Here is a 57,671-nt window from a genome sequence, read left to right on the forward strand (position 1 = left end):
GCACTGTTTTCCTGTTTCAGCTGATCCAGATTGAACAGGGTGCAGCCCCCGGCGAGCGCGTCCTCGATGGTGACAATCTGCCGCCACTGCCCATCCGGGCAGAGCACGCCACCGGCGAGCGCTTTGTGGCTGATATCAATGTCGACCCGGTCGGCGGCGCTGCTGCGCCCACGATTGAACAGCTCGCCAGACCAGAACGGATAAGCACCATGCGCCAGCGTGGAAGGTGTCGAGAAATAGGTGGTGCGCAGGTGCGATTGTGACGCCATCCCTGAGGCAACTTTTCGTAGTTTCTGAAAATTGGGTATCCAGAAAATTTCATCGACATACAGGTCGCCGTTATGGCTCTGCGCGGTGTTTGAGTTGGTGCCGAGGAAAATCAGCTCTGCACCGTTGTTACCGATGACAATCGGGTCGCCTGACAGGTCGACGTCGACCAGCCGCGCAAAGGCGATGATGTACTTACGGAAAACATACGCCTGCGTTTTACTGGCTGACAAAAATATCTGGTTTTGCCCAGTCTTAAGGGCGCGCAGAAGGGATTCACGAGCAAAGTAGAACGTTGCGCCAATCTGACGCGATTTAAGGATGTGGCGAATACGGTGCTCTAGCCCGGCCTTGTGCCAGTTGAGCTGATACTCAAACGACTGGTCGAGGAAAATCTCTTCCAGCTTCTCGATGGCTTCATCGCTAAAGAAATTACGTTTCGGTTTTTTGCGATCTCCTTTGTTGCGGTTCGCCACGTTGGGGTTTAAATCCGCCTCGTTTCCGGTCTGGCCGTAGCGGTTGACACGTGCGAGCCGTTCCATCTGGCGCGACAGGAAATCAGCGACCTTAAAGTCATGCGGCGTCAGGTCGGGCTTTGCGTAGAGCTGAATCAGCCGCGCCTCTAATGTCGATTCAACGCGATTAATCGGTGCGGTGTCTTCCCATCCATCACGTTGTTTCCAGCTCTGCACCGTCGGGCGCTTCACCTGCAGCATGTCGCAAATTTGCGGCACGGCGAACCCTTGCCAGTACAACAGACGCGCCTGTCGTCGAGGGTCATTCAGTAGTGATAAATCAGTCGAAATTGTCATTCTCACCTCGTTTTATTGGTACGAGGCAAGGCTAAGGAAATCATCGCGCGTATTCGCTAAGCCCCTGTTGTGTCAGATCTAACAGGAGCGTAAGCGGTGGCTGATGCGGGGCGGAGTCGGGAAACTAACCCCGAACCGAAAACCCAACATCAGGACACCTGAACAATGGCAAAGAAAGTTTCTAAATGGTTTCGCATCGGCGTCGAGGGTGACACCTGCGATGGCCGTGTCATCAGTGGCGATGATATTCAGGAAATGGCGGACACCTTCGACCCGCGTGTCTATGGCTGCCGCATTAACCTCGAACATATCAAAGGTCTGATGCCTGACAGTCCGTTTAAGCGCTTAGGCGATGTGACCGAGCTTAAGGCGGAAATCATCAGTGATGACTCGGCGCTGAACGGCAAAAAAGCGCTGTTTGGCAAAATCGCGCCGCTCGATGAGCTGGTGAGCATGGTGCGTGCCGGTCAGAAGGTTTACACCTCGATGGAAATTCGCCCGAATTTTTCAAACAGCGGCAAGTGCTATCTGATTGGTCTGGCCGTGACCGATGACCCGGCTAGCCTCGGCACCGAATATCTCGAATTCTGCAGCCGCGCCAGTCAGAACCCGCTCGCCGGTAAAAAAGACCAGCCTGACGACCTGTTTTCCGTTGCCACGCTGGCGGCGCTGGAATTTGAGGATGTTCCCGACACCGTACTCAACAGCCTGACTGACAAGGTTAAGGCGATTTTCAGCCGCAAACAGGCCACTGACGATGCGCGTTTTGCTGATGTGCATGAAGCGGTGACGGAAGTCTCTGAACTGGTGCAGACAAACCTCACCGCCACCGACAGCCGCGTCACTGAGCTGGAAACCGCGTTTGCGCAGTTTAAGCAGGAAGTGACCCGCAAGGCAGACGAAAGTGCGCAGGCGTTTACCTCCCTGAAAAGCTCTCTCGATAACACCGAAAGCCAGCGCCAGCCGCGCCGCGAGAAATCCAAAGGCGGGACGGGCGACGAGCTGCTGACTAACTGCTGATAACGCGCCGGGCTCGCTGTCCGGCCTGATGCCCCATTTCTAGAAAACAGGAATAACAATGCGTAAAGAAACCCGCTTTAAATTTAATGCTTACCTGACCCGCGTCGCGGAGCTGAACGGCGTCGAAACCGACGACGTGGCGAAGAAATTCACCGTCGAGCCATCCGTGACGCAAACGCTGATGAACACCCTGCAGCTGTCATCCGCGTTTCTGACCAAAATCAACATCGTGCCAGTCGATGAACTGAAAGGCGAAAAAGTCGGTGTGGGCGTAAACGGTACGATTGCGAGCACCGCCGATACTGCCGGGGATGACGAGCGTAAGACCGCTGATTTTACGGCGCTTGAATCCAACAAGTACGAATGTGCGCAAATCAACTTTGATTTCCATATCCGTTACAAACAGCTCGACCTGTGGGCGCGATTCCAGGACTTCCAGACCCGTATCCGTGACGCGATTATCAAGCGCCAGTCGCTCGACTTCATCATGGCCGGTTTCAACGGTATCGAGCGCGCGGAAACCTCCAACCGCAAAAACAATCCGATGCTGCAGGATGTCGCGGTGGGCTGGCTGCAGAAGTACCGCAACGAAGCACCGGCGCGCGTGATGTCAAAAATCACCGACGCAGACGGAAAGGTCATTTCTGATGTGATCCGCGTGGGGGAGAACGGTGACTATCAAAACCTCGACGCGCTGGTGATGGATGCCACGACCAACCTGATTGACGAGATTTATCAGGATGACCCGGAGCTCGTCGTCATCACCGGTCGCAAGCTGCTGGCTGACAAATATTTCCCGATCGTCAACAAGACGCAGGAAAACAGCGAGGCGCTGGCCGCTGACATCATCATCAGCCAGAAACGCATCGGCAACCTGCCTGCCGTGCGCGTGCCGTACTTCCCGGCAAATGCGCTGATGGTGACGCGCCTCGATAACCTGTCGATTTACTTCATGGACGACGCGCACCGCCGCGCCATCATCGAGGAGCCGAAGAAAGACCGCATCGAAAACTACGAATCAATGAATGTTGATTACGTGGTCGAAGCGTATGCCGCCGGTTGTCTGATTGAAAACATTACCCTCGGCAAATTCGCTGCACCTGCAGACGAGAACGGCGGAGAGTAAACCATGACGAGCCCCGCAGCGCTTCACATGATGCGGGTCTCGGCCTCTGAAACCGCGCGGCGGGCTGCTGCTCCGCTGCGCAATGCAACTGCCTATGAGCAGATGCTCGTTAAGCTGGCCGCAGACTCACGCACGTTAAAACAAATCCGATCCAAAGAGCGCAAGGCAGATAAAAAGCGCGAGCTGCTGCCGTTCTATCTGCCGTGGGTGGCGGGTGTCCTTGCAAATGGCAAGGGCGCACAGGATGACATTGTCATGACCGTCATGCTCTGGCGTCTCGATGCGGATGACATCGCCGGTGCGCTGGAAATTGCCCGATATGCGATGACCTGGGGACTCACGATGCCGGTCGGCGGTCATCGCCGCACCACGCCGTATCTGCTGGCCGAAGAGGTGGCGCTTGCCGCGCAGCGTCTGCGTGACGCTAAACAGTCACCTGAGCTGGCGCTGTTGCTTGATACCCTCGCACTGACTGAGCGTGCAGATATGCCCGACATCGTGCGCGCGAAGCTGCACAAAATCACCGGCTACGTGCTGCGTGACGCAGGGGAGCTGCCCGAGGCACTGGCGCACCTGCAGCGCGCGATCCAGTTAGAGCGAACTATCGGCGTGAAAAAAGACATTGAAAATCTTGAGCGTCAGCTAAAGCCGAAAGCCGAACCTGTCAAAAAACAGAACACACCACGCACGCGCAAGCCTGCTGCTAAACCGGCGGCCCGGCGCGGGCGTCCACCAAAGGCGGCAAAAGCCGCAGGTTAACCGAACGCTCCCCGAGCCGGGCGGCACGCCGGTCAATGCGGGTATTGATTACCCTGACTGCGACCGGCGTCCACCGCCCACCTATTTCCCGAGGTTGTCATGACGACACTGATTATTGAGCCCAAAACAACGCCGCAGGACGTGCCGGGCGTGGTGATACCGCCACCGGGCGAGAGTGAGCCGGTGATTAAAAATACCGGTTTTTTTCCTGATGTAGACCCGCAGCGCGTGCGCGAAGAAATGCGCCTTGAGCAGACCGTTTCCCCTGTGCGTCTGCGCCGGGCGATAAAGACCGCCATCGCGGAGACTAACGCGGAGCTGCGCGACTGGCGCGACCTGCAGCTCGACGCCGGTCACGCCACGCTCGCGGATGTTCCCTCCGACGAGCTCGACGGCGAGAGCGTGCGCTGCTTTCACTACTTTAACGCCGTGTGCTCGATGACGACCGCCACGCTTTACGAGCGTTATCGCGGCGTGGATGCGACCAGCAAGGGCGACAAAAAGGCCGACAGTATCGACAGCACCATCGATGAGATGTGGCGAGATATGCGCTGGTCAGTAGCGCGTATTCAGGACAAGGCACGCTGTATCGTGGGGCAAATCTGATGAAGGTCTATGCGATGCAGGGCGACACCCTCGACGCAATTTGTGCGCGCTATTACGGGCGCACTGAGGGCGTCGTCGAGACGGTGCTGCAGGCTAACTCCGGTCTGTCGGAGCTGGGCGTCATTCTGCCGCACGGCACGGCGATAGAGCTGCCCGAGACCGACAGCGCGCCGAAAACCGAGACGGTGAATCTATGGGACTGAGTATGGAAAAAATCACGACGTTTATCGCCTACTGGCTGGCCGTGGGGCTGGCGTATTTCGGGGCGATGTCGCCCGAGAAAATGGCGCTTTATGTGGGCGGTGGCTGCGCCATTTTTACCGCGCTGACGAATTACTGGTTTAAGCGCAAAACCTATCGCTATCTGACCTCGCTCGGACTGGATAAGGGGGCCATTCGTGAGCTCAATCATTAAACGATGCAGTGTGGCCGCAGTGCTGGCGCTGGCGGCGCTGATGCCTGACTTTCGTCTGCTTAACACCTCGCCCGAGGGGCTGGCGCTGATTGCTGACCTCGAAGGTTGTCGCCTGACGCCTTACCAGTGCAGCGCGGGAGTGTGGACGTCAGGCATTGGCCACACTGCCGGTGTCGTCCCGAAAGGGGATATTACCGAGCGTCAGGCGGCGGCGAACCTCGTCGCGGATGTGCTGAACGTCGAGGAGCGTCTCGCCGTTTGCGTGCCGGTGGAAATGCCGCCGCGCGTGTATGACGCGCTGGTCAGTTTTGCCTTCAACGTGGGAACCGGTGCGGCGTGTCGCTCGACGCTGGTCTCGTTTATCAAGCGTCATCAGTGGTGGCAGGCGTGTGACCAGCTCACCCGCTGGGTGTTCGTAAATGGCGTCAGAAACAAAGGGCTTGAGAACCGCCGTGCGCGGGAATGGGCTTACTGTGTGAAGGGGATGCAATGAAAGCGCTGATGATTCTGCTGGCCGGGTTGCTCGCCGTGGTGCTGTGGCTGCGCCACGATAACGCGAATTTATCCCGCTCCTTTGAGCGAGCGAACCGGGTCGCCAGTGAGCAAAAGACGACTATCGGGATGCTGAAAAATCAGCTTTCCGTGTCGCAACGCATCGCCAGAACGAATGAGGCCGGTCAGGTCAGGCTCGCTGATGAACTGACCGCTGCCGGTGAGCTGGCGGCAAGGCGTGAAGAAACTATAACGAGGCTGATGAATGAAAACGAAGAGCTGCGCCGCTGGTATCGCGCTGATTTGCCTGATGCTGTGCGCCGGTTGCACACCCGCACCGCCTGCGCCTCCGCCGGTCATTGTTTACAGCGCTTGCCCGAAGGTGAGCCTTTGCCCGATGCCGGGAAGCGATCCCGTCACTAACGGCGACCTGAGCGCCGATATTCGCAGGCTTGAGGGCGCGCTGACTGCCTGCGCGCTCAAAGTCGAAACCGTCAAAGACTGCCAGGACAAACTCGATGAAGAAAGCACACAGCCTGCGCCAGGCGCTCACTGACGCCGTACCGCAGTTAAAAACGAACCCCGAAATGATGCGCATCTTTGCCGATGAGGGGAATATCGATGCGCGCCTCGCGGCCTCGCTGTCCCACGAAAAGATTTACACACTGAATGTGATCGTGTGTGATTTTGTCGGCGACCCGGATTTGATTTTCGTGCCGGTGGCCGTGTGGCTGCGTGAGAATCAGCCGGATATTTGTACCACGGATGAGGGGCGCAAAAAGGGCTACCGCTTCCAGATGGATTTAAACGACGGTGACAGTGTTGATATCAGTATCAGCCTGCAGCTCACCGAGCGCACGCTTGTCAGGGATGAAAACGGCGTGCTGCACGTCAGTTATGCGCCTGAGCCGCCATTGCCCGAGCCGGTCATGCGTCCGACCGAGCTTTATATCAATGGCGAGCTGGTGAGCAAATGGGATGAGTGAGTTAAAGCCCTTTGACGACAAGCTCGCCGGGCTGATTGCGGCGATGTCACCGGCGGGGCGGCGTAAGCTCGCCGCAGAGATTGCGAAGGAACTGCGCAAATCGCAACAGCAACGGATTAAACAGCAAAAAGCGCCCGATGGCACACCGTATCAGGCGCGAAAGCGCCAGCCGCTCAGGGCAAAATCGGGGCGAATCAAGCGCGCGATGTTTCAGAAGTTGCGAACGAGCCGCTACATGAAAGCCAGTGGTAACAATGATGCTGCCGTGGTCGAGTTTACCGGAAAGGTGCAGCGTATCGCCCGAGTCCATCAGCTCGGCCTTAAAGACCGGCCAAACCCGCACAGCCGCGACGTGCAATATTCAGAACGCCAGTTACTCGGATATAGCCAGGCGGATAAACAGCTTGTCGGGGAGCTGGTCATCAAACATTTAAGCAACTGATTGTTGTCTCACCCCTCATAAAACCCCGCTCGATTGCCGCTGGCCTTGCCCGGCGGCATCCTTTCCGCATGAATAATTTAAATTCTCTGCAGGATATCGCACGCGCGATCCGCAACCTCATCCGTACTGGCATTGTGACCGACGTCGACCCCGTCGAGGGGCTTTGTCGTGTCCAGACCGGCGGGATGGAAACCACATGGCTTAACTGGCTGACCTCGCGCGCCGGTCGTTCGCGGGTGTGGTGGGCTCCTTCCGTTGGCGAGCAGGTGCTGATTCTGGCTATCGGTGGTGAGCTCGATACGGCGTTTGTGCTGCCCTCCATTTTTTCTGATGACCATCCCGCGCCGTCTGCCTCGCCTGATGCGTTTCACATTGCCTTTCCCGACGGGGCGGTTATCGAGTACGAACCCGACAGCGGCGCGCTCACCGTGTCCGGTATCAAAACCGCCGACGTCACGGCGTCGAATTCCATTACCGCGACCGTGCCGGTGGTGCTGGTCAAAGCTAAAACCCGCATCACCCTCGATACACCCGAGGTGGTGTGTACCAACAAGCTCATCACCGGTTCACTCGAAGTGCAGAAGGGCGGGACGATGAAAGGCGATATCACGCACACCGGCGGGAAATTTATCTCTAATGGCGTGCAGGCGGATGACCACGCACACGGCAATGTGCAGAGCGGCGGGAGCTGGACGAAGGAGACCAAATGACGGTGCGTTATCTGGGAATGAACAGCCAGACCGGGCTCAGTATTTCTGAGGCCGACCATATCAGGCAGAGCGTGCGCGACATTCTGGTCACGCCGGTTGGCTCGCGGGTGATGCGCCGCGAATACGGCTCGCTTCTTTCAGCGCTGATTGACCAGCCGCAGACCCCGGCGCTGCGCCTGCAGATTATGGCCGCGTGTTACTCCGCGATCCAGAAGTGGGAGCCGCGCGTCACACTGTCGACCATCACCTTTGAGCGAGGCGAGGCTGACGGCGCGCTGTATGTCGATATTACCGGCACGCGCTCGACGACGAGCCAGCCCTTTTCACTCACCATTCCACTGAGTTAAACGCTATGGCTATTGTTGACCTGAGCCAGCTCGCCGCGCCCGATGTCGTGGAAGAGCTGGATTTTGAAACCATTCTGAGCGAACGCAAGGCGACGCTTGTCTCGCTTTATCCCGAAGACCAGCAGGAGGCGGTCGCGCGCACGCTGACGCTTGAATCTGAGCCGATTGTGAAGCTGCTGCAGGAGAACGCTTATCGTGAAGTCATCTGGCGTCAGCGCGTCAACGAGGCCGCGCGTGCGGTCATGCTGGCCTATGCCGCCGGTGCTGACCTCGACCAGATAGGGGCAAATTCCAGCGTTGAGCGCCTCGTTATCACACCTGCAGACGAGACCACGTTGCCGCCGACACCTGCCGTGATGGAATCGGACACCGACTATCGCCTGCGTATCCAGCAAGCCCCCGAGGGACTGAGTACCGCAGGCTCTACCGGGGCATATCAGTTTCATGGCCGCAGCGCCGACGGGCGGGTCGCGGATATTTCCGTCATCAGCCCCGAGCCAGCCTGCGTCACCGTGTCGGTATTGTCCCGCGAAAATAACGGCGCGGCGTCCGACGAGCTGCTCGCCGTAGTGCGTGCTGCGCTGAATGACGAGGACGTGCGGCCAGTCGCTGACCGTGTGACCGTCCAGTCAGCGACCATTGTCGACTACACCATCGACGCGGCGCTTTACCTTTATCCCGGCCCCGAAAGCGAGCCGGTGCTCAGTGCGGCAAAAGCGAAGCTGCAGACCTATATCAGCGCACAGCACCGGCTCGGGCGGGATATTCGCAAGTCAGCCATCTACGCCGCGCTCCACGTCGAGGGTGTGCAGCGTGTCGAACTGGTAGCACCTGTGGCCGATATCGTGCTCGATGATACGCAGGCGTCTTATTGCACCGCGTACAGCGTGACGGTCGGGGGTAACGATGAGTAATAACCGCCTGCTGCCGGTCGGCTCGTCGCCGCTTGAGGTCGCGGCGGCGCGTGCCTGTGCGGATATCGAAAATACCCCCGTCCCGCTGCGCCGTCTGTGGAACGCCGACACCTGCCCGGCAAATTTGCTGCCGTGGCTTGCCTGGGCGTTTTCGGTCGACCGCTGGGATGAAAGCTGGCCGGAAGAGACAAAGCGCGAGGTGATCCGCGCGGCGTGGTTTATCCATGCGCACAAAGGGACGATTGGTGCGGTGCGCCGGGTGGTCGAGCCGCTCGGGTATCTGATTAACGTGACGGAATGGTGGGAAACGAACGACCCGCCCGGCACATTCCGCCTCGATATCGGCGTGTTAGAGACCGGCATTACCGAGGAAATGTATTACGAAATGGAGCGGCTGATTGCCGATGCCAAACCCGCGAGCCGCCATCTTATCGGCCTGAATATTATTCAGGATATTCCGGGCTATCTGTATTACGGAGCCCTGAGCTATGACGGCGATATCACCACGGTTTACCCCGGATAAGTGAGAGCACAATGACAGTAAAATATAAAACCGTTATCACCAAAGCCGGTGCGGAAAAGCTGGCGGCGGCGACCGTCCCGAACGGGAAGAAAGTGAATTTTACGGCGATGGCCGTCGGGGATGGCGGCGGGAAACTGCCCGAACCGAACGCCAGTCAGACAAAACTGGTCAATGAGGTCTGGCGTCATGCGCTGAATAAAATCAGCCAGGACAAAAAGCACAAAAACTATGTCGTCGCGGAGCTGGTTATTCCCCCTGAGACCGGCGGTTTCTGGCTGCGTGAAATGGGGCTTTACGATGACACTGGCACGCTGATTGCGGTCGGCAATATGGCGGAGAGCTACAAGCCTGAGCTGGCGGAAGGGTCAGGGCGCGCGCAGACGCTGCGCATGGTCATTATGGTGAGCGACATCGACACGGTCGAGCTGTCCATCGATACCACGCTGGTGATGGCGACGCAGGATTATGTCGACGATAAGCTCGCAGAGCATGAGCAGTCACGCCGCCATCCTGACGCCACGCTGAAAGAAAAGGGTTTCACGCAGTTAAGCAATGCAACCGACAGCACGTCTGAGACGCTCGCCGCGACGCCGAAAGCGGTTAAGGCAGCGTATGACCTTGCTGATGGTAAATATACGGCTCAGGACGCCACCACAAAGCAGAAGGGCATTGTCCAGCTCAGTAGTGCAACCGACAGCACCTCGGAAGCGCTGGCGGCGACCCCAAAGGCGGTAAAGGCCGTTAATGATGAACTGACCAGCGTTAAGGAGCGTCTCGGAACGGCATCAAAGGCGGATGTTGTGACATCGTTGACGGACACGACAGCCGGGCGGGTGCCGGTTGTCGGCTGGCAGGGTCTGGGCGGTGCTGCCAGAAATGTAACCGCTGCAAAAGAAACCGTTGCTTCATTCTGGCGCGATGCCGTTGAGGTCAAGTCTGGCATCACTATCCCGTACGACGGTACGCCAACAACCAATTATTTTGCCATTGATGGTGATAACCATCATGCCTATATCGGGCGTCAGAGAGCGGGCGCCGGGATTTCGTGGGTAAAGCTGTACAGCGAATATAACAAACCCAAGGCGGCGGATGTTGATGCCGTTTCTGCTTCTCTGGGCGGAACCTTTGCACGGCCTGTCACGTTTAATCAGGGATTCACGAGTAAGGGGCGGATTGTCTGGGGCGATTATGCCAATGCTGTGGGTTCCAGCACTTACAACGGCATGGTTAACGTTTACGACTCGAACGGAAAGATGCGCTGGGCGTTTGGACCCTATCAAAACGGCTGGTCAATTTACAATTACGATGCGGCGGGGGGCTATGTCGGCAATCTGCTGAATATTGACTACACATCGAAAAAAGCCACCTTTGCAGGGGCGATTTATTCACTTTCTGAAATTCAGTCAAGCTCTGTTAACAGCTACCGCATTGCCTACGGGAATTACGGCACATTCTGGCGAAATGATGGCAGTAATCTTTATCTCATGCTTACCAACAGCGGTGACGTATGGGGGAGTTACGGAAGTTTACGGCCCTTTACCGTAAGTCTCGCGACGGGCAGGGTTTCTATCGGGCATGGTCTGAATGTGGTCGGTCAGGCTTTGCCGTCAGATTACGGCAACTTTGACGCGCGCTATCAGGCAAAAGGGAGTTATGCCGCGCCGAACACCGCATCAAGGGGGGCGAATGGCTGGTTGCAGGATGCCAGTACCGGCCTGATTTATCAGTGGTGCCAGGGGGCAACGGTCAGCAACGAAGCCAACCACACGGTGACGTTCCCTAAAGCGTTTCCGTCAGCATGTTTGTTCGCCTCAGTCAGCACGCTGAATGTGAGCAACAACGACAACGCCGAGCAACATTATCACCTTGTTTCAAAAACAACGGCGAACTGCGTCGTTAAACCGAATCGGGCATACGGCAGCAATGGCAGTGTTGCGCCGCTGGTCTGGGCTGTGGGGTACTAAATGAACGGATATTATTACAGTGCAGGAATTGGCGGTTTTCTGTATGAAGGGGATCGTCCTGCGTTTGAGGCTGCTGCTGGCTGGCCTGCCGATGCGGTCGCGATTTCTGACCGCTGGTATCAGCATTTAATCGACGGCCAGACCAAAGGCAAAATGATTGTCCCGAATGAGCAGGGCAAGCCGGTGCTGAAAGCCATCGAGCCGGATTATCCGGCAATGGCGGAACTGCAGAAGCAACAAATTATCAGTGATGCGATGCAGTCCGTGAGCGTGATTCAGCTCAAACTGCAGGCCGGTCGCACCCTTACCGAATCTGAGTCAGCCACACTGGCCGCTGTGCTCGATTACATCGATGAGGTTGAAAATATTGATACGGCAGCAGTGGTGAGTCAGGTCGACTGGCCGCCAATACCAGCCTGATTTCAGAGCCCTCCGCCCGGAGGGCTTTTTTGTTTGTTGTGTCGCCGGTGGCCGAAGCGCTATCCGGTGCGCTTAAGCAGGACACAACAGAAAATAGTTGCTCCACTTCACCACGGAGTTTAACGGATGAGCGACTATCATCACGGCGTGCAGGTCATCGAGATTAACGACGGCGTGCGCACCATTTCCACCGTCTCAACGGCCATCATCGGCATGGTCTGCACCGCCAGCGATGCTGACGAAAAGGCATTCCCGCTCAATGAGCCGGTGCTGATTACCAGCGTGCAAACCGCTATCGGTAAAGCCGGTAAACAGGGCACGCTTTCACAATCCCTGCAGGCCATCGCTGACCAGTGCAAACCGGTCATTGTGGTCGTGCGCGTGGCCGAAGGTGTCGACGACCCTGACGACCCTGACGCGGCGCAGAAACAAACCATTTCTAACATCATCGGGACGACTGACGAAAACGGGAAATATACCGGCCTGAAAGCGCTGCTGACGGCGCAGACCGTCACCGGCGTTAAGCCGCGCATTCTCGGTGTGCCGGGGCTGGATACGCAGGAAGTGGCGACCGCGCTCGCGTCTACCGGTCAGAGCCTGCGCGCCTTTGGCTATATCAGTGCGTGGGGCTGCAAAACCATTTCCGAAGCCATCGACTACCGCAAGAATTTCAGCCAGCGCGAGCTAATGGTCATCTTCCCTGATTTTCTGGCGTGGGACACCACGGCGAATGAAACCTCAACCGCCTGGGCGACGGCGCGCGCGCTGGGTCTGCGTGCCAAAATCGACCAGACGACCGGCTGGCACAAAACCCTGTCAAACGTCGGCGTGAATGGCGTCACCGGCGTCAGTGCTTCGGTGTCGTGGGATTTGCAGGAGCCAGCGACCGACGCCAACCTGCTTAATCAGGCCGGTGTCACCACGCTGATTCGCAACGACGGATTTAAGTTCTGGGGAAACCGCACCTGCTCGGATGACCCGCTTTTCCTGTTTGAGAACTACACCCGTACCGCGCAGGTGCTGGCCGACACGATGGCGGAGGCGCACGCGTGGGCGATGGATAAACCCATTACCCCGACGCTGATTCGCGACATCGTCGCCGGTATCAATGCCAAATTCCGCGAGCTGAAAAACAACGGCTATATCGTCGATGGCTCCTGCTGGTACGACCCGGAGTCGAACGACACCGCGACCCTGAAAGTGGGGAAACTGTATATCGATTACGATTACACCCCCGTCCCGCCGCTGGAAAACCTGACCCTGCGCCAGCGCATCACCGATACCTATCTGGCGAACCTGTCGGACTCGGTCAACAGCTAAGGAGCTGCAAGCATGGCATTACCGCGCAAGCTTAAATATCTGAACATGTTCAACGATGGCCTGAGCTACATGGGCGTCGTGGAATCCGTCACCCTGCCAAAGCTGACCCGCAAATTTGAGAAGTATCGCGGCGGCGGGATGCCGGGCTCGGTATCGATTGACCTCGGTCTCGATGACGACGCGCTGTCGCTTGAGTGGACGCTCGGCGGTCTGCCCGACGTTGACCTGTGGGCACAGTACGCCTCGCCGGGTGCTGACAGCGTGCCGCTGCGCTTTACCGGCTCGTATCAGCGCGACGACACCGGCGCGATTTCTGCCGTTGAGGTGGTGATGCGTGGCCGTCACAAAGAGTACGACGGCGGCGAAAACAAGCAGGGCGAAAGCGGGACGACCAAAATGTCGACCGAATGCAGCTACTACCAGCTCACGATTGACGGGAAAGAAGTCATTGAGATTGACGTCATCAACATGGTGCTGAAAGTGGACGGTGTCGACCGTCTGGCGGAGCACCGCAGGGCGATTGGCCTGTAACCCCTGACCCGGTCAGCAAGGCTGGCCGGTCACTTAACTTTGAAGAGATAAATATCATGGAAAACATCAACGAAACCGCCACCACCGAAACCGAAAACCCGAACGTTGTGATCCTCGATACCCCGCTGATGCGCGGCGAGCAGAAAATCGGGCAAATCACCCTGACCAAACCGAACGCGGGAACCCTGCGCGGTGTGTCGCTGGCGGCGCTGGCGCAGTCTGACGTCGATGCGCTGATTAAGGTGCTGCCGCGCATGACCTTTCCGTCACTCACCGAGCATGAGGTCTCGCGTCTCGATGTGTCCGACCTGATTTCGCTCGCCGGTAAGGTGGTCGGTTTTTTGTCACCTGTTTCGGAACGCTAGAATTTCACAAAGACCTGTCGGTTGATGACCTGATGGCGGATATTGCGGTGGTTTTTCACTGGCCGCCATCAGAGCTGAATTCCCTGAGCGTGACCGAGCTCTTCACGTGGCGCGAGAAAGCGCTGCAACGTAGCGGAAACCATCATGAGCAATAATGTCAGACTTGAGGTGCTGCTGAACGCAGTCGACCGGGCAAGCCGACCGCTTAAGGCTATCCAGACCGCCAGTAAATCCCTGTCTGGCGATATCCGCAATTCACAGAAAAACCTGCGCGACCTTAACGCGCAGGCGTCCCGCATTGACGGATTCAGGAAAGCCAGCGCGCAGCTCGGCGTGACCGGCCAGTCACTCAATAAGGCGAAACAGGAAGCGGCGGCGCTGGCCGTCCAGTTTAAAAACACCCAGACCCCGACACTCGCGCAGGCGCGCGCGCTGGAAGCGGCAAAGAAATCCGCTGCTGACCTGCAGCTCAAATACAACGGCCTGCGCCAGTCCGTACAGCGCCAGCGCACGGAGCTCGCACAGGCCGGGATAAATACCCGCAGCCTGTCAGCCGATGAGCGCCGCCTGAAAGGCAGTATCAGCGAGACAACCGCACAGCTCAACCGTCAGCGCGACGCACTGGCGCGGGTCAGTCAGCAACAGGCCAGACTGAGTGCGGTAAAAAAACGCTATGAATCCGGGCAACAGCTCGCCGCCGGTGCGCGTAATGCCGGGATGGTCGGCGTGGGTGTGGCGGCCGCCGGGCTTTATGGCGCATCACGGTTTATCGCGCCGGGTATTGGTTTTGATAAACAGATGTCAGGTACACAGGCGATCCTCGGTCTTGATAAGGGCGATGACAAACTCGCGGCCATTCGAAAACAGGCGCGTGATATCGGTGCGACCACGGCCTTTTCACCGGGTGATGTGGCGCGCACGCAGACCACGCTCGCACGCTCGGGCTATAACGCCGACGATGTGCTGGCGGCGACCGGCTCGACCGTCAACCTGAGCCTTGCGGCGGATGTCGATATTGCCGAAGCCGCCGACATCATTACCAACATGCAGTCAGCGTTTAACCTGTCGACAACCGAGATTGAGCGCGTCGCGGATGTGATGACCAAGGGCTTTACGTCATCCAATACTGGCCTTGTCGAGCTGGGCGAGGCGATGAAATATGTCGCGCCGATTGCGGAAGCGGCCGGAGCGAGCATTGAAGACACGACATCGATGCTCGGTATTCTGGCGGATAACGGGATTAAAGGCTCGATGGCCGGGACCGGTGCGAGCGCCATTTTCAACCGCCTGCAGGCACCGATGGGCAAAGCGGTTGATGCTATCTCAGAGCTGGGCGTGCAAACCCGCGACGGCAAAGGGAACATGCTGCCGGTCGAGAAAATCCTCAAAGATATTCATAAATCCTTTGTCAAAAACAAGCTCGGCACGGCGGAGCAGGGCGAATACCTGAAAGTCATCTTTGGTGAAGAGGCAATGAAGGGCGCGATTAAGCTCGTCGCCGCTGCCGGTGATGGCTCGCTTGCCAGCAAACGCCAGCAAATCGGGGATTCGAAAGGAACCACGGAGCGGATAGCCAAAATCCAGACCGACAACCTCGACGGGGATTTGAAAAACCTGCAGTCGGCTTATGAAGATTTGCAGATTGAGGTGTTCGATAAAGAGAACTCCGCGCTGCGTCGCCTGACGGTTTCCGTGACCGATATGCTCGGTAAGGTCGCCGCCTGGGCGAAAGCGAATCCTGAGCTCACGCAAACCATTTTCAGTGTGACTGCCGGTGCGCTGGCTCTGGTCGGCGTACTGGGCGGAATTGGCCTTATTGCGTGGCCGGTCATCGCGGGGATTAACGGCATCATCGCCGCTGCCGGTCTGCTGAGTGTGATTTTTACCACTGCCGGGACGGCCATTGTCACGGCCATTACTGCAATCAGTCTGCCGGTGGTGGCTGTGGTGGCGGCTGTCGTGGGCGCTGCATTGCTTATCTATAAATACTGGGAGCCAATCAGCGCCTTTTTCTCGGAGGTGGTTGCGGGGATTAAAACGGCCTTTGCCTCGCTGTCGCCGGTGTTTGACGCTATCGCGGAAAAGCTCGGTGCTGTATGGAAATGGTTTACTAACCTGTTTGCGCCGGTGAAATCCCTGCAGGATATTTTCGAGCGCTGCAAAAATGTCGGGGTGGCCTTTGGTAAGGGGCTGGCCGATGCGCTGATGGCTCCACTGAATATCTTTAACAGCCTGAGCGGGAAGGTCGGCTGGCTGCTGGAAAAGCTGGGCGTTATCAAAAAGGAATCCAGCAACCTTGACCAGACGGCGGCGAAAGCAGACAAGGCTGCGCCGGGTGGCGGGTACATCCCGCAGACCGCAGGGTATGGTGGTTATCAGGCTTACCGGCCAGTGACGGCCTCTTCCGGGCAGTCCTATATCGACCAGAGTAAAAGCGAGTACAACATCACCCTGCAGGGTGGGGGCGCGCCGGGCAGTGACCTCGATCGCCAGCTGCGCGAGGCCGTCGAAAAACTCGACCGTGAGAAACGGGCGCGCCAGCGCTCCAGCATGAGACACGATTAAGGAGGGAAACACATGCTAATGGTGCTGGGCTTTTTTGTGTTTGAACGGCATACCCTGCCGTATCAGTCTATGCAGTATTCGAAGGATTACCGCTGGGCGTCTAATGACCGCATCGGCAAGCCACCGGCCTATCAGTTTCTCGGGGAGGGGGAAACCTCCCGCACCCTGTCGGGCACGCTTTACCCTGAAATCACCGGCGGTCGTCTGTCGCTGACGGCGGTCGAACTGATGGCGAATGAAGGGCGCGCGTGGCCGCTGATTGACGGGACGGGCCTTATCCTCGGGATGTATGTCATCGAGAAAGTGACCCATACGCACACCGAGTTTTTCAGCGATGGCCAGGCGCGCAAAATCGACTTTAGCCTGTCGCTGAAACGCGTCGATGATTCTGTCGCGGCCATTTATGGCGACCTGAAAACGCAGGCTGATAATCTGGTCACGTCTGCCGGTGACTGGCTCGGAGGGCTGGCGGGATGATAACGGGAATGAACGTGCAGGCCGGGGCGAAGATAGCCCCGGCGTTTATGCTCAAGCTGGATAACGAGGATATCACGCAGGATTTTAGTGACCGCCTTATTAGCCTGACCATGACCGACAATCGCGGATTCGAGGCCGACCAGCTCGATATCGAGCTCGATGACACTGACGGCCAGATAGCAATGCCGCCGCGCGGAGCTACGTTGACGCTGTGGTTAGGATGGCAGGATTCCGCGCTGATAAAAAAAGGGACGTTCACGGTCGATGAAATCGAGCACCGGGGCGCGCCCGATACGCTGACCATCCGGGGGCGTAGTGCGGATTTTCGTGGGACGCTGAACTCACGCCGCGAGCAGTCATGGCATGACACCACGCTCGGGGTAATTGTCGATACCATCGCGCAGCGTAACAAACTCACGGCCAGCGTCGCTGAGACCCTGAAAGCGATCGCCGTGCCGCATATCGACCAGTCACAGGAATCCGACGCGGCGTTTCTTTCCCGACTGGCTGACCGAAACGGTGCGTCGGTTTCTGTCAAAGCGGGAAAACTGTTATTTCTGAAAGCCGGTAGCGGCAAGGTGGCCAGTGGCAAACCCATCCCGCAGATGACCGTCGAGCGTGGCGACGGCGACCGGCATCAGTTCGCCATTGCAGATCGTGAGGCGTACACCGGCGTCACAGCGAAATGGCTGCATACCAAAGACCCGAAACCGCAAAAGCAAAAGGTGAAGCTGAAACGCAAGCCGAAGGTGCAGCACCTGCGTGCACTGCAGCACCCGAAAGCCGTCAAAGCACCGGCAAAGAGCCAGGTGAAAAAGGAGCAGGAGGCGCGAGAGGGTGAGTATATGGCCGGTGAGTCTGACAACGTGCTGGAGCTCACGACCATCTACGCGACAAAGGCGCAGGCGATGCGCGCGGCTCAGGCTAAGTGGGATAAACTGCAGCGCGGGGTGGCGGAGTTTTCGATTACGCTCGCCACTGGCCGGGCAGATTTATTTCCTGAAACGCCGGTTGCGGTGAAAGGCTTTAAGCGCGTTATAGACGAGCAGGCGTGGATAATCAGCCGGGTGGTGCATAACCTCAACGGGAACGGCTACACGACAGGCTTAGAGCTTGAGGTGAAGGTCTCGGATGTAGAGTATGAAGCAGACGAAATAGATAGCTAAATTAATCGTATGTGTTTGTTTTATATGATTAAGTTGGATAAAATGACTGCATCGGAAACGTTAAAAGGTGCTCATCATGTTTCACTGCCCAAAATGCCACTACGCCGCCCACGCTCGCACTAGCCGCTATTTCTCTGACACGACAAAAGAGCGCTATCATCAGTGCACAAATATCAACTGCAGTTGTACGTTTGTTACCACTGAGACGGTCGAGCGGTTTATCGCCTCACCTGCAGTATTAGTGCCTGCGCCACCGCACCCAACATCAACCGGCCAGCAGCAAATCCACTGGCAGTGACCAAAAAGAAGCCCCGCAAACGCGGGGCTTTTTGTATTCAGTGGATCAGAAAAGATGAGTGTGAGATAGCATTATCACTTTTGCCCTCTCAGGTTGTTCTTTTCCCATCTCGTTACAGGTGTTGAGTGGTTGCTCCAGAACGTATCCCTTAAATTTATGTTTATTCAGGATGTGCAGCTCTTTCACGGATTCAAGGTATTTAGCCGGGACATCTTTAGTCCATATGTCGGGGCAAACTCCCGAACTGATTACAGAGTCATAAATCGCAGGTGTGATTTGACTCTCGTTAAGAATCACTGTCAGCGTGTCGCCGCTTTTCGACACTTCAATCGGTTGCCATTGTTTAAGGGAATTCTTCAGGGTCGAGGTGTCATTTGCCTGTGCGGTGTAAGAGGTCAGGGCAAGGGCGAGCAAAGTTACAGCTTTAAGATATTTCAAAGTAATTTCCTTATTAAACATATGCTTGAGTCTTATTCTGACATTCTGATTTACAAAAAGTAAAGCCCCGCACAAAGCAGGGCTTTTTTTTCGATGTGGTCAATGTGTGGACGTGACCAGAAATAAATCCTTTTATTTCATTTGGTTAGGGGCTAAATAATGTCACCAATAGTTGACATTGCGGTGATATCTCCAGATTCGGTCCGTCCGGGACCTGTTTATGTGCATAGCTCATCGGCTATGTCGAGTCTGTTTTGGCTGTTATCCATTAAGTATATAGATAGCGGACAAAAGAGACTGGTGTGGAGAGGGTGTTAAAAAGGCCCCACTGACGTGGAGCCTTTATTGTACGCTTTTTACTGCGTGATTTCAGTCAATTCCAGTTAGATGGATTGAGTGAAAGTACGGGTGATAACGTCCTGCTGCTGTTCTTTAGTCAGGGAGTTAAAACGTACTGCGTAGCCAGATACACGAATGGTCAGCTGCGGATATTTTTCCGGGTTTTCCATCGCGTCGAGCAGCATTTCACGGTTCATTACGTTCACGTTCAAGTGCTGACCACCTTCGATGGAAGATTCGTGATGGAAGTAACCGTCCATCAGACCTGCCAGGTTGGTTTTACGCACTTCGTCGTCTTTACCCAGCGCATTTGGAACGATGGAGAAGGTATAAGAAATACCATCTTTCGCGTAAGCAAACGGCAGTTTAGCAACGGAAGTCAGAGAGGCAACTGCACCTTTCTGGTCACGACCGTGCATTGGGTTAGCACCTGGACCGAATGGAGCGCCAGCGCGACGACCGTCTGGGGTGTTACCGGTTTTCTTACCGTACACAACGTTAGAAGTGATGGTCAGAACAGACTGAGTCGGGATAGCGTTGCGGTAGGTAGTCAGTTTCTGAATTTTCTTCATGAAACGTTCAACCAGGTCAACGGCCATGTCATCGACACGAGAGTCGTTGTTACCAAACTGCGGGTATTCGCCTTCGATTTCGAAGTCAGTCGCCAGACCATCTTCGTCACGAATTGGTTTAACTTTCGCATATTTGATAGCAGACAGGGAGTCAGCTGCAACGGACAGACCTGCGATACCACATGCCATGGTGCGAACCACGTCACGGTCGTGCAGAGCCATCAGAGAAGCTTCGTAGCTGTACTTGTCGTGCATGTAGTGGATGATGTTCAGGGCGGTGACATACTGCTTAGCCAGCCAGTCCATGAAGTGATCCATGCGGTCCATTACTTCGTCGAAGTTCAGAACGTCGCCTTTGATTGGTTCAGATTTAGGACCAACCTGGATTTTCAGTTTTTCATCAACGCCGCCGTTGATTGCATACAGCATGGTTTTCGCGAGGTTAGCACGAGCACCGAAGAACTGCATTTGCTTACCAACAACCATTGGGCTTACGCAGCAAGCGATAGCGTAGTCGTCGTTGTTGAAGTCAGGACGCATCAGATCATCGTTCTCGTATTGCAGAGAAGAGGTATCGATGGAGACTTTAGCAGCGAATTTCTTGAAGTTCAGAGGCAGTTTTTCTGACCACAGAACAGTGATGTTCGGTTCCGGAGACGGACCCATGGTGTACAGGGTGTTCAGGAAACGGAAGCTGTTTTTGGTTACCAGAGTACGGCCATCAACGCCCATACCACCGATAGATTCAGTTGCCCAGATTGGGTCACCGGAGAACAGCTCATCATATTCTGGGGTACGCAGGAAGCGAACCATACGCAGTTTCATGACCAGGTGGTCAATCATTTCCTGTGCGTCTTGCTCGGTGATTTTGCCTGCTTTGATGTCACGTTCGATGTAAGCATCCAGGAAGGTGGATACGCGACCGAAGGACATTGCTGCGCCGTTCTGAGACTTAACAGCAGCCAGGTAGCCGAAGTAAGTCCACTGGATAGCTTCCTGAGCGTTGGTAGCAGGACCAGAGATATCGCAGCCATATTTAGCAGCCATTTCTTTGATCTGACCCAGCGCACGGTGCTGTTCAGAGATCTCTTCACGCAGACGGATAGTCGCTTCCAGGTTTACGCCGTTTTCCAGATCAGATTGCAGTGACAGGAACTGTGCGTATTTGTCTTTCAGCAGGAAGTCGATACCGTACAGTGCAACGCGACGATAGTCACCGATGATACGGCCACGGCCATACGCATCTGGCAGACCAGTCAGAACACCGGATTTACGGCAGTTCAGGATGTCTTTGGTGTAAACATCAAACACGCCCTGGTTGTGAGTTTTGCGGTAGTCGGTGAAGATTTTCTTCAGCATTGGGTCCAGCTCGCGATTATACGCTTTGCAGGAACCTTCAACCATTTTGATGCCACCGAACGGGATAATCGCACGTTTCAGTGGTTTTTCAGTCTGCAGACCAACGATTTTCTCAAGGGCTTTGTTGATGTAGCCAGCGTCGTGAGAAGTGATGGTAGAGGCAACGGAAGTATCGAAATCAACTGGCGCGTGAGTGCGGTTTTCCAGTTTGACGCCTTCCATAACATTGTCCCACAGCTTGGTTGTTGCGTCAGTAGCACCAGCCAGGAAGGATTCGTCACCTTCATACGGGGTATAGTTTTTCTGAATGAAGTCACGTACGTTGACTTCTTTCTGCCAGTCACCTTTCGCAAAACCTTCCCAGGCTGTGGCTAACTTTTCATTAAGCTCGGACATGTGATACCTACCTTCTTAAGTGGATTTTTCTTTACTGCCTGAGAAACCATCAATGATGATTGTCGCCACGCAGGTAAATGACCCAGTATGTCAACCCAACCAGCAGACCCCCACCGATAATGTTCCCAATAGTGACAGGGATCAGGTTATCTGTGATGAAGTTCATAATAGTCAGGTGAGAGAAACTTTCCGGGGTTGAACCAACTGCAGTCCAGAACTCCGGGCTCGCAAAGTTGCGGATTACGATACCCATCGGGATCATAAACATGTTTGCGATACTGTGCTCAAAGCCGCTGGCAACGAACATCGCAACCGGCAGAACCATAATCATGGCTTTGTCCATCAGGCTGCGGCCAGAGTAGCTCATCCAGACTGCCAGGCAGACCATCAGGTTTGCGAGGATGCCGAGAGCGACGGCTTCGATAAAGGTGTGATGCATTTTGTGGTCAGCGGTTTGCAGGACGTTGAGTCCCCAGCCACCGTTGGCGGTCATATACTCGCCGGATAACCACATAAGCAGTACAAAGAGCAAACAGCCAATCAGGTTGCCAACGTAGACATTAATCCAGTTGCGCGCCAGCTGACCCCAGGTGATTCTTCCGCTCGCTTTTGCCACCACGATAAGCACCGTTGAGGTAAAGAGGTCGGCGCCGCAAATGACGCACAGAATCAAGCCCAGTGAGAAACAGATACCGCCAATCAGTTTTGCAATACCGAAAGGCATCGCAGCAGTACCGGTTGTCGCAGTGATGTAGAAGACGAAGGCGATGGAGATGAACACACCAGCGGTAATCGCCAGATAGAACGTCGTCATCGGGTGTTTCGTTGCTTTATAGACACCCGCTTCTTCGGCAACTTTGGCCATCGCAGCTGGGAGTAATAGATCAAAAGGGTTGTCAGCTTTCACACTAACTCTCTCTTTATTAAGTCGGCGACGAGATACTAACAAAGCATTATAGAAGAGAAATTGATATAGATCATATCTCGCCTGGCTTATAGGCCCGCAAAGCGCATGGTTTTGCAACAAATGCGGAGTAAGTTTTTGATTATCCGTATAAAAATAAATTTTAAAAGTTATGAAAAGAGTTGAATTATTTCCTGTAACCTCTCCCGAAGCAGTTAATTAAAATGGAGTAATTACCCTAAAAAGTAACAGTAAAGCCCAGGTAAGCATAATTATATTTACCTGTAATTAACTTTATTATTACAATCAAAATTCATTGCAAAAGAAATAAAAAAACGGGGCAATGAAATTGCCCCGTAATATAGCCCAGACGTGGAAATACGCCTACTGTCTGTAATGCTATGTGCGCTTATTTTGACCAGTAGGCTGCTTTCGCGCGCTGCAGTTTTTCGTAAGCTCTGAGCAGTGACTGATGGGCCGGGAAGGCTTTCAGATCGCTATCGACAGCCTGAAGGCCATAGAACGGCGCTTCACCGCTCAGTGCGGCGCTGGCGGCTTCAACAGCGTCGGCACCGTACATACGCACGAACGCATTGAGATATTGCAGCGGCTGACGATCCTCTTCCTGAGACAGAAGTAGCAGGGTTTGCAGGCAACGATAATAGTTAGCGCGCTCAGGGCTGAAGACCGACTGGTTGTACTCAATGGTCCATTCCGTCCAGGCCAGAGCCTGATCCAGATCGCCACCGGCCAGGGCCAGCATGGATTTCAGCTCGCCCACACGCAGGGTGTACCAGCCATTGTCTTTGCCGGTTGCCAGGCCCAGTAGCTCGCGTACGCGGGTAAGATCGTCGTGGCCTTCGTCGTCCAGCTGGGCGATCAGGTTCAGATAATCCTCTTTTTCCCACTCACTACCCGGCAGAGCCAGCAGCGTTTCGCGCAGATGGCTGCCCATGCTGTTGTTGGCCAGCCACAGATCTTCTGCCGGATAAATGTCGGACATGCCTGGCACGATAATACGGCAAGCGTAGACGCTCAGGTGCTCGTAATCGGCGATGTACACTTCTTTATCTTCTGCTTTGAAGATTGCCATCAGCGTGGCGAACTCTTCTTCCGTGGTGCCGGAGAAACTCCAGTCCACGAATTCATAGTCGGCGTCCTGCTTGAACATATCCCAGGAGATCAAACCGCTGGAATCGATGAAGTGCGTTTCGAGGTTGGTGTGTTCGCCCACTTCTTCGTCGTCAAACGTTGGCGGGGTAAAGACATCGAGATCTTTCAGGCTACGGCCCTGAAGCAACTCGGTAACGGTACGTTCCAGCGCCACGCCGAAGTCAGGGTGGGCGCCAAACGACGCGAAGCAAGTGCCGTTCGCCGGGTTGAACAGCACCACGCAGATTACCGGGTATTTACCGCCCAGAGAGCCGTCGTAAGCAAAAATTGGGAAACCTTCTGCTTCCAGTTTAGCGATAGATTCCACCACGCCCGGATAGCGCGCCAGTACCTCGCTCGGGATTTCCGGCAGGCTGATGGACTCGGCGATAATACGGTTTTTGATATGACGCTCAAACACCTCGGACAGCCCCTGTACGCGGGCTTCGTTACGGGTATTACCTGCGGACATGCCGTTGGACACGTACAGGTTACCGACGATGTTCATCGGGATATAGACAGTGTGATCGTCAGACTGACGGGTAAACGGTAGGGCGCAAATACCACGCTCGTCGTTACCGGACTGCAGATCGACCAGCATACCGGCGGTCAGTTCGTTATCCGGATCGTAGAACTTGCGCAGACGCGCATCCAGAATGCCTTCCGGCAGCGTGTCATCTTCCGTCAGCGGGAACCACTTTTCGTTCGGGTAGTGTACGAACGGGCCGTTGGCGATAGTCTCGCCCAGCCAGAAATCAGCGAAAAAGTAGTTGGTGGACAGGCGCTCAAAATACTCCCCCAAGGCAGAAGCCAGAGCCGCTTTTTTGGTGGCGCCTTTACCGTTGGTAAAGCACAGCGCACAGTCGGTGTCGCGAATATGCACAGACCAGACGTGAGGTACCGGATTGAGCCAGGAGGCTTCTTCGATATTAAAACCCAGGTCGGTCAGTTTCTGCTGGAAGCGAGCGATGGAATCTTCCAGAGCGGCGTCTTTGCCGGGGATAAATGTTTGAGTCATGGCGATCACTTTTATCGTACGTAAAGCGCGCAATGATACGGGTTTTGCGTGGCAGGCGCTATCTTCGCGAGGAGAAGAGCGAAAATAAAAGACTCAGCTATGCTTATCAGCAGTAACTTACTGTTAAGGCGAATAAAAATGAAAGCGTTCGATCTTCAGCGGATGGCGTTCGACAAAGTCCCGCTTGAGTTCTTAGGGGAAGTGGCTTTGCGCAGCCTCTACACCTTTATTCTGGTGTTTCTGTTTCTCAAAATTACAGGGCGGCGCGGCGTTCGGCAGATGTCACTGTTTGAAGTCCTGATCATTCTGACACTCGGCTCTGCGGCCGGAGACGTCGCGTTTTATGACGATGTGCCAATGATTCCGGTGTTGATCGTTTTTGTCACGCTGGGCTTGCTCTATCGGCTGGTGATGTGGCTGATGTCGAAAAGCGAAAAAATCGAGGATCTGCTGGAAGGCAAGCCGGTGGTGATTGTCGAAGAGGGGCAACTGGCCTGGGAGAAGGTGCGCAGCGCCAACATGACTGAATTTGAGTTTTTCATGGAGCTGCGCTTAAACAGCGTAGAACAGCTGGGCCAGGTGCGGCTGGCGATCATGGAAACGAACGGGCAGATTAGCGTCTACTACTATGACGACGATGACGTGAAACCGGGTTTATGCATTTTGCCGGATGAATACGTGGAACGCTTTACCACCGTCCCGGAGGCGGGAGAGTACGCCTGTCGACGCTGTAGCCATGTTCTGACGATGCAGCCGGGCGATCATCAACTTTGCCCTCGCTGTGCGAATCCAGTATGGACGAAGGTGAGCCGGGCTAAACGCGTCACCTGACAGCCAATTTGTCGGTTTTGTGACAACGCGCTGGCAGATTGTTTTGTGTGAGCGGGGACACATTTTCCCGGTCATAAGTTTTAGACATTGCGGCGCGTGTCACTGAATGATAAAACCGATATCCACAGTTATAACTTATGGCTTTTAGCGTGGTGAGGGTAAATGGCTCAGGTCTTTAATTTCAGTTCAGGTCCGGCAATGCTACCGGCGGATGTGCTTAAACAGGCTCAGCAGGAGCTTTGCGACTGGCAGGGTCTTGGTACATCGGTGATGGAAATTAGCCATCGTGGAAAAGAGTTTATCCAGGTGGCGGAAGAGGCAGAAAAAGATTTTCGCGATCTGCTGAATATTCCCTCGAACTACAAAGTATTGTTCTGCCACGGCGGCGGGCGCGGTCAGTTTGCCGGCATCCCGCTGAATCTGCTCGGCGACAAAACCACCGCAGACTACGTTGATGCCGGCTACTGGGCCGCCAGCGCAGTGAAAGAAGCCAAAAAATACTGCACCCCGAATGTTATCGACGCCAAAATTACTGTTGATGGCCTGCGCGGCGTGAAGCCGATGAGTGAATGGCAGCTGTCCAGCGACGCTGCGTACCTTCACTACTGCCCGAACGAGACTATCGACGGCATCGCCATTCATGAAGAGCCGAACTTTGGCGACAACGTGGTTGTAACGGCTGATTTGTCCTCAACCATTCTCTCTGGCCCGCTGGATGTCAGCCGCTACGGCGTGATTTATGCTGGCGCGCAGAAGAACATTGGCCCGGCTGGTTTAACGTTGGTGATTGTCCGCGAAGATCTGCTGGGCAAAGCGCACCAGGCCTGCCCGTCGATTCTGGACTATACCGTTCTGAATGATAACGACTCCATGTTTAACACCCCGCCGACCTTCGCCTGGTATCTTTCTGGCCTTGTCTTCAAATGGTTGAAGAAAAATGGCGGTGTGGCGCAGATGGACAAGATCAATCAGCAAAAAGCGAGCCTTCTGTATAGCGCGATTGATGGCAGCGGCTTCTATCGCAACGACGTGGCCAGCGCGAATCGTTCTCGCATGAACGTGCCGTTCCAGTTGGCTGACAGCAATCTTGATAAGCTGTTCCTCGATGAGTCCTTCGCGGCGGGTCTGCATGCCCTGAAAGGCCACCGCGTGGTCGGCGGCATGCGTGCTTCCATCTACAATGCGATGCCGCTGGAAGGCGTCAAAGCGCTGACTGATTTTATGGCCGACTTCGAACGTCGCCACGGTTAATTGCGCGAGTTTTTCACCCCCGTAGCCTCGCTGCGGGGTTTTTATTATGTTGATTTGAGAGTTAAGTTTCATGGAATCCCTGACGTTACAACCGATCGCGCGGGTAGATGGCACCATTAATCTGCCTGGTTCAAAAAGTGTCTCGAACCGCGCCCTGCTGCTGGCTGCTCTGGCAAATGGCACCACTGTTCTCACTAACCTGCTGGATAGTGACGACGTTCGCCATATGCTGAATGCGCTGAACGCGTTAGGTGTTCAGTACACGCTGTCAGCCGATCGTACGCGTTGTGAAGTGACGGGCAACGGCGGTGCGCTGCAAACTGTCGACGAGCTGGAGCTGTTTCTCGGCAACGCGGGTACGGCAATGCGCCCTCTGGCGGCGGCGCTGTGCCTGGGCAGCAACAATGTTGTGCTGACCGGCGAGCCACGCATGAAAGAGCGTCCGATCGGTCATCTGGTGGATGCCCTGCGTCAGGGCGGCGCGCAGATTGACTATCTGGAGCAGGAAAATTACCCACCACTGCGTCTTCGCGGTGGATTTACGGGCGGCGACGTAGCGGTAGACGGTAGCGTTTCCAGCCAGTTCCTGACGGCGCTGCTGATGACGGCACCGCTGGCGTCTCAGGATACGCTAATCACCATCAAAGGGGATTTGGTTTCCAAACCCTACATTGATATCACTCTGCATCTGATGAAGACCTTTGGCGTCGAGGTGGAAAACCAGGCGTATCAGCGCTTCGTGGTGCGTGGTGCGCAGCAGTATCAGTCGCCGGGCCACTATCTAGTGGAAGGGGATGCGTCATCCGCCTCCTATTTCCTCGCCGCCGGTGCAATTAAAGGCGGCACGGTGAAAGTCACCGGTATCGGGCGTAACAGCGTTCAGGGCGACATTCGCTTTGCCGATGTGCTGGAAAAAATGGGCGCAGTCATCACCTGGGGCGATGATTTTATCGCCTGTACCCGCGGTGAGCTGAACGCGATCGATATGGACATGAACCATATTCCTGATGCGGCGATGACCATTGCGACGGCAGCGCTGTTTGCCAAAGGCACCACAACGCTACGTAATATCTATAACTGGCGCGTAAAAGAGACCGACCGCCTGTTCGCGATGGCGACGGAGCTGCGTAAAGTGGGCGCTGAAGTGGAAGAGGGCGAAGACTACATTCGCGTGACGCCACCAGCCAAACTGCAGATTGCAGAGATCGGGACATACAACGATCACCGTATGGCGATGTGTTTCTCGCTGGTGGCCTTGTCCGATACGCCAGTGACCATTCTGGACCCGAAATGCACCGCAAAAACGTTCCCGGACTATTTCGAACAGCTGGCGCGCATCAGCACACTTGCCTGATTCTTCCCTGGATGAGACGAAAAAGCCGACCACGAGTCGGCTTTTTTTATCCCTGCATGAACACCACCTCCTATGGAGGTGGTCAGCAATAAGTTGGCTCTGCCAATAATGCTACTCATGGGAAAATCCGAATCTGTTATCCCCATAACTGATAAGGATTTAACCATGAGTAGATTCCAGAAAGCATCTCATGTGCTCTGGTGTTGTCAATATCATATCGTATGGACACCCAAGTACCGATTTCGCATCCTTAGGAACAATGTTGGTAAAGAGGTCTACAGGCAGATAAGGATCTCAAGCGAGCAGCTCGGGATAGAAGTGGTAGAGCTGAATGTTCAGATAGATCGTGTCCATCTACTGGTAAAAGTCCCGCCACGTCTTTCTATTTCACATGTGATCGGTCATTTGAAAGGTAAAACAGCCCTTAGGTTGTTCAGCAAATTTCCCCACCTGCGGAAGAACAAGCTGTGGGGAAATCACTTTTGGGCACGAGGTTACTGCGTGGATACCGTAGGTATAAATGAAGAAATGATCAGAAAGTACGTGAAATATCAGGAAAAGCATGAAGTTGAAGAGAGCCAGCTTCCACTAAAAGAGGTGTGAAGGGAAGGCTCTCAGAGTCTGGACTTAGTACGCCCCTATGGGGCGTTATCAATGCCACCTGCTATGCAGGTGGTTTTTTACGTCCCGTTTCAAACTTTTTTCATGACGCCGTGGAGTGCTATCTTCCCGTGAACGTTGTGGGTTAACCCATAATTTTTCAATATGTTAATCAACGGAAGATAGATATGAAAAATCGTAAACTGCTTTTATCTCTGGCCATTGCCGCTACGCTTCTTGCTGGCTGTAAAAATATGAACGGCGTCGATCCTAACGGGATTGCGAGCGCCGGTATGTCGGCCTATAAAGCCGCGACGCTCTCTGACGCCGATGCCAAAGCCATCGCCAACGGCGGCTGTAAAGAACTGGACAGCCAAAATGAGATTGCAGGCGCCTCAAGCAAATATACTAAGCGCATCAATAAAATAGCGAAGGCGCTAGGTAACACTATTAACGGCACGCCGGTTAACTATAAGGTCTATTTGACCAGCGACATCAACGCCTGGGCAATGGCCAATGGCTGCGTTCGTGTGTACAGCAGTCTGATGGATATGATGACGGACAATGAAGTCGAAGGGGTGTTAGGCCATGAGCTCGGGCACGTGGCGCTGGGCCATTCCCGTAAAGCGATGCAGACGGCCTATGCGACTGTTGCCGCTCGCGATGCTGTTTCGGCAACCAGCGGGGTGGCGTCTCAGCTCACGCAGTCTCAGTTAGGTGATATTGCGGAAGGGGCGATAAATTCTGCATTCTCGCGCAGTCAGGAGTCTGAGGCAGATGATTTCTCCTACGATTTACTCAAAAAACGTAAAATCAGCACCGCGGGTTTAGCCAGCAGTTTCGATAAACTGGCTGCACTCGACAGCGCCCACGCTAAATCCCTGTTTGATTCTCATCCGCCATCGACAGAACGTGCGCAGCATATCCGCGACCGTATTGCGGCAGATAAGAAGTAACGCTTTGACTTACGGGCTGGTTTTACGCCAGTCCGTCCTTTGATGCCTATTTCTTCTACACTCACCTTCAAACATTCCGTTATTTGCAAGCAACATTAACGGTTGCGGGCAATGGCGCGTATAATGCGCGGCGTTTATGTAACTGACGCCTTTAATGAAGGAGAGAACGATGACAGCAATTGCCCCGGTAATTACCATTGATGGGCCAAGCGGTGCGGGTAAAGGCACCTTGTGCAAAGCGATGGCGGAAGCATTGCAATGGCATCTTTTAGATTCGGGCGCGATCTATCGCGTACTGGCGTTAGCGGCGTTGCATCATCATGTGGACATGGCTTCTGAAGAGGCCCTGGTGCCTCTGGCTGCGCACCTTGATGTCCGCTTTGTGTCCACCAACGGCAATCTTGAAGTCATCCTTGAAGGGGAAGACGTGAGCGGTGAAATCCGCACCCAGGAAGTGGCAAATGCGGCTTCGCAGGTGGCGGCGTTCCCGCGCGTTCGTGAAGCGCTCTTACGTCGTCAGCGCGCTTTCCGTGAAGCGCCGGGCCTGATTGCGGATGGTCGTGACATGGGAACGGTGGTGTTTCCTGATGCGCCGGTGAAAATTTTCCTTGACGCTTCCTCGGAAGAACGCGCGCAACGTCGTATGCTTCAGTTGCAGGAAAAGGGCTTTAGTGTTAACTTTGATCGCCTTTTATCCGAGATAAAAGAGCGCGATGACCGCGATCGTAATCGTGCTGTAGCGCCACTTGTTCCGGCAGACGATGCCTTAGTGCTCGATTCTACCCGATTAACTATTGAGCAAGTGATTGAAAAAGCGTTACAATACGCGCGCCAGAAATTGGCACTCGCTTAATCGCGACAGATTCGTAGTGCCCCGCTGCAATGGATTGACGGTGGGTATGTGAAACAACCCCATCCGGCATGGAGCCAGGTGGACGTTATATTAACCTGAAGATTAAACATGACTGAATCTTTTGCTCAACTATTTGAAGAATCCTTAAAAACAATCGAAACCCGTCCGGGTTCCATCGTTCGTGGTGTTGTTGTTGCTATCGACAAAGATATCGTACTGGTTGACGCCGGTCTGAAATCTGAGTCTGCCATTCCGGCAGAGCAGTTCAAAAACGCCCAGGGCGAGCTGGAAATCCAGGTTGGTGACGAAGTTGACGTTGCACTGGATGCAGTAGAAGACGGCTTCGGTGAAACTCTGCTGTCCCGTGAGAAAGCTAAACGTCACGAAGCTTGGATCACGCTGGAAAAAGCTTACGAAGAAGCTGAAACTGTAGTCGGTGTTATCAACGGCAAAGTTAAAGGTGGCTTCACTGTTGAGCTGAACGGTATTCGCGCGTTCCTGCCAGGTTCTCTGGTAGACGTTCGTCCGGTTCGCGACACGCTGCACCTGGAAGGCAAAGAGCTTGAGTTCAAAGTAATCAAGCTGGACCAGAAGCGTAACAACGTTGTTGTTTCTCGTCGTGCCGTTATCGAATCCGAGAACAGCGCAGAGCGCGATCAGCTGCTGGAAAACCTGCAGGAAGGCATGGAAGTTAAAGGTATCGTTAAGAACCTCACTGACTACGGTGCATTCGTTGATCTGGGTGGCGTTGATGGCCTGCTGCACATCACCGACATGGCGTGGAAACGCGTTAAACACCCAAGCGAAATCGTGAACGTTGGCGACGAAATCACTGTTAAAGTGCTGAAGTTCGACCGCGAGCGCACTCGTGTATCCCTGGGCCTGAAACAGCTGGGCGAAGATCCATGGGTCGCTATCGCTAAACGTTACCCAGAAGGTACTAAACTGACTGGTCGCGTTACCAACCTGACCGACTACGGCTGCTTCGTTGAAATCGAAGAAGGCGTTGAAGGCCTGGTGCACGTTTCCGAAATGGACTGGACCAACAAAAACATCCACCCATCCAAAGTTGTTAACGTTGGTGATGTAGTGGAAGTGATGGTTCTGGATATCGACGAAGAACGTCGTCGTATCTCCCTGGGCCTGAAACAGTGCAAAAACAACCCATGGCAGCAGTTCGCGGAAACCCACAACAAGGGCGACCGTGTTGAAGGTAAAATCAAGTCTATCACTGACTTCGGTATCTTCATCGGCCTGGACGGCGGCATTGACGGCCTGGTTCACCTGTCTGACATCTCCTGGAACGTTGCAGGCGAAGAAGCAGTACGTGAATACAAAAAAGGCGACGAAATCGCTGCAGTTGTTCTGCAGGTTGACGCAGAACGTGAGCGTATCTCTCTGGGCGTTAAACAGCTCGCAGAAGATCCGTTCAACAACTGGGTTGCACTGAACAAGAAAGGCGCAATCGTAAACGGTAAAGTGACTGCAGTTGACGCTAAAGGCGCAACCGTAGAACTGGCTGACGGCGTTGAAGGTTACCTGCGCGCTTCTGAAGCTTCACGTGACCGCGTTGAAGATGCAACTCTGGTTCTGAGCGTTGGCGACGACGTTGAAGCTAAATTCACCGGTGTTGACCGTAAGAACCGTGCAATCAGCCTGTCTGTTCGTGCTAAAGACGAAGCTGATGAGAAAGATGCAATCGCAACTGTTAACAAACAGGAAGATGCAGGTTTCTCTAACAACGCAATGGCTGAAGCTTTCAAAGCAGCTAAAGGCGAGTAATTCAAGTTCTCTAAATCGTTTGGGCGGTAACAAGGCAACCAGCCTGAGAGCCCCAGCCACTTACTCAAGTAAATGACTGGGGTGGAACAGGCGAAGTTAACGCAGTGACCGCTCGAAGGATGACGAGCAGACTTGACAGATTGCAGGATTCGTTCTGTAATCAATAACAAAGGGCGGCTACGGCCGCCCTTGTTTAATAAGCTGTTCAGCTAATTGGTTTGAAGGAACCGGAGGAATCATGACCAAGTCAGAATTGATTGAAAGACTTGCCAGCCAACAATCGCACATCCCCGCAAAAGCAGTGGAAGATGCAGTGAAAGAGATGCTAGAGCATATGGCCTCGACTCTTGCACAAGGCGAGCGCATTGAAATCCGCGGTTTCGGTAGTTTCTCTCTGCATTATCGTGCTCCACGAACCGGGCGTAACCCGAAGACTGGCGATAAAGTCGACCTGGAAGGCAAATACGTTCCGCACTTTAAGCCGGGTAAAGAACTGCGCGATCGCGCCAATATTTACGGAAACTGAGTTTTAGCTTTCGGGCGAACTGGGTTTTCAAAAGAAAGCACCTTCGGGTGCTTTTTTCTTATCTATTTTTAAATATCTGAAGCAGCGCTGCAACTCAGCATGGCTGTTTCTGCAACCAGAAAGATTCTCTTCGGCAATGGCTGCAACCGCGTATTTTCCTGCCTGACTCGCCCAACGCCATACAGCAAACTGTCCCTAAACAGGGAGGTGTGTGTGGGTATTCCGGTCATCAGTGCATGTTTAATTTCAGCTATCTTGCCATTACTTTGGCTGCCTTCGCTCCCCGGTTTGCCAGTCGTCTGGGTAAGCATTGCAGTTGGCATCCTACTGGCACTGCAACGTCTGGTTTATCTGCGGTATGTGGGGCTATGGCTGGTGTTTTTTGCCTGGGGAGTCTTGGCGGCGCTGGAGTGCGTATGGCCGATGCAAAACCTGACGGCCGGGCCACAGCGGGCAGAAATCGTTATCACAGGTACAGATGGCGCCACCACCCATCAGGCCATGATTGTCAGCCTTGGCGGCAAGCCCTGGTTCTCGACGACAGGTGTCATGCTCTACGGAAATTACTTGCCGCAGGCGGTTTGTGCAGGACAACGCTGGGCGGTGACGCTGCGTCTTCGCGCGGTGCATGGCGAGCTTAACGAAGGCGGTTTTGATTCGCAGCGCTATGCGCTTGCTTCGCATCAGCCTCTGACCGGTCGCTTCACTCATGCCGAGGCGATTGATACCACGTGCAGCCTGCGGTCCCGCTATCTCGCATCTCTTACCTCAACGCTCTCACCCTATACATGGGGTTCTGTCATTCTTGGGTTGGGAATGGGGGAGCGTCTGGCAGTCTCACAAGAAGTGAAAAAATTGATGCGTGAGACCGGGACTTTGCACCTGATGGCGATTTCGGGTCTGCACATTGCGCTTGCAGCCTCAATTGTTTGGCTCATCGTTCGTGGACTTCAATTTTTACTCCCATGCCATTGGATTAACTGGCGTGCACCATTACTCGCCGGAGTCTGCTTCGCGGCGTTTTATGCCTGGCTTACAGGAATGCAGCCGCCAGCGTTACGGACCGTCGTCTCTCTTACCGTGCTGGCATTGCTGCGTCTGAGTGGACGGCAATGGTCACCGTGGCAGGTCTGGTTATGTTGTGTGGCGGCCATCCTGTTTATCGATCCATTGGCCGTACTTTCACAAAGTCTGGCACTCTCCGCCTTTGCCGTTGCGACCCTTATTTTCTGGTATCAGTGGCTGCCCCTGCCAAAATGGCAACTTCCGCGGTGGTTAAAACCTCTGCCAGCACTGTTGCATTTGCAACTTGGGATGCTGTTTTTACTACTGCCGCTTCAGGTCAGCATTTTTCATGGCATGAGTCTTTCTTCTGTAATCGCGAATCTCTTTGCCGTACCGCTGGTCACGTTCATATCCGTCCCCTTGATCCTGGCCGGAATGTTGCTGCATCTTTGTGCGTTGAATGTATTGGAAATCAAGGTCTGGTTTCTGGCTGATAAATCGCTGGATCTGCTTTTTGGATTGCTAAAAAAATTACCGGATGGCTGGATTGATATTGATGAGCGCTGGCTCCCCGTCACCTGTCTTCCGTGGATTGCCGTGATGGCATGGCGTTTACGTACCTGGCGGTCAGCCCCCGCAGTCTGTCTTGCAATCAGCGTATTGCTGACGTTTCCCTTGTGGCGCTCTCAGAAAACCGAAGGCTGGACGGTGCATATGCTGGATATCGGTCAGGGACTGGCCATGGTAGTTGAGCGACAGGGAAGGGCGATTTTGTATGATACCGGCTTAGCCTGGCCGGGGGGCGACAGTGCACAACAGCAAATTATCCCCTGGCTGCGCTGGCACCATCTGACGCCAGAAGGGGTGATTATCAGTCATGAACACATGGACCATATTGGCGGATTACACTCTCTCCAAAAAGCATGGCCGTCAATATGGATAAGAAGTCCACTCGGCTGGGGCGGACATCAGCCCTGTTTTCGTGGCGAGCAATGGCAGTGGCAGGGCCTGATCTTTACGGCGCACTGGCCGCCGAAAGGGTATCAGGTGCAGGGAAATAACCGCTCGTGCGTCGTGAAAATTGACGACGGTGAGCACAGCGTATTACTCACCGGCGACATTGAGGCAAAAGCCGAGCAACTGATGTTAAGTCATCGTTGGCAATATCTAACGTCTACACTTATCCAGGTGCCGCACCATGGGAGTAATACCTCGTCATCACTGACGCTCATTCAGCGCGTGGAAGGGAAGGTCGCTTTGGCCTCTGCGGCACGCTATAACGCATGGCATTTTCCGTCAGCAAAAGTCGTTCGACGCTACAAAAAGGAGGGCTATTCTTGGCTCGATACACCGCAATCTGGGCAAATATCGGTACATTTTTCGCCACATGGCTGGCAAATCCGACGCTTACGAGATCAAATTTTACCTCGTTGGTATCATCAGTGGTTTGGCGCGCCCGTCGATAACGGGTAGAATATGCGGCTATTTCAACAAATGCTGGTTTTTTGAATGCATAACGACAAAGATCTCTCCACGTGGCAGACCTTCCGCCGACTCTGGCCGATGATTGCACCCTTTAAAACAGGTCTGATCGTGGCGGGTGTCGCGTTAATCCTCAACGCAGCAAGTGATACCTTCATGCTATCGCTCCTCAAACCGTTACTGGACGACGGTTTTGGTAAAACGGATCGCTCAGTGTTGCTATGGATGCCTCTGGTGGTTATCGGACTGATGATCTTACGCGGCGTCACCAGCTATATCTCCAGCTACTGTATTTCCTGGGTATCGGGAAAAGTGGTCATGACCATGCGCCGTCGACTGTTCAGCCATATGATGGGCATGCCGGTCTCCTTCTTTGACAAGCAGTCCACCGGGACCTTGCTGTCGCGCATCACCTACGATTCTGAGCAGGTTGCGTCGTCATCGTCCAGCGCACTGATTACCGTAGTGCGTGAAGGCGCATCGATCATCGGCCTGTTTATCATGATGTTCTACTACAGCTGGCAGCTGTCGATCATTCTCATCGTGCTGGCGCCAATTGTCTCGATCGCTATCCGCGTCGTCTCCAAGCGTTTCCGCAACATCAGTAAAAACATGCAGAACACCATGGGGCAGGTGACCACCAGCGCAGAGCAGATGCTGAAAGGCCATAAAGAAGTGCTTATTTTTGGCGGTCAGAATGTCGAAACCAAGCGCTTTGATAAGGTCAGCAACAAAATGCGTCTGCAAGGGATGAAAATGGTTTCGGCCTCTTCCATCTCCGATCCGATCATTCAGCTGATTGCCTCTCTGGCGCTGGCATTTGTACTGTATGCCGCGAGCTTCCCAAGCGTCATGGAGACCTTAACCGCAGGTACTATCACCGTGGTCTTCTCGTCGATGATTGCACTGATGCGTCCGCTGAAATCTCTGACGAACGTCAACGCCCAGTTCCAGCGCGGTATGGCCGCCTGCCAGACGCTGTTTAGCATCTTGGATACGGAACAGGAAAAAGACGAAGGCAAACGCGTGATCGACCGCGCCAACGGTGACGTTGAATTCCGTAATGTGACCTTTACTTATCCAGGCCGCGAAACGCCTGCGCTGCGTAATATCAACCTGAACATTCCGGCTGGTAAAACGGTTGCGCTGGTGGGCCGCTCTGGTTCAGGTAAATCGACCATTGCCAGCCTGATGACCCGTTTCTACGACATCGACGAAGGCGAAATTCTCCTCGATGGTCACGATCTGCGGGAATATACTCTGCAGTCGCTGCGTAATCAGGTCGCGCTCGTCTCGCAGAACGTTCATCTGTTCAACGATACGGTCGCCAACAACATTGCTTACGCCCGTACCGAAGAGTACAGCCGTGAAGCCATCGAAAACGCGGCGCGTATGGCCTACGCGATGGACTTCATCAATAAGATGGATAACGGTCTTGATACCGTGATCGGCGAAAACGGCGTACTGCTCTCCGGCGGCCAGCGCCAGCGTATTGCGATTGCCCGTGCGCTGCTGCGTGACAGCCCGATTCTTATCCTCGACGAAGCCACTTCGGCACTCGATACCGAGTCTGAACGCGCCATTCAGTCGGCGCTGGATGAACTGCAGAAAAACCGCACCTCACTGGTGATTGCGCACCGTCTGTCGACTATCGAGCAGGCGGATGAAATCGTGGTTGTGGAAGACGGTCTGATCGTTGAACGTGGAAGTCATGCGGATCTCATTGAGCATCGCGGCGTTTACGCTCAGCTTCATAAAATGCAGTTTGGCGCATGATTGCACGCATCTGGTCCGGGGAATCACCTCTCTGGCTACTGCTGTTGCCGCTCTCCTGGCTATACGGCCTGGTGAGCGGCATCATCCGTTTGTGCTATCGCCTGGGGCTGAAAAAAGCCTGGCGAGCACCGGTGCCGGTTGTGGTCGTCGGGAATCTTACCGCCGGAGGCAACGGTAAAACGCCCGTTGTGATCTGGCTGGTGGAACAGCTGACAAACCGGGGTGTGCGTGTCGGCGTGGTCTCACGAGGTTACGGTGGAAAAGCCGAGCAGTATCCACTGCTCCTGACCTCTCAGACCACCACGGCACAGGCCGGAGACGAACCGGTATTGATCTTTCAGCGTACCGGAGCGCCTGTCGCTGTCTCTCCTAATCGCAGCGAAGCCGTTCAGGCATTGCTGGCCGAACATCCGCTGCAAATTATCATCACCGACGACGGCTTACAGCATTACGCCCTGGCGAGAGACAAAGAGATCGTGGTGATTGACGGTGAGCGTCGTTTCGGCAACGGCTGGTGGTTACCTGCCGGGCCAATGCGCGAACGTGCGTCTCGTTTGCGCTCCGTCGATGCCGTTATTGTGAACGGTGGCGAAGCACGGGCTGGCGAAATCCCCATGGCCTTAAAGCCCGGACTGGCAGTCAATCTGCTGACCGGTGAACAGCGGGACATAAACGCGTTGCCTTGTCTGGTCGCCATGGCAGGTATCGGTCATCCTCCGCGGTTTTTTGCCACCCTGGAAAGCAGCGGGGCAAAGCTTGAAAATCGAATTCCTCTCGCCGACCATCAGGCGCTGACGCTGGAGAGCGTTGAACCTCTGGCGACTCCTCACCAGAATCTGATCATGACCGAAAAAGACGCCGTTAAATGCCGCGCCTTTGCCAAAGCCAACTGGTGGTATCTGCCCGTTGATGCACAGCTCAGCGGCGAACAGCCAGAACGCCTGCTCCAGGAACTGATAGCGCTGGTGCGCTAAGTCGAATGCGGTTCTGGTAGCGCGATGACTTACAGGAAAATGCATGTCACTACCGCAACTCTCACTCAGCGCCGCCCGCCATTTGCATCTTGCCGCGCAAGGTCTACTGAAAAAGCCCCGCCGTCGCGCACAGCCTGCCGATATTCTCTCTGCAATCCAGCGCATGTCCCTGTTGCAAATCGACACCATTAATATTGTTGCCCGCAGTCCCTATCTGGTGCTTTTTAGCCGCCTTGGGAATTATCCGGCTCAGTGGCTTGATGATGCGCTGAGCCGGGGCGATCTGATGGAATACTGGGCGCATGAAGCCTGTTTTCTGCCGCGTACCGATTTCGGGCTGGTGCGCCATCGCATGCTCGCGCCGGAGAACATGGGCTGGAAGTACCGGAAGGAATGGATGCAGGAAAATGCCGACGAAATCGACCAGCTGATTGCGCATATTCAGGACAACGGCCCGGTGCGTTCTGCCGATTTCGAACATCCGCGTAAAGGCACGAGCGGCTGGTGGGAGTGGAAACCGCATAAGCGCCATCTGGAGGGGCTGTTTACCTCGGGACAAGTCATGGTGGTGGAGCGACGCAATTTCCAGCGCGTGTACGATCTTACCCACCGGGTGATGCCGCACTGGGACGACGAACGCGATCTGCTGGACCAAACCGCTGCCGAAGCGATCATGCTGGAAAACAGTGCCCGTAGCCTGGGGATTTTTCGTCCGCATTGGCTGGCGGATTACTATCGTCTGCGTCAGCCGGCGCTGAAACCGCTGCTTGAACGCTGGCAGGAAAACCAACGCGTCGTGCGCGTCGAGGTTGAAACGCTGGGGGAAATGTGGCTCCATGCCGATCTCCTCCCGCTTCTGCCGCAGGCTCAGGCCGATAAGCTGACCGCGACGCATAGCGCCGTATTGTCGCCGTTCGACCCGGTGGTCTGGGATCGTAAACGCGCAGAACAGCTGTTTGATTTTACCTATCGCCTCGAATGTTACACGCCCGCGCCGAAACGTCAGTTCGGCTATTTCGTCTTACCGCTGCTGCATAAGGGGCGGTTGGTCGGACGGATGGACGCGAAAATGCACCGCAAAACAGGCGTGCTGGAAGTCATTGCGTTGTATCTGGAAGCGGGGGTTAAAGTCAGTGCAACGCTTGAAAAAGGTCTCACGTTGGCGCTCAACGAATTCGCCATCTGGCAGCAGGCCCGACAAATCACTCTGGGGCGGCTGCCGGACGGGTTATTTGAGGGCTGTCGGAGTGGCTGGGAAATAGACATAGCCTGAAAAAGGAATGTGGTAAGCTTTAGCGATTACCTATACGGAGGAACTATGGATCACCGTTTACTTGAAATTATTGCCTGCCCGGTGTGCAACGGCAAACTGTATTACAGCCAGGATAAGCAAGAGCTGATTTGCAAACTGGATAATCTGGCTTTCCCGTTTCGTGACGGCATTCCTGTCCTGCTGGAAACCGAAGCCCGTACGCTGGCGGCAGAAGAGAGCAGACCATGAGTTTTGTTGTCATCATTCCGGCACGATTCGCATCCACCCGTTTACCGGGCAAACCGCTGGTCGATATTAACGGTAAGCCGATGATTGTTCACGTTCTCGAGCGGGCGCGTGAATCGGGTGCCGAGCGCGTGATTGTTGCCACGGATCATGAAGAGGTTGCGCGTGCGGTCGAAGCGGCGGGCGGCGAAGTGTGCATGACGCGCGCGGATCACCAGTCGGGCACCGAAAGGCTGGCCGAAGTCGTCGAAAAATGCGGTTTCAGCGATGACACGGTAATCGTTAACGTGCAAGGCGATGAGCCGATGATCCCGGCGGTGATTATCCGCCAGGTCGCGGAAAACCTCGCGCAGCGCCAGGTCGGAATGGCAACACTGGCCGTGCCGATTCATCACGCGGAAGAAGCATTTAACCCCAATGCTGTCAAAGTGGTGATGGACGCGGAAGGTTACGCGCTCTATTTCTCCCGTGCGACCATTCCCTGGGATCGCGATCGTTTTGCGCAGTCCAAAGAGGCGATTGGCGATACTTTCCTGCGTCATTTGGGCATTTACGGCTACCGGGCGGGCTTTATTCGCCGCTACGTGACCTGGGCACCAAGCCCGCTGGAGCACATCGAAATGCTCGAGCAGCTGCGCGTGCTGTGGTACGGCGAAAAAATCCATGTGGCTGTTGCACAGGAAGTGCCTGGAACCGGCGTCGATACCCAGGAAGATCTCGAACGCGTACGCGCGGAACTGAAATAAATCTCCCGCATCCCCCCGTTCTGGGGGGATGTTCTACCGCCTCGTTTTTATCGCATTTTTCTACGTTCAAATTGATCTCATAAGGGTGACATCTGTCAGCTACACGCTCATTATGAAAGCAGTAGTTTTGATGGGGGTAATCTCATATGGAACAGTTGCGTGCTGAGCTGAGCCACCTGCTGGGTGAGAAACTCAGTCGGGTGGAGTGCGTGAGTGAGAAAGCGGACACTTCCCTGTGGTCGCTGTACGACAGTAACGGAAATCCCATGCCGTTAATGGCGAGAAGCTTTACCTCCCCCGGCGTCGCCAGGCAGCTGGCCTGGAAAATGTCGATGCTGGCACGTAGCGGGACGGTGCGGATGCCGACAGTGTATGGGGTTATGACCCACGAAGAACATCCCGGCCCGGATGTGCTGCTGATAGAGCGCCTGCGCGGTGTCCCGGTCGAAGCACCTGCAAGAACACCGGATCGTTGGGAGCAGCTTAAAGATCAGATTGTCGAAGGGCTACTGTCCTGGCACCGACAGGACAGCCGTGGGCTGGTCGGGCCGGTAGACAGCACCCAGGAAAACCTTTGGCCACTGTGGTATCGCCAGCGGGTCGAAGTGCTCTGGGGAACCCTCAACCAGTTCAACAATACCGGCCTGAGCATGCAGGATAAGCGTATTTTATTCCGCACCCGCGAATGTTTGCCGACGATGTTTGAGGGCTTTAACGATAACTGCGTGCTGGTTCATGGCAACTTTACCCTGCGCAGCATGCTGAAAGACGCCCGAAGCGATCAGCTTCTGGCGATGGTGGGGCCGGGGATTATGCTGTGGGCACCGCGCGAATATGAACTGTTCCGCTTAGGCGAAAGCGCGCTGGCAGAGAGCTTAATGTGGCACTATCTGCAGCGAGCGCCAGTCTCGGAATCTTTCCTCTGGCGCCGCTGGCTGTACCTGTTGTGGGATGAAGTCGCGCAGCTCGTTAATACCGGGCGTTTTAACCGCGCGAACTTCGATATGGCTACAAAATCACTCCTGCCCTGGCTCGCCTGACGAGCCTTTGAGCCACTGCCAGAGTCGCCCGAGGGATTCATACCCGACGCGATCGCTGTGCATCAGCCAGACCGGCGACGGGATCACGCGCTCCCAGGGATTGAGCGGCGCGTCGATCGCCAGCTGATTCGCCGGTGCGGGCAGGGGATGCAATCCGGCATGTTCAAAGAAAATCATCGCTCGCGGCAGATGCGAGGCGGACGTCACCAGCAGGAAAGGCGCATTGCCGATAGCCTGTTTCACGGCAGCAGCCTCTTCTTCCGTATCTTTCGGGCTATCGAGGGTAATAATCGCCGAGCGCGGCACGCCGAGCGATTCTGCCACCCGCGCTCCAGCCTCTGCGGTGCTGACCGGATTCGTTTTAGCGGCGGCGCCCGTAAAGATCATTTTCGATCCCGGATTGCTCAGCCACAGGCGGATCCCTTCATTGAGGCGCGGCAAACTGTTGTTAATCAGGTTGGAGCTGGGCGCCCATTTATCGTCCCAAGTATAACCGCCGCCCAACACCACGATGTACTCCACTTTCTGATTTCCCTGCCACGTCGGGTACGTGTTTTCGATGGGGCGCAACAACCTGTCTGCCACCGGTTGCAGGCTTAACAGCAGTAGCGCCAGCCAGCCGGTGGTGATCACGATTTTGCCACTTCGCTGAAAACGGGTGAACCACACCAGCAGCAGCCCGAGCGCAATGAACATCAGCAGGAGAGGGAGGGGAAGCATCATCCCTCCAATGTATTTCTTTAGGGTAAAAAGCATCCTTTTTGGTTCCTTTTTTAACCATACAGCAGGTGATTACACGCGATATTACACCAGAGAGGTTCATTCTCCGCGCGGGTGTGACAAAATAGCGGTTTTGCTGCTAGCGGATGGAACTCTCCCAATGCGGGATCGCAATTTTGATGACATCGCGGAAAAGTTTTCGCGGAACATTTACGGCACCACCAAGGGGCAGTTACGTCAGACGATCCTCTGGCAGGATCTGGATAACGTGCTGGCCACCTTTGGTGACCGAAAGTTGCGGGTACTGGATGCGGGCGGCGGTGAAGGTCAGACGGCCATTTTAATGGCGCAGCGCGGCCATCACGTCACGCTTTGCGATCTTTCTGCTGAAATGGTGGCGCGTGCGAAACGCGCGGCAGAAGAGAAAGGTGTGAGCGACAACATGCATTTTATACATTGCGCCGCTCAGGACATTGCGCAGCATTTGGAAACGCAGGTTGATCTGATATTGTTTCATGCTGTGCTGGAATGGGTCGCCGAACCTCAGGAAATGTTAAAAACCCTGTGGTCTGTGCTCACGCCCGGCGGCGCGTTGTCGCTGATGTTCTACAATGCTAACGGCCTGCTGATGCGTAACGTGCTGGTGGGCAATTTCGGCTATGTGCAACAGGGCATGTATAAAAAGAAACGGCGCACGCTTTCGCCGGATTTTCCACGCGATCCGCAGCAGGTCTATGGCTGGCTGGAAGAGATGGGGTGGGAGATCACCGGGAAAACGGGCGTCAGGGTTTTTCATGATTATCTGCGCGATAAACAAAAACAGCATGACTGTCTTGACGCTTTAACAGAAATAGAAACGCGGTATTGCCGTCAGGAACCCTTTATCAGTCTTGGGCGATATATTCACGTCATCGCGCGCAAGCCGCAGAAGCAAGGATAATTTATGAGTGAATTTTCCCAGACAGTCCCCGAACTGGTTGCCTGGGCCAGGAAAAACGATTTCTCCATCTCGCTGCCGGTAGACAGGCTCTCTTTCCTGCTGGCGGTCGCTACGCTGAACGGCGAACGTCTGGATGGGGAAATGAGCGAGGGTGAACTGGTGGATGCGTTCCGCCATGTCAGTGATGCGTTTGAGCAAACCAGCGAAACCATTAGCGTGCGTGCCAACAACGCGATCAACGAGATGGTGCGTCAACGTCTGCTGAACCGCTTTACAAGCGAGCAGGCGGAAGGAAACGCCATCTATCGTCTGACACCGCTGGGCATCGGCATTACGGACTATTACATCCGTCAGCGCGAATTCTCCACGCTGCGCCTCTCCATGCAGCTATCGATCGTGGCGGGCGAGCTTAAACGGGCGGCGGATGCTGCGGACGAAAATGGGGATGAATTTCACTGGCATCGAAATGTCTACGCGCCGCTGAAATACTCGGTGGCCGAAATTTTCGACAGTATCGATCTCACTCAGCGTCTGATGGACGAGCAGCAGCAGCAGGTGAAAGACGATATCGCACAGCTGCTGAATAAAGACTGGCGTGCGGCTATCTCCAGCTGCGAGCTGCTGTTGTCTGAAACGTCCGGGACCCTGCGTGAACTGCAGGACACGCTGGAAGCTGCAGGGGATAAACTCCAGGCGAATCTGCTGCGCATCCAGGATGCGACGCTGGCGCATGACGATCTGCATTTTGTCGATCGCCTGGTCTTCGATCTGCAAAGCAAACTCGACCGTATTATTAGCTGGGGCCAGCAGTCGATCGATCTGTGGATCGGCTATGACCGCCACGTGCATAAATTCATCCGTACCGCCATCGACATGGACAAGAACCGCGTGTTCGCCCAGCGTCTGCGTCAGTCGGTACAAAGCTATTTCGATGCGCCATGGGCGCTGACCTACGCCAACGCCGATCGTCTGCTGGATATGCGCGACGAAGAGATGGCGCTGCGCGACGAAGAGGTCACCGGCGAACTGCCGCCGGATCTGGAGTTTGAAGAATTCAACGAAATTCGTGAGCAACTTGCCGCGATGATCGAAGAACAGCTGGCCGTCTACAAAACCAGACAAGTGCCGCTGGATCTCGGCCTCGTGGTGCGCGACTATCTGGTGCAATACCCGCGTGCGCGCCATTTTGATATCGCCCGCATCGTCGTCGACCAGGCCGTTCGCCTGGGCGTCGCGCAAGCAGATTTCACCGGCCTGCCGCCGAAGTGGCAGCCGATTAACGATTACGGAGCCAAGGTACAGGCGCATGTCATTGACAAATATTGAACAAGTGATGCCAGTTAAACTGGCCCAGGCGCTGGCAAATCCGTTATTTCCGGCGCTGGACAGCCAGCTGCGTGCCGGTCGTCACATTGGTCTTGACGAGCTGGATAATCACGCTTTTCTGATGGACTTCCAGGAGTATCTGGAAGAGTTTTATGCCCGTTACAACGTCGAGTTGATCCGCGCGCCAGAAGGCTTTTTCTACCTGCGCCCGCGCTCCACGACGCTGATCCCACGCTCTGTGCTGTCTGAGCTGGACATGATGGTGGGCAAAATTCTTTGCTATCTCTACCTCAGCCCGGAACGTCTGGCCAACGAAGGCATCTTCACTCAGCAAGAGCTGTATGACGAGCTGTTGAGCCTCGCAGACGAAGGCAAGCTGCTTAAGCTTGTGAACAACCGCTCCACCGGGTCGGATCTTGACCGCCAGAAGTTACAGGAAAAAGTCCGCTCTTCCCTGAACCGCCTGCGCCGTCTGGGGATGGTCTGGTTTATGGGCCACGACAGCAGCAAATTCCGCATTACCGAATCCGTGTTCCGCTTTGGCGCTGATGTGCGCACTGGCGATGACCCGCGTGAAGCGCAGCTGCGCATGATCCGCGACGGTGAAGCCATGCCTATCGAAAATAATTTGCAGCTCAATGATGAGAATGAAGAGAGTCAGCCGGATAGCGGGGAGGAAGAGTAATGATTGAACGCGGTAAATTTCGTTCGCTAACGCTGGTTAACTGGAACGGTTTCTTTGCCCGAACCTTCGATCTGGATGAGCTGGTCACCACGCTCTCCGGCGGTAACGGGGCGGGTAAATCCACCACCATGGCGGCGTTCGTCACGGCGCTGATCCCTGATTTGACGCTGCTTCACTTCCGTAACACCACCGAAGCGGGTGCGACGAGCGGGTCTCGTGATAAAGGTCTGCACGGTAAGCTGAAGGCGGGCGTCTGTTATTCGGTGTTGGATGTGATCAACTCCCGCCACCAGCGTGTGGTGGTCGGTGTGCGCCTGCAACAAATTGCGGGCCGCGACCGTAAAGTCGACATCAAACCTTTCGCCATCCAGGGGCTGCCAACGTCGGTTCAACCGACGTCACTGCTGACGGAAACCCTTAACGATCGTCAGGCGCGCGTACTGCCGCTGAATGAACTGAAAGAAAAGCTCGAAGCAATTGAAGGCGTCCAGTTTAAACAGTTCAACTCGATCACTGATTATCACTCGCTGATGTTTGATCTGGGCGTTGTCGCGCGTCGTCTGCGCACCGCGTCGGACCGTAGCAAATACTATCGCCTGATTGAAGCCTCCCTGTACGGCGGGATTTCCAGCGCCATCACCCGCTCCCTGCGCGACTACCTGTTGCCGGAAAACAGCGGCGTGCGTAAAGCCTTCCAGGACATGGAAGCGGCGCTGCGTGAAAACCGCATGACGCTGGAAGCGATTCGCGTCACCCAGTCTGACCGCGACCTGTTCAAACATCTGATCAGCGAAGCGACCAACTACGTGGCGGCGGATTACATGCGTCACGCCAACGAGCGACGCATTCATCTGGATAAAGCGCTGGAGTACCGCCGCGAGCTGTTTACCTCTCGTAAGCAGCTGGTGGCTGAGCAGTACAAACACGTTGAGATGGCCCGCGAGCTGGGCGAACACAACGGTGCCGAAGGCGATCTGGAAGCCGATTATCAGGCGGCCAGCGATCATCTGAATCTGGTGCAAACTGCCCTGCGCCAGCAGGAGAAAATCGAGCGCTACGAAGCCGATCTCGATGAGCTGCAGATCCGTCTCGAAGAGCAAAACGAAGTGGTGGCAGAAGCCGCCGATATGCAGGAAGAGAAAGAGGCGCGCGCCGAGGCCGCCGAGCTGGAAGTGGATGAGCTGAAAAACCAGCTGGCCGACTACCAGCAGGCTCTCGATGTTCAGCAAACCCGTGCCATCCAGTACACCCAGGCATTACAGGCGCTGCAACGCGCGAAAGAGCTGTGTCACCTCCCGGATTTAACGCCGGATAGTGCCGACGAGTGGCTGGAGACCTTCCAGGCAAAAGAACAGGAAGCGACGGAGAAATTGCTCTCCCTCGATCAGAAAATGAGCGTGGCGCAGGCCGCGCACAGTCAGTTCGAACAGGCATATCAGCTGGTTGCGGCGATCAACGGCCCGCTGGCGCGCAGTGATGCCTGGGAAGTGGCGCGCGACTTGCTGCGCGATGGCGTCAATCAGCGCCATCTGGCGGAGCAGGTTCAGCCGCTGCGTATGCGTCTGAACGAGCTGGAACAGCGTCTGCGTGAACAGCAAGAGGCGGAACGCCTGCTGGCCGAATTCTGCAAGCGCCAGGGTAAGCATGTCGATATCGACGATCTGGAAACGCTGCATCAGGAACTGGAAGCGCGTATCGCGTCTCTGTCTGACAGCGTCTCCAGCGCGAGCGAGCAGCGCATGGTTCTGCGCCAGGAGCTGGAACAGCTGCAGTCCCGCACTCAGACGCTGCTGCGACGTGCGCCAGTCTGGCTGGCCGCGCAAAGCAGCCTGAACCAGCTGAGCGAGCAGTGTGGTGAAGAGTTCGAGTCTAGCTCAGAAGTAACCGAATACCTGCAACAGCTGCTTGAGCGCGAGCGCGAAGCCATTGTTGAGCGTGACGAAATCGGCGCGCGTAAAAACGCCGTCGATGAAGAGATTGAACGCTTAAGTCAGCCAGGCGGCGCGGAAGATTCGCGTCTTAATGCGCTGGCGGAACGTTTTGGTGGCGTGCTGTTGTCCGAAATTTATGACGACGTCAGCCTTGAAGATGCGCCGTATTACTCTGCGCTGTATGGCCCGTCCCGTCATGCGATCGTCGTGCCGGATTTATCGCTGATTGCCGATCAACTGGAAGGGCTGGAAGAGTGTCCGGAAGATCTCTATTTGATCGAAGGGGATCCGCAGTCCTTCGATGACAGCGTGTTCAGCGTCGATGAGCTGGAAAAAGCGGTGGTCGTGAAAGTTGCCGATCGCCAGTGGCGTTATTCTCGCTTCCCGACGCTGCCGATCTTTGGTCGCGCCGCGCGTGAAAACCGCATCGAAAACCTGCATGCCGAACGTGAAACCCTGTCTGAACGCTTCGCGACCCTGTCGTTTGACGTGCAGAAAACCCAGCGTTTGCACCAGGCCTTCAGCCGCTTTATCGGCAGCCACGTTGCGGTTGCCTTTGAGCCGGATCCAGAAGCCGAGATCCGTAAACTCAATACCCGTCGCGGCGAACTTGAGCGCGCCCTGAGCAATCATGAAAATGATAATCAGCAGAGCCGCGTACAGTTTGAACAGGCGAAAGAGGGCGTTGCCGCCCTGAACCGTATCCTGCCGCGTCTGAATCTGCTGGGTGACGAAACCCTCGCCGATCGCGTGGATGAAATTCAGGAACGCCTGGATGAAGCTCAGGAAGCCGCGCGCTTCGTCCAGCAGCACGGCAATCAGCTCGCGAAACTGGAGCCTGTGCTGTCGGTTCTGCAAAGCGATCCGGAACAGTATGAACAGCTGAAAGAAGATTATGCGTACTCCCAGCAGGTGCAGCGTGATGCGCGCCAGCAGGCGTTCGCACTGACCGAAGTGGTGCAGCGTCGCGCGCACTTTGGTTACAGCGACTCGGCAGAAATGCTGAGTGGCAACAGTGATTTGAACGAAAAACTGCGCCAGCGTCTGGAGCAGGCAGAAGCAGAACGTAGCCGCAGCCGTGATGCGTTGCGCAGCCACGCCGCACAGCTGAGTCAGTACAATCAGGTGCTGGCATCGCTGAAAAGCTCCTTCGACACCAAGAAAGAGCTGCTCACCGATCTGCATAAAGAGCTGCAGGATATCGGCGTTCGCGCGGACAGCGGGGCGGAAGAGCGTGCGCGCATTCGCCGCGATGAGTTGCACAGCCAGCTGAGCAACAACCGTTCACGCCGTCACCAGCTGGAAAAAGCCCTGACACTGTGCGAAGCGGAGATGGATAACCTGACCCGTCGCCTGCGTAAGCTGGAACGCGATTACCACGAGATGCGCGAGCAGGTCGTGACCGCCAAGGCGGGCTGGTGTGCGGTGATGCGCATGGTGAAAGACAATGGCGTCGAGCGTCGTCTGCACCGTCGCGAGCTGGCCTATCTCTCTGGCGATGAGCTGCGTTCAATGTCGGATAAAGCGTTGGGTGCTCTGCGTCTTGCGGTGGCGGATAACGAACATCTGCGCGATGTGCTGCGTATGTCTGAAGATCCAAAACGTCCTGAGCGCAAAATTCAGTTCTTCGTGGCGGTTTATCAGCACCTGCGTGAACGTATTCGCCAGGACATCATTCGCACGGACGATCCGGTCGAAGCGATCGAACAGATGGAGATCGAACTGGGTCGCCTGACAGAAGAGCTGACCTCCCGCGAACAGAAGCTGGCCATCAGCTCTCGCAGCGTGGCGAACATTATTCGCAAAACGATCCAGCGCGAGCAGAACCGTATCCGGATGCTCAACCAGGGTCTGCAGAGCGTGTCGTTCGGCCAGGTGAACAGCGTTCGTCTGAACGTTAACGTCCGTGAAGCGCACGCCACGCTGCTGGATGTGCTCTCAGAGCAGCACGAGCAGCATCAGGATCTGTTTAACAGCAACCGTCTCAGCTTCTCCGAAGCGCTGGCGAAACTGTATCAGCGCCTGAATCCGCAGATTGATATGGGCCAGCGTACGCCGCAAACCATTGGTGAAGAGCTGCTGGATTACCGTAACTATCTGGAAATGGAAGTTGAGGTTAACCGTGGTTCTGACGGCTGGCTGCGTGCAGAATCCGGCGCACTTTCTACCGGCGAAGCGATCGGTACCGGGATGTCGATTCTGGTGATGGTCGTGCAGAGCTGGGAAGATGAAGCGCGCCGCCTGCGTGGCAAGGATATCTCGCCGTGTCGCCTGCTGTTCCTTGATGAGGCCGCGCGTCTGGATGCCCGTTCAATCGCAACGCTGTTCGAGCTGTGCGACCGTCTGGATATGCAGCTGATTATCGCGGCACCTGAGAACATCAGTCCGGAAAAAGGCACCACGTACAAACTGGTGCGTAAAGTGTTTAATAATACCGAACATGTTCACGTCGTGGGGCTGCGCGGTTTCGCGCCGCAGCCTCCGGAGTCGTTACCGGGTACGGCTGACGCGTCTTAACGCGTTTTGATAAAAAGGGCGGCACACAGGTGCTGCCCTTTTTATTTGCTTAACTTGCGCTCAGGGCTGCGTTATCTTTAAACTTCTTTACATAAGGCAAGGCAGTAGCGTGTATGCCTTTCTATACTGAAGAAAAGCCCCGGTGTTGTGGGCAGGTCGTAAAGCAAACAGGGGGCAAGGGATGTTGCTAAAGAAAACTCATGGTCGTCAGCTATCCGCACTCAGTGTGTGCCTGACGTTAATATTCGCTCCACTGTTTAATGCCCAGGCTGATGAGCCTGAAGTGGTTCCTGTCGACAGTTCGGCGACGATGGGCGCACAGCCCACTTCGCTGCTGCAACCACTGGAACAATCTTCCGCGACCGCCATTATGGCAGGTATCAAAACGCTGCCTGCGGATGTGGATACGCAAGCCGTGCGCCAGCAGCTGCAATCAGGACTGCCGTCCGGCTACACGCCCGCCTACCTTAATCAGCTGACCTTACTGTATGCCGCGCGCGAGATGAAACCGATGTGGGACGATCGCGATGCGGTGCGCGCTTTCCAGCAGCAACTGGCAGAAGTGGCTATCGCCGGTTTCCAGCCGCAGTTTACCGCGTGGGTTGAGCTTTTGACTGACCCGACGGTGACGGGGATGGTGCGCGACGTGGTCCTTTCCGATGCCATGATGGGCTATCTGCAGTTTGTGGCGGGTATTCCGGTCAATGGCAATCGCTGGCTGTACAGCCAAAAACCCTACAAGCTGGCGACACCCGCACTCTCTGTGATCAACCAGTGGCAAGTGTCGCTGGATAAGGGCACGCTTGTGCGCTTTATTGCCAGTCTGGCACCGGCCCATCCGCAATACGCCACCATGCATCAGTCGTTGCTGCAACTGGTGGCGGATACGCGCCCGTGGCCGCAGCTGCGTGGCACCTCTACGCTGCGTCCAGGACAGTGGAGCAGTGATGTTCCTGCGCTGCGCGAAATTCTTCGCCGCTCTGGTGAGGCCGATGCAGGGCCGAAAATTGCGCTGCCGGGGGATGATCCGCAAAGCGTGGTGGTCAGCCCATCAGCGCCTGTACAGAAGAAAAAATCTGCCGTTCCGGCCGATAAGCCTGCTGCCTATGACCGCGAACTGGTTGCTGCAGTAAAAGCGTTCCAGACGGCTCAGGGCCTGGGAGCTGACGGGGTCATTGGACAGTCAACGCGCGACTGGCTGAATGTCTCACCGGCGCAGCGCGCAGGCGTGCTGGCCCTGAATATTCAGCGTTTACGCCTGCTTCCAGGAACCCTTTCCACCGGAATTATGGTGAACATACCGGCCTATTCGCTGGTTTATTACCAGAATGGCAGCGAAGTGCTGGCCTCCAGAGTCATTGTCGGACGACCGGATCGTAAAACGCCGATGATGAGCAGCGCGCTGAACAACGTGGTGGTGAATCCGCCGTGGAACGTCCCGCCGACGCTTGCGCGCAAAGATATTCTGCCGAAGTTGTGGAATGACCCGGGTTATCTCGAACGCCACGGTTATACGGTGATGCGCGGCTGGAACAGCAATCAGGCGATTGACCCGTATCAGGTCGACTGGTCGACGATTACGGCGACAAATCTGCCATTCCGTTTCCAGCAGGCTCCGGGTGAGCGGAACTCGCTTGGCCGCTATAAATTTAATATGCCAAGTTCCGATGCAATCTATCTGCACGACACGCCCAACCACAACCTGTTCCAAAAAGATACGCGCGCGCTCAGTTCTGGTTGTGTTCGCGTAAATAAGGCCTCCGAACTGGCGAATATGCTGTTGGGTGACGCAGGCTGGAACAACACGCGGATATCCGATGCGCTGAAAGAAGGGAATACGCGCTACGTGAATATTCGACAAAACATTCCGGTCAATCTTTACTATCTGACAGCCTTTGTTGGTGCTGATGGACGTACCCAATATCGTACAGATATTTACAATTACGATCTCACCGCGCGATCTGGCGCACAAATTTTGCCAAAAGCCGAACAATTAATCAGGTAAATGAAGTAGTTCGGGAAAAATGATTGTCGTAAGTTATGGTAGAGAAGGGGCTATATCGCTGTAAGCCCCGTATCTACTGGGGTTGGGTGCCTTGACGTTGGCTGTTCTGGCGGTTATGGTGCCCTTCGTGCGCTAAGCATATTTACGATAACATTGACCTGTAGACCTGATTATCATGGACAAATTTGACGCTAATCGCCGCAAGCTGCTGGCGTTAGGTGGTGTTGCGCTTGGCGCAGCGGCCATCTTACCGACGCCAGCATTTGCCACCCTCTCGACACCACGTCCGCGTATTTTAACGCTCAACAATCTTCACACTGGTGAGACGTTAAAAGCGGAGTTTTTCGATGGCAGAGGCTATATTCAGGATGAATTAGCAAGACTCAACCATTTTTTCCGTGATTACCGCGCGAATAAAATAAAAGCCATCGACCCAGGATTATTTGATCAGCTTTTCCGCCTCCAGGGCCTGCTCGGAACCCGCAAGCCGGTGCAACTCGTTTCCGGTTATCGCTCTATTGATACCAATAACGAACTGCGCGCCCATAGCCGTGGGGTAGCCAAAAAAAGCTATCACACCAAAGGACAGGCGATGGACTTTCATATTGAAGGCGTTTCATTAGCCAATATTCGCAAAGCTGCGTTATCTATGCGCGCAGGTGGTGTAGGATATTATCCACGTAGCAATTTTGTGCATATTGATACCGGGCCAACACGGCACTGGTAATAATGAAGGAGCAGTATGAACTATCGTATTATTCCGGTGACTGCGTTCGCCCAGAACTGTTCATTAATCTGGTGTGAACAAACCAAACTGGCCGCGCTTGTCGATCCCGGCGGAGATGCTGAGAAGATCAAGCTGGAAGTCGACGCGTCCGGCGTGACGCTGATGCAGATTTTGCTGACCCATGGCCACCTCGACCATGTGGGGGCTGCGGCAGAGCTGGCACAACATTACGGTGTGCCAGTCATTGGACCGGAAAAAGAAGATGAGTTCTGGCTGCAGGGCTTGCCTGCCCAAAGTCGTATGTTTGGTCTCGATGAGTGTCAGCCTCTGACGCCCGATCGCTGGCTGAATGAAGGCGAGAGCGTTAACGTCGGAAACGTGACGCTACAGGTGTTGCATTGCCCGGGCCACACGCCGGGGCACATCGTCTTCTTTGACGATCAATCGCGTTTGCTCGTCTCGGGTGACGTGATTTTCAAAGGCGGCGTAGGACGCAGCGACTTCCCGCGCGGCGACCACGGTCAGTTGATCCAGTCGATTAAACAGAAGTTATTGCCGTTGGGTGATGATGTGACGTTTATTCCAGGCCATGGCCCACTGTCGACGTTAGGATATGAGCGGGTGCACAACCCGTTCCTGCAGGATGAAATGCCTGTCTGGTAAATCCCATTAAAAAAGCCTGCTATAAGCAGGCTTTTTTGTGCGTAATGAATACTGATTTTACAGCACAGCGACAATCGCTTCGCACAGCGGTGCCATGTTGTCTGGCGTCATTCCCGCGACGTTCACACGTCCAGAAGCAACAGCATACACACCAAACTCTTCGCGCAGACGCAGAACTTGTTCTTTGGTCAGGCCGCTAAACGAGAACATACCGTTCTGTTTGATGATGAAGCTGAAGTCACGATCCGCCCCTTTCTCTGCCAGCGTGTTCACAAACAGCAGACGCATGCGCTGGATGCGTTGACGCATGTCGTTCAGCTCTTGTTCCCAGATGGCGCGCAGGGCGTCATTGCTGAGGATGGTCGCTACGACAGACGCACCGTGTGCCGGTGGGTTGGAGTAGTTAGCACGAATCACCGATTTCATCTGGCTGAACGCACGATCAACGGTTTGCTCATCGGCAGCCACCAGCGTACAGGCGCCTACACGCTCATTGTACAGACCAAAGTTCTTGGAATAGGAGCTGGCGACGATCAGTTCCTGATGAACAGCGGCAAAGGCGCGCAGGCCCTCTGCATCTTCTTCGAGACCGCGAGCAAAGCCCTGGTAGGCGAAGTCGAACAGCGGCAGCCAGCCTTTTTCTACAGACAGTTTTGCCAGCTGTTCCCACTGTTCCAGCGTCGGATCGATACCGGTTGGGTTGTGGCAGCAGCCATGGAACAGCACCACGTCACCCGCCTGTGCTTCGTTCAGGCTGGAGAGCAGGCCGTCAAAGTCGAGCGTATGGTTTGCCGCGTCATAATAAGCATATTCACGCACTTCCAGCCCCGCAGAGTTAAACACGCTCTTGTGGTTCGGCCAGCTTGGGTTGCTCACCCAAACGCGCTTCACAGCGGTGTTTTTCGCGAGGAAATCCGCCGCGACGCGTAATGCGCCGGTACCGCCAGGCGTCTGGGCTGTGCGGGCACGCTTATCGCTAACAATCGTGCTGCCTTTTCCAAACAGCAGCTCCTGAGTGCAGCGACCAAATTCCGGGATACCGTCGATACCGAGGTAGTTTTTGGTGTTTTCGTTTTCCAGCAGATACTGCTCAGCTTTTTTAACGCTGGTCAGGACCGGAGTCTTGCCGGTTTCATCTTTATAGACACCAATACCCAGGTTGATTTTTCCAGGGCGGTCATCGGCACGAAACAGATCGGCCAGGCCCAGAATAGGGTCGGCAGGGGCGGCGGTAATGTTCTCAAACATGACGAGGTTCCATTGTGATTACAGAAGTGAAATCCGCTATCAGGTTAACGGTAGATTTACAAAATGCCAACCGTTTGCGACGAAAAGCGTGCGCCTTTTCAAAAGTCGCTACTTTTTGCTTTCAGCCATAAAAAAAACAGGACCGAAGTCCTGTTTTTAAGGCATTTAGCAGAGAGGGCTGCTTATTAGAACTGGTAAACGATACCAACACCAGCCTGGTCGTCGGTAGACAGACTCACAGCACGGGTGTAGCTGTTATCGTCCAGCAGGTTGAAGCGGTAAGCCGCGTATACGTTCATGTTCTTGTTGAAGTAATACCAGGTACCCAGCTCAATATATTTAACCAGGTCAGCGTCGCCACCAGCGAAGCCGTTACGGTCGCTCAGGTTTTTACCTTTAGACTGTACGTAGCCCAGGGATGGACGCAGGCCGAAGTCGAACTGATACTGTACTACTGCTTCAATGTTCTGAGTTTTGTTTGCGAATTCGTCGTCGTTTTCGCGGGTCATGTTACGGGATTCGCCGTACATAACAGATGCGTACAGGTTGTTCGCATCGTATTTAACAGAAGTTGCCCAACCTTCAGCGCGTTTACCTTTGCCGTCAGCAGACTGATCAGAAGAACGGTCAGAGTTGGTGTACGCTGCAGTTACGTTGAAGCCTTCAGCGAAGTCATAACCCAGAGAGTAGCTGCCGCCGTCGCCGTTCTGACGAGCTGGGGTGTGACCAGATTCGTTTTTACCCTGGTATTGCAGACCCAGGTTCAGACCGTCAACCAGACCGAAGAAGTTGGAGTTACGGTAAGTTGCCAGACCGGTGCTACGGCCAGTCATGAAGTTGTCTGTTGCTGCCAGGGAGTCGCCACCCCAGATAACGAACATATCGGTAGATGCCAGTGCATCGTAGAACGCACCGTAGTTACGGCCGTAATCGAATGAACCGTAGTCGCCGCCTTTCAGACCAGCGAATGCCAAACGGGTTTTAGTACCCTGAGCGCCTTCCTGTGCGGAAGCATCCATGTTGTATTCCCACTGGCCGTAACCGGTCAGCTGGTCATTAACCTGGGTTTCACCTTTGAAGCCGATACGGGCATAGGTGGTGTCATTGTTGTTAGAGTCACCGTTGGTAGTCCACTGGTGTTCACCTACAGCCTTACCGTAGAAGTCCAGTTTGTTGCCGTTTTTGTTATAGATTTCTGCAGCGTTTGCTGCACCGGCTACCAGCAGGGCAGGGATAACCACTGCCAGGATATTGCGCTTCATCATTATTTATTACCCTCATTGGTTTTTTTATGACACTCGCCACTGCCCACAATAAATTCTGTCAATAAATATTTCCGGAACTATTGATGAGAGTTTGGTGTCTTTATGTATCTGACAGGCATCTTTCCATTCATATAACCGTTTCGCTAGCCTGAAAGTGCTACAAAGATAAAGATTGAGTAACAAAAAGAAATTATGTGTAACTAAATGTGTATTATTCGGAACTTTGTGAAGCACCTCAAATTTCGGAACTGATTGCTGAATAAAAACACTAACCCATTCCTATATATATGAATTGCTTATATTTAATTTTGATAAAGGCTTTTCGTATCAACAGAAGTTAAACAATCCACTTTTTCTTATTGTATACATTAGCCATCCAGAGGGCTGTGTAAGTGAGTATTTTTTGTGCTAAAGCACGCAAAGGCAATAAGGCGCAATAAGAATGTGGTTTATTTTTTGTTCGTAGATATTTCATGGAAATAAAACGTAACAGGTGGAATATTTGGCGGGGTTGCACTTTGAAGATATTGACTTTCAACTGACATAAACTGACAGTGCAGAATAAAATAACGGCCAGCAGTTGCTGGCCGTTATTAATTGTGAGGATTAGAAACTGGCGTTACGCGGAGTACGTGGGAATGGAATCACGTCACGCACGTTCTGAACGCCGGTGACATATGCAATCAGACGTTCAAAGCCCAGACCGAAGCCTGAGTGCGGCACGGTGCCATAACGGCGCAGGTCGCGATACCAGCTGTAATCCGCTGGATTAAGACCCATCTCTTCCATGCGCGCGTCCAGTACGTCCAGACGCTCTTCACGCTGAGAGCCACCGATGATTTCACCGATGCCCGGCGCCAGCACATCCATCGCTGCCACGGTCTTACCGTCTTCATTAAGGCGCATGTAGAAGGCCTTAATGTCTTTCGGATAGTTTTTCACGACCACCGGTGCTTTGAAGTGTTTCTCAGCCAGGTAGCGTTCGTGTTCAGAAGATAAATCCACGCCCCAGTAAACCGGGTTCTCGAATTTCTCACCGCATTTTTCCAGGATCGCTACCGCGTCGGTGTAATCGACCTGCGCGAAGTCCGCAGAGACGAAACGCTCCAGACGGGCAACCGCATCGCTGTCGACACGCTCTGCGAAGAATTTCATGTCGTCTGCGCGCTCTTCCAGAACCGCTTTGAAGACATACTTCAGCATCGCTTCAGCCAGAGCCGCCGCGTCATTCAGATCGGCAAACGCCACTTCTGGCTCCAGCATCCAGAACTCTGCCAGGTGGCGGCTGGTGTTGGAGTTTTCAGCACGGAAGGTTGGGCCGAAGGTGTAGATTTTTGACAGGGCACAGGCGTAAGTTTCGCCGTTAAGCTGGCCGGATACGGTCAGGAACGCCTCTTTACCGAAGAAGTCCTGGTCGAAGTCCACTTTGCCTTCTGGTGTGCGCGGCAGATTTTCCAGATCCAGCGTAGAAACGCGGAACATTTCGCCCGCACCTTCGGTATCGGACGCGGTGATCAGCGGCGTGGAGACCCAGAAGTAACCCTGCTCGTCGAAGAAGCGGTGCAGCGCTTGCGCCAGCGTGTGACGAACGCGTGCGACGGCACCAATCATGTTGGTACGCGGGCGCAGGTGAGCCACTTCACGCAGATATTCGATGCTGTGGCGTTTTGCCGCCATTGGATAGGTGTCTGGATCTTCAACCCAGCCGGTCACTTCAACAGACGTCGCCTGGATTTCGAAGCTCTGACCCTGGCCTGGAGACGCAACCACGACACCCGTCACGATAACGGAACAGCCGGTGGTCAGGCGCAGAACTTCGTCATTGTAATTGGGCAGAGAATTATTAATAACGGCCTGTACAGGATCAAAGCAGGAACCGTCATAGACGGCAAGGAAGGAGATGCCAGCTTTAGAATCTCGGCGAGTACGCACCCATCCGCGCACGGTGACTTCTTGGTCAACGGCGACGCGGCCCTGGAGTACGTCGGCTACAGGCACAACGCTCATAATATTCTCTCTGTTAATAGTCGGAAAAAATAGACACTTGTTCACCCTTATAGGGGGATATCTATGTTACCTGGCATCCGCCATCAGACAAGCAGATTTCGCAGAGAAAAGAGAGAAATTAGTAAAAATTTGGACGGGGGGCCGATAAGCCCCCCTGAAGAGGATTAACTGGCTTTCTTAATCTGTGGCAGATCGAAGGCTTTACGCAGTGCGCGCACGAACGCTTTATCGTGGCAGATGGTTTTACCCGGGCTGTCAGA

57 protein-coding genes (1 of these 57 running past the window's edge) are annotated in these 57,671 nt (G+C 54.7%); 47 read left to right on the plus strand and 10 right to left on the minus strand.

The window, feature by feature from the left end:
• On the minus strand, positions 1–1,079 hold a 1,079-nt coding region (locus ABIE11_RS19905), incomplete at its 3' end, for a terminase large subunit domain-containing protein (RefSeq protein ID WP_429185204.1).
• A gap of 165 nt (positions 1,080–1,244) precedes the next feature.
• On the opposite strand from ABIE11_RS19905, the gene ABIE11_RS19910 reads away from it, so the two are divergent.
• The 25 genes from ABIE11_RS19910 to ABIE11_RS20030 all read left to right on the plus strand — a co-directional run bounded on the left by ABIE11_RS19910 (position 1,245) and on the right by ABIE11_RS20030 (position 18,525).
• Positions 1,245–2,099, plus strand: coding sequence for a GPO family capsid scaffolding protein (locus ABIE11_RS19910; RefSeq protein WP_429185205.1), 855 nt, complete (start codon positions 1,245–1,247; stop codon positions 2,097–2,099).
• Between the two features lie 58 nt (positions 2,100–2,157).
• Positions 2,158–3,225 (plus strand): phage major capsid protein, P2 family, encoded by a 1,068-nt coding sequence (locus ABIE11_RS19915; RefSeq protein ID WP_429185206.1) that lies wholly within the window; start codon positions 2,158–2,160, stop codon positions 3,223–3,225.
• A gap of 3 nt (positions 3,226–3,228) precedes the next feature.
• On the plus strand, positions 3,229–3,984 hold the full coding sequence (locus tag ABIE11_RS19920; RefSeq protein ID WP_429185207.1) for a terminase endonuclease subunit: 756 nt from the start codon (positions 3,229–3,231) through the stop codon (positions 3,982–3,984).
• 99 nt (positions 3,985–4,083) lie between these two features.
• Positions 4,084–4,590: a head completion/stabilization protein gene (locus tag ABIE11_RS19925; RefSeq protein ID WP_429185209.1), complete on the plus strand. Its 507-nt coding sequence runs from the start codon at positions 4,084–4,086 to the stop codon at positions 4,588–4,590.
• Positions 4,590–4,793: a tail protein X gene (locus ABIE11_RS19930; protein WP_429185210.1), complete on the plus strand. Its 204-nt coding sequence runs from the start codon at positions 4,590–4,592 to the stop codon at positions 4,791–4,793. Before ABIE11_RS19925 ends, ABIE11_RS19930 begins: the two co-directional genes overlap by 1 nt.
• Entirely contained in the window at positions 4,784–5,005 is a 222-nt protein-coding gene (locus ABIE11_RS19935) for a primosomal protein (RefSeq protein WP_429185211.1), read from the plus strand. The genes ABIE11_RS19930 and ABIE11_RS19935 overlap by 10 nt, the downstream gene beginning before the upstream one ends.
• On the plus strand, positions 4,989–5,498 hold the full coding sequence (locus tag ABIE11_RS19940) for a lysozyme (RefSeq protein ID WP_429185213.1): 510 nt from the start codon (positions 4,989–4,991) through the stop codon (positions 5,496–5,498). The genes ABIE11_RS19935 and ABIE11_RS19940 overlap by 17 nt, the downstream gene beginning before the upstream one ends.
• Entirely contained in the window at positions 5,495–5,920 is a 426-nt protein-coding gene (lysB, locus tag ABIE11_RS19945) for an Rz-like lysis system protein LysB (RefSeq protein WP_429185214.1), read from the plus strand. The genes ABIE11_RS19940 and lysB overlap by 4 nt, the downstream gene beginning before the upstream one ends.
• Positions 5,808–6,053 carry an Rz1-like lysis system protein LysC gene (gene lysC, locus ABIE11_RS19950; RefSeq protein ID WP_429185215.1) on the plus strand — a complete coding sequence of 82 codons (246 nt, stop codon included), beginning with the start codon at positions 5,808–5,810 and terminating at the stop codon, positions 6,051–6,053. The genes lysB and lysC overlap by 113 nt, the downstream gene beginning before the upstream one ends.
• Complete coding sequence (locus tag ABIE11_RS19955; RefSeq protein WP_429185216.1) at positions 6,016–6,483, plus strand: phage tail protein; 468 nt, start codon at positions 6,016–6,018, stop codon at positions 6,481–6,483. The genes lysC and ABIE11_RS19955 overlap by 38 nt, the downstream gene beginning before the upstream one ends.
• Positions 6,476–6,925, plus strand: a complete 450-nt coding sequence (locus ABIE11_RS19960) for a phage virion morphogenesis protein (protein ID WP_429185217.1) — start codon at positions 6,476–6,478, stop codon at positions 6,923–6,925. Before ABIE11_RS19955 ends, ABIE11_RS19960 begins: the two co-directional genes overlap by 8 nt.
• A gap of 68 nt (positions 6,926–6,993) precedes the next feature.
• Positions 6,994–7,635, plus strand: a complete 642-nt coding sequence (locus tag ABIE11_RS19965; protein WP_429185219.1) for a phage baseplate assembly protein V — start codon at positions 6,994–6,996, stop codon at positions 7,633–7,635.
• The gene (locus ABIE11_RS19970; protein ID WP_429185220.1) at positions 7,632–7,982 is read left to right on the plus strand and encodes a GPW/gp25 family protein; all 351 of its coding nucleotides are present in this window, start codon (positions 7,632–7,634) and stop codon (positions 7,980–7,982) included. The genes ABIE11_RS19965 and ABIE11_RS19970 overlap by 4 nt, the downstream gene beginning before the upstream one ends.
• A gap of 5 nt (positions 7,983–7,987) precedes the next feature.
• Positions 7,988–8,896, plus strand: coding sequence for a baseplate assembly protein (locus ABIE11_RS19975; RefSeq protein WP_268196055.1), 909 nt, complete (start codon positions 7,988–7,990; stop codon positions 8,894–8,896).
• Complete coding sequence (locus tag ABIE11_RS19980; RefSeq protein WP_429185221.1) at positions 8,889–9,419, plus strand: phage tail protein I; 531 nt, start codon at positions 8,889–8,891, stop codon at positions 9,417–9,419. Before ABIE11_RS19975 ends, ABIE11_RS19980 begins: the two co-directional genes overlap by 8 nt.
• Before the next feature lie 11 nt (positions 9,420–9,430).
• Positions 9,431–11,383, plus strand: a complete 1,953-nt coding sequence (locus ABIE11_RS19985) for a phage tail protein (protein ID WP_429185222.1) — start codon at positions 9,431–9,433, stop codon at positions 11,381–11,383.
• Positions 11,384–11,803, plus strand: coding sequence for a tail fiber assembly protein (locus ABIE11_RS19990; RefSeq protein WP_429185224.1), 420 nt, complete (start codon positions 11,384–11,386; stop codon positions 11,801–11,803).
• A 126-nt stretch (positions 11,804–11,929) separates the two neighbouring features.
• A complete protein-coding gene (locus ABIE11_RS19995) occupies positions 11,930–13,123 on the plus strand; it encodes a phage tail sheath protein (protein WP_429185225.1) in 1,194 nt (397 codons plus the stop codon).
• Positions 13,124–13,135: 12 nt separating this feature from the next.
• Positions 13,136–13,654 (plus strand): phage major tail tube protein, encoded by a 519-nt coding sequence (locus ABIE11_RS20000; protein ID WP_105475876.1) that lies wholly within the window; start codon positions 13,136–13,138, stop codon positions 13,652–13,654.
• 56 nt (positions 13,655–13,710) lie between these two features.
• Complete coding sequence (locus tag ABIE11_RS20005) at positions 13,711–14,019, plus strand: phage tail assembly protein (RefSeq protein ID WP_181826437.1); 309 nt, start codon at positions 13,711–13,713, stop codon at positions 14,017–14,019.
• Positions 14,020–14,051: 32 nt separating this feature from the next.
• A complete protein-coding gene (locus ABIE11_RS20010; RefSeq protein ID WP_105475878.1) occupies positions 14,052–14,174 on the plus strand; it encodes a GpE family phage tail protein in 123 nt (40 codons plus the stop codon).
• Entirely contained in the window at positions 14,164–16,584 is a 2,421-nt protein-coding gene (locus tag ABIE11_RS20015; RefSeq protein WP_429185226.1) for a phage tail tape measure protein, read from the plus strand. Before ABIE11_RS20010 ends, ABIE11_RS20015 begins: the two co-directional genes overlap by 11 nt.
• A 12-nt stretch (positions 16,585–16,596) precedes the next feature.
• Positions 16,597–17,061, plus strand: coding sequence for a phage tail protein (locus ABIE11_RS20020; protein ID WP_409255314.1), 465 nt, complete (start codon positions 16,597–16,599; stop codon positions 17,059–17,061).
• A complete protein-coding gene (locus ABIE11_RS20025; RefSeq protein WP_429185227.1) occupies positions 17,058–18,227 on the plus strand; it encodes a phage late control D family protein in 1,170 nt (389 codons plus the stop codon). Before ABIE11_RS20020 ends, ABIE11_RS20025 begins: the two co-directional genes overlap by 4 nt.
• A 76-nt stretch (positions 18,228–18,303) precedes the next feature.
• Positions 18,304–18,525 (plus strand): DNA-binding transcriptional regulator, encoded by a 222-nt coding sequence (locus ABIE11_RS20030; RefSeq protein ID WP_429185228.1) that lies wholly within the window; start codon positions 18,304–18,306, stop codon positions 18,523–18,525.
• A 45-nt stretch (positions 18,526–18,570) separates the two neighbouring features.
• Here ABIE11_RS20030 and ABIE11_RS20035 read toward each other — a convergent pair whose 3' ends face one another.
• The 4 genes from ABIE11_RS20035 to ycaO form a co-directional block, all read right to left on the minus strand.
• Positions 18,571–18,963 (minus strand): hypothetical protein, encoded by a 393-nt coding sequence (locus ABIE11_RS20035; RefSeq protein ID WP_429185230.1) that lies wholly within the window; start codon positions 18,961–18,963, stop codon positions 18,571–18,573.
• 383 nt (positions 18,964–19,346) lie between these two features.
• The gene (gene pflB / locus ABIE11_RS20040) at positions 19,347–21,629 is read right to left on the minus strand and encodes a formate C-acetyltransferase (RefSeq protein ID WP_100777005.1); all 2,283 of its coding nucleotides are present in this window, start codon (positions 21,627–21,629) and stop codon (positions 19,347–19,349) included.
• Positions 21,630–21,678: 49 nt separating this feature from the next.
• The gene (gene focA, locus ABIE11_RS20045) at positions 21,679–22,536 is read right to left on the minus strand and encodes a formate transporter FocA (RefSeq protein ID WP_123429160.1); all 858 of its coding nucleotides are present in this window, start codon (positions 22,534–22,536) and stop codon (positions 21,679–21,681) included.
• 406 nt (positions 22,537–22,942) lie between these two features.
• Positions 22,943–24,703: a 30S ribosomal protein S12 methylthiotransferase accessory factor YcaO gene (gene ycaO / locus ABIE11_RS20050; protein ID WP_100777003.1), complete on the minus strand. Its 1,761-nt coding sequence runs from the start codon at positions 24,701–24,703 to the stop codon at positions 22,943–22,945.
• A gap of 138 nt (positions 24,704–24,841) precedes the next feature.
• Here ycaO and ABIE11_RS20055 point away from each other — a divergent pair, with 138 nt between their 5' ends.
• From ABIE11_RS20055 to ABIE11_RS20125, 15 genes are all read left to right on the plus strand, one after another.
• Positions 24,842–25,534 carry a DUF421 domain-containing protein gene (locus ABIE11_RS20055; RefSeq protein WP_100777002.1) on the plus strand — a complete coding sequence of 231 codons (693 nt, stop codon included), beginning with the start codon at positions 24,842–24,844 and terminating at the stop codon, positions 25,532–25,534.
• Positions 25,535–25,696: 162 nt separating this feature from the next.
• Positions 25,697–26,785 (plus strand): 3-phosphoserine/phosphohydroxythreonine transaminase, encoded by a 1,089-nt coding sequence (gene serC, locus ABIE11_RS20060; RefSeq protein WP_429185231.1) that lies wholly within the window; start codon positions 25,697–25,699, stop codon positions 26,783–26,785.
• 70 nt (positions 26,786–26,855) lie between these two features.
• Complete coding sequence (gene aroA, locus ABIE11_RS20065) at positions 26,856–28,139, plus strand: 3-phosphoshikimate 1-carboxyvinyltransferase (RefSeq protein ID WP_429185232.1); 1,284 nt, start codon at positions 26,856–26,858, stop codon at positions 28,137–28,139.
• A 165-nt stretch (positions 28,140–28,304) separates the two neighbouring features.
• Entirely contained in the window at positions 28,305–28,742 is a 438-nt protein-coding gene (gene tnpA / locus ABIE11_RS20070) for an IS200/IS605 family transposase (RefSeq protein ID WP_429185294.1), read from the plus strand.
• Positions 28,743–28,927: 185 nt separating this feature from the next.
• Entirely contained in the window at positions 28,928–29,695 is a 768-nt protein-coding gene (locus tag ABIE11_RS20075; RefSeq protein WP_100776999.1) for a M48 family metallopeptidase, read from the plus strand.
• Between the two features lie 169 nt (positions 29,696–29,864).
• Complete coding sequence (gene cmk / locus ABIE11_RS20080) at positions 29,865–30,548, plus strand: (d)CMP kinase (RefSeq protein ID WP_100776998.1); 684 nt, start codon at positions 29,865–29,867, stop codon at positions 30,546–30,548.
• Positions 30,549–30,656: 108 nt separating this feature from the next.
• Positions 30,657–32,330, plus strand: coding sequence for a 30S ribosomal protein S1 (rpsA, locus tag ABIE11_RS20085; protein ID WP_100776997.1), 1,674 nt, complete (start codon positions 30,657–30,659; stop codon positions 32,328–32,330).
• 238 nt (positions 32,331–32,568) lie between these two features.
• Positions 32,569–32,856 (plus strand): integration host factor subunit beta, encoded by a 288-nt coding sequence (gene ihfB, locus ABIE11_RS20090; protein WP_012016828.1) that lies wholly within the window; start codon positions 32,569–32,571, stop codon positions 32,854–32,856.
• Between the two features lie 213 nt (positions 32,857–33,069).
• Positions 33,070–35,334 carry a ComEC family protein gene (locus ABIE11_RS20095; protein ID WP_429185295.1) on the plus strand — a complete coding sequence of 755 codons (2,265 nt, stop codon included), beginning with the start codon at positions 33,070–33,072 and terminating at the stop codon, positions 35,332–35,334.
• A gap of 36 nt (positions 35,335–35,370) precedes the next feature.
• Positions 35,371–37,119, plus strand: a complete 1,749-nt coding sequence (gene msbA, locus ABIE11_RS20100) for a lipid A ABC transporter ATP-binding protein/permease MsbA (protein ID WP_100776995.1) — start codon at positions 35,371–35,373, stop codon at positions 37,117–37,119.
• Positions 37,116–38,093, plus strand: coding sequence for a tetraacyldisaccharide 4'-kinase (gene lpxK, locus ABIE11_RS20105; RefSeq protein WP_429185234.1), 978 nt, complete (start codon positions 37,116–37,118; stop codon positions 38,091–38,093). The genes msbA and lpxK overlap by 4 nt, the downstream gene beginning before the upstream one ends.
• A gap of 43 nt (positions 38,094–38,136) precedes the next feature.
• Positions 38,137–39,366, plus strand: a complete 1,230-nt coding sequence (locus tag ABIE11_RS20110; RefSeq protein WP_429185235.1) for a winged helix-turn-helix domain-containing protein — start codon at positions 38,137–38,139, stop codon at positions 39,364–39,366.
• A gap of 45 nt (positions 39,367–39,411) precedes the next feature.
• Complete coding sequence (gene ycaR, locus ABIE11_RS20115; protein WP_095281446.1) at positions 39,412–39,594, plus strand: protein YcaR; 183 nt, start codon at positions 39,412–39,414, stop codon at positions 39,592–39,594.
• Positions 39,591–40,337, plus strand: coding sequence for a 3-deoxy-manno-octulosonate cytidylyltransferase (gene kdsB / locus ABIE11_RS20120; protein ID WP_100776992.1), 747 nt, complete (start codon positions 39,591–39,593; stop codon positions 40,335–40,337). Before ycaR ends, kdsB begins: the two co-directional genes overlap by 4 nt.
• A gap of 146 nt (positions 40,338–40,483) precedes the next feature.
• The gene (locus ABIE11_RS20125; RefSeq protein WP_100776991.1) at positions 40,484–41,377 is read left to right on the plus strand and encodes a YcbJ family phosphotransferase; all 894 of its coding nucleotides are present in this window, start codon (positions 40,484–40,486) and stop codon (positions 41,375–41,377) included.
• Here ABIE11_RS20125 and elyC read toward each other — a convergent pair.
• On the minus strand, positions 41,354–42,133 hold the full coding sequence (gene elyC, locus ABIE11_RS20130) for an envelope biogenesis factor ElyC (protein WP_181827569.1): 780 nt from the start codon (positions 42,131–42,133) through the stop codon (positions 41,354–41,356). The genes ABIE11_RS20125 and elyC overlap by 24 nt on opposite strands.
• Before the next feature lie 124 nt (positions 42,134–42,257).
• On the opposite strand from elyC, the gene cmoM reads away from it, so the two are divergent.
• From cmoM to ABIE11_RS20165, 7 genes are all read left to right on the plus strand, one after another.
• Complete coding sequence (gene cmoM / locus ABIE11_RS20135; protein ID WP_102105759.1) at positions 42,258–43,037, plus strand: tRNA uridine 5-oxyacetic acid(34) methyltransferase CmoM; 780 nt, start codon at positions 42,258–42,260, stop codon at positions 43,035–43,037.
• A gap of 3 nt (positions 43,038–43,040) precedes the next feature.
• Complete coding sequence (mukF, locus tag ABIE11_RS20140) at positions 43,041–44,363, plus strand: chromosome partition protein MukF (RefSeq protein WP_100776988.1); 1,323 nt, start codon at positions 43,041–43,043, stop codon at positions 44,361–44,363.
• A complete protein-coding gene (gene mukE, locus ABIE11_RS20145; RefSeq protein WP_100776987.1) occupies positions 44,344–45,048 on the plus strand; it encodes a chromosome partition protein MukE in 705 nt (234 codons plus the stop codon). Before mukF ends, mukE begins: the two co-directional genes overlap by 20 nt.
• On the plus strand, positions 45,048–49,496 hold the full coding sequence (gene mukB / locus ABIE11_RS20150) for a chromosome partition protein MukB (protein ID WP_100776986.1): 4,449 nt from the start codon (positions 45,048–45,050) through the stop codon (positions 49,494–49,496). The genes mukE and mukB overlap by 1 nt, the downstream gene beginning before the upstream one ends.
• Before the next feature lie 181 nt (positions 49,497–49,677).
• A complete protein-coding gene (gene ldtD, locus ABIE11_RS20155) occupies positions 49,678–51,501 on the plus strand; it encodes a L,D-transpeptidase (RefSeq protein WP_429185236.1) in 1,824 nt (607 codons plus the stop codon).
• Between the two features lie 175 nt (positions 51,502–51,676).
• Positions 51,677–52,228 carry a YcbK family protein gene (locus ABIE11_RS20160; RefSeq protein ID WP_181827572.1) on the plus strand — a complete coding sequence of 184 codons (552 nt, stop codon included), beginning with the start codon at positions 51,677–51,679 and terminating at the stop codon, positions 52,226–52,228.
• Between the two features lie 15 nt (positions 52,229–52,243).
• Complete coding sequence (locus tag ABIE11_RS20165; RefSeq protein ID WP_429185237.1) at positions 52,244–52,891, plus strand: MBL fold metallo-hydrolase; 648 nt, start codon at positions 52,244–52,246, stop codon at positions 52,889–52,891.
• Between the two features lie 57 nt (positions 52,892–52,948).
• Here ABIE11_RS20165 and ABIE11_RS20170 read toward each other — a convergent pair whose 3' ends face one another.
• The 4 genes from ABIE11_RS20170 to pncB all read right to left on the minus strand — a co-directional run.
• On the minus strand, positions 52,949–54,139 hold the full coding sequence (locus ABIE11_RS20170) for an amino acid aminotransferase (protein ID WP_100776982.1): 1,191 nt from the start codon (positions 54,137–54,139) through the stop codon (positions 52,949–52,951).
• A 185-nt stretch (positions 54,140–54,324) separates the two neighbouring features.
• Entirely contained in the window at positions 54,325–55,404 is a 1,080-nt protein-coding gene (locus ABIE11_RS20175; RefSeq protein ID WP_100776981.1) for a porin, read from the minus strand.
• Between the two features lie 606 nt (positions 55,405–56,010).
• Positions 56,011–57,411 carry an asparagine--tRNA ligase gene (gene asnS, locus ABIE11_RS20180; protein ID WP_100776978.1) on the minus strand — a complete coding sequence of 467 codons (1,401 nt, stop codon included), beginning with the start codon at positions 57,409–57,411 and terminating at the stop codon, positions 56,011–56,013.
• A gap of 164 nt (positions 57,412–57,575) precedes the next feature.
• On the minus strand, positions 57,576–57,671 hold the end of the coding sequence (gene pncB, locus ABIE11_RS20185; protein WP_102105764.1) for a nicotinate phosphoribosyltransferase. It continues 1,107 nt past the right edge of the window; only the last 96 of its 1,203 coding nucleotides appear in the window; the start codon falls outside the window, past its right edge — the gene reads right to left on this strand; it ends in the stop codon at positions 57,576–57,578.

The sequence above is a fragment of the Lelliottia sp. 489 genome (assembly GCF_050435885.1).
In the GTDB taxonomy this organism is placed as follows: Bacteria; Pseudomonadota; Gammaproteobacteria; order Enterobacterales; family Enterobacteriaceae; genus Enterobacter; species Enterobacter nimipressuralis.

Bases quoted from the DNA above. Each gene is read 5' to 3' on its own strand.
- ABIE11_RS20175 (WP_100776981.1), bottom strand. From the start codon at position 55,404: ATGATGAAGCGCAATATCCTGGCAGTGGTTATCCCTGCCCTGCTGGTA.
- ABIE11_RS19925 (WP_429185209.1), top strand. From the start codon at position 4,084: ATGACGACACTGATTATTGAGCCCAAAACAACGCCGCAGGACGTGCCG.
- ldtD (WP_429185236.1), top strand. From the start codon at position 49,678: ATGTTGCTAAAGAAAACTCATGGTCGTCAGCTATCCGCACTCAGTGTG.
- msbA (WP_100776995.1), top strand. From the start codon at position 35,371: ATGCATAACGACAAAGATCTCTCCACGTGGCAGACCTTCCGCCGACTC.
- ABIE11_RS20005 (WP_181826437.1), top strand. From the start codon at position 13,711: ATGGAAAACATCAACGAAACCGCCACCACCGAAACCGAAAACCCGAAC.
- ABIE11_RS19980 (WP_429185221.1), top strand. From the start codon at position 8,889: ATGAGTAATAACCGCCTGCTGCCGGTCGGCTCGTCGCCGCTTGAGGTC.
- ycaO (WP_100777003.1), bottom strand. From the start codon at position 24,703: ATGACTCAAACATTTATCCCCGGCAAAGACGCCGCTCTGGAAGATTCC.
- ABIE11_RS19935 (WP_429185211.1), top strand. From the start codon at position 4,784: ATGGGACTGAGTATGGAAAAAATCACGACGTTTATCGCCTACTGGCTG.
- ABIE11_RS19985 (WP_429185222.1), top strand. From the start codon at position 9,431: ATGACAGTAAAATATAAAACCGTTATCACCAAAGCCGGTGCGGAAAAG.
- ABIE11_RS20030 (WP_429185228.1), top strand. From the start codon at position 18,304: ATGTTTCACTGCCCAAAATGCCACTACGCCGCCCACGCTCGCACTAGC.
- ABIE11_RS20025 (WP_429185227.1), top strand. From the start codon at position 17,058: ATGATAACGGGAATGAACGTGCAGGCCGGGGCGAAGATAGCCCCGGCG.
- mukB (WP_100776986.1), top strand. From the start codon at position 45,048: ATGATTGAACGCGGTAAATTTCGTTCGCTAACGCTGGTTAACTGGAAC.
- ABIE11_RS19930 (WP_429185210.1), top strand. From the start codon at position 4,590: ATGAAGGTCTATGCGATGCAGGGCGACACCCTCGACGCAATTTGTGCG.
- ABIE11_RS19915 (WP_429185206.1), top strand. From the start codon at position 2,158: ATGCGTAAAGAAACCCGCTTTAAATTTAATGCTTACCTGACCCGCGTC.
- kdsB (WP_100776992.1), top strand. From the start codon at position 39,591: ATGAGTTTTGTTGTCATCATTCCGGCACGATTCGCATCCACCCGTTTA.
- serC (WP_429185231.1), top strand. From the start codon at position 25,697: ATGGCTCAGGTCTTTAATTTCAGTTCAGGTCCGGCAATGCTACCGGCG.
- ABIE11_RS19975 (WP_268196055.1), top strand. From the start codon at position 7,988: ATGGCTATTGTTGACCTGAGCCAGCTCGCCGCGCCCGATGTCGTGGAA.
- mukF (WP_100776988.1), top strand. From the start codon at position 43,041: ATGAGTGAATTTTCCCAGACAGTCCCCGAACTGGTTGCCTGGGCCAGG.
- lpxK (WP_429185234.1), top strand. From the start codon at position 37,116: ATGATTGCACGCATCTGGTCCGGGGAATCACCTCTCTGGCTACTGCTG.
- ABIE11_RS20160 (WP_181827572.1), top strand. From the start codon at position 51,677: ATGGACAAATTTGACGCTAATCGCCGCAAGCTGCTGGCGTTAGGTGGT.
- ABIE11_RS19920 (WP_429185207.1), top strand. From the start codon at position 3,229: ATGACGAGCCCCGCAGCGCTTCACATGATGCGGGTCTCGGCCTCTGAA.
- ABIE11_RS19990 (WP_429185224.1), top strand. From the start codon at position 11,384: ATGAACGGATATTATTACAGTGCAGGAATTGGCGGTTTTCTGTATGAA.
- ABIE11_RS19970 (WP_429185220.1), top strand. From the start codon at position 7,632: ATGACGGTGCGTTATCTGGGAATGAACAGCCAGACCGGGCTCAGTATT.
- ABIE11_RS20125 (WP_100776991.1), top strand. From the start codon at position 40,484: ATGGAACAGTTGCGTGCTGAGCTGAGCCACCTGCTGGGTGAGAAACTC.
- ABIE11_RS20170 (WP_100776982.1), bottom strand. From the start codon at position 54,139: ATGTTTGAGAACATTACCGCCGCCCCTGCCGACCCTATTCTGGGCCTG.
- pflB (WP_100777005.1), bottom strand. From the start codon at position 21,629: ATGTCCGAGCTTAATGAAAAGTTAGCCACAGCCTGGGAAGGTTTTGCG.
- ABIE11_RS20165 (WP_429185237.1), top strand. From the start codon at position 52,244: ATGAACTATCGTATTATTCCGGTGACTGCGTTCGCCCAGAACTGTTCA.
- ihfB (WP_012016828.1), top strand. From the start codon at position 32,569: ATGACCAAGTCAGAATTGATTGAAAGACTTGCCAGCCAACAATCGCAC.
- mukE (WP_100776987.1), top strand. From the start codon at position 44,344: ATGTCATTGACAAATATTGAACAAGTGATGCCAGTTAAACTGGCCCAG.
- cmk (WP_100776998.1), top strand. From the start codon at position 29,865: ATGACAGCAATTGCCCCGGTAATTACCATTGATGGGCCAAGCGGTGCG.
- ABIE11_RS19960 (WP_429185217.1), top strand. From the start codon at position 6,476: ATGAGTGAGTTAAAGCCCTTTGACGACAAGCTCGCCGGGCTGATTGCG.
- tnpA (WP_429185294.1), top strand. From the start codon at position 28,305: ATGAGTAGATTCCAGAAAGCATCTCATGTGCTCTGGTGTTGTCAATAT.
- ABIE11_RS20075 (WP_100776999.1), top strand. From the start codon at position 28,928: ATGAAAAATCGTAAACTGCTTTTATCTCTGGCCATTGCCGCTACGCTT.
- ABIE11_RS19910 (WP_429185205.1), top strand. From the start codon at position 1,245: ATGGCAAAGAAAGTTTCTAAATGGTTTCGCATCGGCGTCGAGGGTGAC.
- lysC (WP_429185215.1), top strand. From the start codon at position 5,808: ATGCTGTGCGCCGGTTGCACACCCGCACCGCCTGCGCCTCCGCCGGTC.
- ABIE11_RS20020 (WP_409255314.1), top strand. From the start codon at position 16,597: ATGCTAATGGTGCTGGGCTTTTTTGTGTTTGAACGGCATACCCTGCCG.
- ABIE11_RS20055 (WP_100777002.1), top strand. From the start codon at position 24,842: ATGAAAGCGTTCGATCTTCAGCGGATGGCGTTCGACAAAGTCCCGCTT.
- ABIE11_RS20015 (WP_429185226.1), top strand. From the start codon at position 14,164: ATGAGCAATAATGTCAGACTTGAGGTGCTGCTGAACGCAGTCGACCGG.
- lysB (WP_429185214.1), top strand. From the start codon at position 5,495: ATGAAAGCGCTGATGATTCTGCTGGCCGGGTTGCTCGCCGTGGTGCTG.
- ABIE11_RS20010 (WP_105475878.1), top strand. From the start codon at position 14,052: ATGGCGGATATTGCGGTGGTTTTTCACTGGCCGCCATCAGAGCTGAAT.
- elyC (WP_181827569.1), bottom strand. From the start codon at position 42,133: ATGCTTTTTACCCTAAAGAAATACATTGGAGGGATGATGCTTCCCCTC.
- ABIE11_RS19965 (WP_429185219.1), top strand. From the start codon at position 6,994: ATGAATAATTTAAATTCTCTGCAGGATATCGCACGCGCGATCCGCAAC.
- ABIE11_RS19995 (WP_429185225.1), top strand. From the start codon at position 11,930: ATGAGCGACTATCATCACGGCGTGCAGGTCATCGAGATTAACGACGGC.
- asnS (WP_100776978.1), bottom strand. From the start codon at position 57,411: ATGAGCGTTGTGCCTGTAGCCGACGTACTCCAGGGCCGCGTCGCCGTT.
- ABIE11_RS20000 (WP_105475876.1), top strand. From the start codon at position 13,136: ATGGCATTACCGCGCAAGCTTAAATATCTGAACATGTTCAACGATGGC.
- ABIE11_RS20110 (WP_429185235.1), top strand. From the start codon at position 38,137: ATGTCACTACCGCAACTCTCACTCAGCGCCGCCCGCCATTTGCATCTT.
- cmoM (WP_102105759.1), top strand. From the start codon at position 42,258: ATGCGGGATCGCAATTTTGATGACATCGCGGAAAAGTTTTCGCGGAAC.
- ycaR (WP_095281446.1), top strand. From the start codon at position 39,412: ATGGATCACCGTTTACTTGAAATTATTGCCTGCCCGGTGTGCAACGGC.
- ABIE11_RS19955 (WP_429185216.1), top strand. From the start codon at position 6,016: ATGAAGAAAGCACACAGCCTGCGCCAGGCGCTCACTGACGCCGTACCG.
- rpsA (WP_100776997.1), top strand. From the start codon at position 30,657: ATGACTGAATCTTTTGCTCAACTATTTGAAGAATCCTTAAAAACAATC.
- aroA (WP_429185232.1), top strand. From the start codon at position 26,856: ATGGAATCCCTGACGTTACAACCGATCGCGCGGGTAGATGGCACCATT.